52 protein-coding genes, 1 tRNA gene and 2 pseudogenes (2 of these 55 only partly in view) are annotated in these 56741 nt (G+C 59.5%); 29 read left to right on the forward strand and 26 right to left on the reverse strand.

From position 1 onward, the window contains the following. A protein-coding gene (locus SERRSCBI_RS15645; protein WP_042785001.1) for a porin crosses the window boundary here: on the forward strand, positions 1-837 show its 3' portion. It extends 216 nt beyond the left edge of the window; 837 of the gene's 1053 nt are visible here — the last part of the coding sequence; its start codon lies beyond the left edge, outside the window; it ends in the stop codon at positions 835-837. A gap of 145 nt (positions 838-982) precedes the next feature. On the opposite strand, the gene SERRSCBI_RS15650 is transcribed toward SERRSCBI_RS15645, so the two are convergent. From SERRSCBI_RS15650 to SERRSCBI_RS15655, 3 genes and pseudogenes are all read right to left on the reverse strand, one after another. Further along, complete coding sequence (locus SERRSCBI_RS15650; protein WP_232230719.1) at positions 983-1633, reverse strand: NAD-dependent epimerase/dehydratase family protein; 651 nt, start codon at positions 1631-1633, stop codon at positions 983-985. Positions 1634-1682: 49 nt separating this feature from the next. Further along, positions 1683-1928: pseudogene (locus tag SERRSCBI_RS25160) on the reverse strand (NAD(P)H-binding protein); the annotation flags it as partial. A gap of 67 nt (positions 1929-1995) precedes the next feature. Then, the gene (locus SERRSCBI_RS15655; protein WP_033643735.1) at positions 1996-2826 is read right to left on the reverse strand and encodes an alpha/beta fold hydrolase; all 831 of its coding nucleotides are present in this window, start codon (positions 2824-2826) and stop codon (positions 1996-1998) included. A 220-nt stretch (positions 2827-3046) separates the two neighbouring features. Between SERRSCBI_RS15655 and SERRSCBI_RS15660 the strand changes: the two genes are divergently transcribed. The 7 genes from SERRSCBI_RS15660 to SERRSCBI_RS15690 all read left to right on the forward strand — a co-directional run bounded on the left by SERRSCBI_RS15660 (position 3047) and on the right by SERRSCBI_RS15690 (position 13068). Continuing rightward, positions 3047-4450: a coniferyl aldehyde dehydrogenase gene (locus tag SERRSCBI_RS15660; protein ID WP_042785003.1), complete on the forward strand. Its 1404-nt coding sequence runs from the start codon at positions 3047-3049 to the stop codon at positions 4448-4450. Positions 4451-4709: 259 nt separating this feature from the next. Then, complete coding sequence (katG, locus tag SERRSCBI_RS15665) at positions 4710-6905, forward strand: catalase/peroxidase HPI (protein ID WP_042785004.1); 2196 nt, start codon at positions 4710-4712, stop codon at positions 6903-6905. Between the two features lie 188 nt (positions 6906-7093). After that, a complete protein-coding gene (locus tag SERRSCBI_RS15670) occupies positions 7094-7675 on the forward strand; it encodes a hypothetical protein (RefSeq protein ID WP_049866697.1) in 582 nt (193 codons plus the stop codon). Between the two features lie 438 nt (positions 7676-8113). Beyond that, entirely contained in the window at positions 8114-8473 is a 360-nt protein-coding gene (locus SERRSCBI_RS15675) for a DUF805 domain-containing protein (protein WP_046896410.1), read from the forward strand. A gap of 480 nt (positions 8474-8953) precedes the next feature. Then, positions 8954-9853 (forward strand): VOC family protein, encoded by a 900-nt coding sequence (locus SERRSCBI_RS15680; protein WP_033651863.1) that lies wholly within the window; start codon positions 8954-8956, stop codon positions 9851-9853. 41 nt (positions 9854-9894) lie between these two features. Then, on the forward strand, positions 9895-11184 hold the full coding sequence (locus SERRSCBI_RS15685) for an alginate export family protein (protein ID WP_042785005.1): 1290 nt from the start codon (positions 9895-9897) through the stop codon (positions 11182-11184). Between the two features lie 501 nt (positions 11185-11685). Further along, a complete protein-coding gene (locus SERRSCBI_RS15690; protein ID WP_042785007.1) occupies positions 11686-13068 on the forward strand; it encodes a serralysin family metalloprotease in 1383 nt (460 codons plus the stop codon). Between the two features lie 106 nt (positions 13069-13174). On the opposite strand, the gene SERRSCBI_RS15695 is transcribed toward SERRSCBI_RS15690, so the two are convergent. The 5 genes from SERRSCBI_RS15695 to SERRSCBI_RS15715 all read right to left on the reverse strand — a co-directional run bounded on the left by SERRSCBI_RS15695 (position 13175) and on the right by SERRSCBI_RS15715 (position 18543). Continuing rightward, positions 13175-14227, reverse strand: a complete 1053-nt coding sequence (locus tag SERRSCBI_RS15695) for a nitronate monooxygenase family protein (RefSeq protein ID WP_042785008.1) — start codon at positions 14225-14227, stop codon at positions 13175-13177. 96 nt (positions 14228-14323) lie between these two features. Continuing rightward, the gene (locus SERRSCBI_RS15700; RefSeq protein ID WP_042785009.1) at positions 14324-15934 is read right to left on the reverse strand and encodes an MFS transporter; all 1611 of its coding nucleotides are present in this window, start codon (positions 15932-15934) and stop codon (positions 14324-14326) included. Then, entirely contained in the window at positions 15927-16352 is a 426-nt protein-coding gene (locus SERRSCBI_RS15705) for a DoxX family protein (protein ID WP_042785010.1), read from the reverse strand. The genes SERRSCBI_RS15700 and SERRSCBI_RS15705 overlap by 8 nt, the downstream gene beginning before the upstream one ends. A 9-nt stretch (positions 16353-16361) precedes the next feature. Then, entirely contained in the window at positions 16362-17192 is an 831-nt protein-coding gene (locus tag SERRSCBI_RS15710; RefSeq protein WP_042785011.1) for an alpha/beta fold hydrolase, read from the reverse strand. Between the two features lie 160 nt (positions 17193-17352). Further along, on the reverse strand, positions 17353-18543 hold the full coding sequence (locus tag SERRSCBI_RS15715) for a sugar transporter (protein WP_042785012.1): 1191 nt from the start codon (positions 18541-18543) through the stop codon (positions 17353-17355). Positions 18544-18803: 260 nt separating this feature from the next. Here SERRSCBI_RS15715 and SERRSCBI_RS15720 point away from each other — a divergent pair, with 260 nt between their 5' ends. After that, on the forward strand, positions 18804-19490 hold the full coding sequence (locus tag SERRSCBI_RS15720; RefSeq protein ID WP_028127723.1) for an aspartyl/asparaginyl beta-hydroxylase domain-containing protein: 687 nt from the start codon (positions 18804-18806) through the stop codon (positions 19488-19490). Positions 19491-19507: 17 nt separating this feature from the next. Here the strand turns inward: SERRSCBI_RS15720 and SERRSCBI_RS15725 are convergent, their stop codons facing one another. Further along, complete coding sequence (locus SERRSCBI_RS15725; RefSeq protein ID WP_042785013.1) at positions 19508-20440, reverse strand: aromatic alcohol reductase; 933 nt, start codon at positions 20438-20440, stop codon at positions 19508-19510. 86 nt (positions 20441-20526) lie between these two features. Between SERRSCBI_RS15725 and SERRSCBI_RS15730 the strand changes: the two genes are divergently transcribed. Then, positions 20527-20946, forward strand: a complete 420-nt coding sequence (locus SERRSCBI_RS15730) for a helix-turn-helix domain-containing protein (protein WP_042785014.1) — start codon at positions 20527-20529, stop codon at positions 20944-20946. A 29-nt stretch (positions 20947-20975) separates the two neighbouring features. Here the strand turns inward: SERRSCBI_RS15730 and SERRSCBI_RS15735 are convergent, their stop codons facing one another. The 5 genes from SERRSCBI_RS15735 to SERRSCBI_RS15755 all read right to left on the reverse strand — a co-directional run bounded on the left by SERRSCBI_RS15735 (position 20976) and on the right by SERRSCBI_RS15755 (position 26015). Beyond that, the gene (locus tag SERRSCBI_RS15735) at positions 20976-21692 is read right to left on the reverse strand and encodes an ABC transporter ATP-binding protein (RefSeq protein WP_033643749.1); all 717 of its coding nucleotides are present in this window, start codon (positions 21690-21692) and stop codon (positions 20976-20978) included. Further along, positions 21689-22564: an ABC transporter ATP-binding protein gene (locus SERRSCBI_RS15740; protein WP_042785015.1), complete on the reverse strand. Its 876-nt coding sequence runs from the start codon at positions 22562-22564 to the stop codon at positions 21689-21691. Before SERRSCBI_RS15740 ends, SERRSCBI_RS15735 begins: the two co-directional genes overlap by 4 nt. Further along, positions 22561-23847: a high-affinity branched-chain amino acid ABC transporter permease LivM gene (gene livM, locus SERRSCBI_RS15745; protein ID WP_042785016.1), complete on the reverse strand. Its 1287-nt coding sequence runs from the start codon at positions 23845-23847 to the stop codon at positions 22561-22563. The genes SERRSCBI_RS15740 and livM overlap by 4 nt, the downstream gene beginning before the upstream one ends. Positions 23848-23857: 10 nt before the next feature. Further along, positions 23858-24772 (reverse strand): branched-chain amino acid ABC transporter permease, encoded by a 915-nt coding sequence (locus tag SERRSCBI_RS15750; RefSeq protein ID WP_033643752.1) that lies wholly within the window; start codon positions 24770-24772, stop codon positions 23858-23860. 124 nt (positions 24773-24896) lie between these two features. Further along, positions 24897-26015 (reverse strand): branched-chain amino acid ABC transporter substrate-binding protein, encoded by a 1119-nt coding sequence (locus SERRSCBI_RS15755; protein ID WP_042785018.1) that lies wholly within the window; start codon positions 26013-26015, stop codon positions 24897-24899. A gap of 456 nt (positions 26016-26471) precedes the next feature. Between SERRSCBI_RS15755 and SERRSCBI_RS15760 the strand changes: the two genes are divergently transcribed. Continuing rightward, positions 26472-26547 (forward strand) — tRNA-Asn (locus tag SERRSCBI_RS15760). 73 nt (positions 26548-26620) lie between these two features. On the opposite strand, the pseudogene SERRSCBI_RS15765 reads toward SERRSCBI_RS15760, so the two are convergent. The 3 genes and pseudogenes from SERRSCBI_RS15765 to SERRSCBI_RS15775 form a co-directional block, all read right to left on the reverse strand. Further along, positions 26621-27660, reverse strand: a pseudogene (locus SERRSCBI_RS15765) (aldose 1-epimerase family protein). A 593-nt stretch (positions 27661-28253) separates the two neighbouring features. Beyond that, positions 28254-28556, reverse strand: a complete 303-nt coding sequence (locus SERRSCBI_RS15770; RefSeq protein ID WP_016927038.1) for an XRE family transcriptional regulator — start codon at positions 28554-28556, stop codon at positions 28254-28256. Positions 28557-28560: 4 nt separating this feature from the next. Continuing rightward, positions 28561-28914: a type II toxin-antitoxin system RelE/ParE family toxin gene (locus SERRSCBI_RS15775; protein WP_042785020.1), complete on the reverse strand. Its 354-nt coding sequence runs from the start codon at positions 28912-28914 to the stop codon at positions 28561-28563. A gap of 438 nt (positions 28915-29352) precedes the next feature. On the opposite strand from SERRSCBI_RS15775, the gene SERRSCBI_RS15780 reads away from it, so the two are divergent. Together SERRSCBI_RS15780 and SERRSCBI_RS15785 are read left to right on the forward strand one after the other, a co-directional pair. Continuing rightward, the gene (locus SERRSCBI_RS15780; RefSeq protein ID WP_033643756.1) at positions 29353-30648 is read left to right on the forward strand and encodes an MFS transporter; all 1296 of its coding nucleotides are present in this window, start codon (positions 29353-29355) and stop codon (positions 30646-30648) included. A gap of 26 nt (positions 30649-30674) precedes the next feature. Next, entirely contained in the window at positions 30675-31481 is an 807-nt protein-coding gene (locus SERRSCBI_RS15785) for a substrate-binding domain-containing protein (RefSeq protein WP_033651878.1), read from the forward strand. On the opposite strand, the gene SERRSCBI_RS15790 is transcribed toward SERRSCBI_RS15785, so the two are convergent. The 3 genes from SERRSCBI_RS15790 to SERRSCBI_RS15800 form a co-directional block, all read right to left on the reverse strand. Next, positions 31456-32355: a LysR family transcriptional regulator gene (locus SERRSCBI_RS15790; RefSeq protein ID WP_033651879.1), complete on the reverse strand. Its 900-nt coding sequence runs from the start codon at positions 32353-32355 to the stop codon at positions 31456-31458. The two genes, SERRSCBI_RS15785 and SERRSCBI_RS15790, sit on opposite strands and share 26 nt — an antisense overlap. 102 nt (positions 32356-32457) lie before the next feature. Next, positions 32458-32844 carry a diacylglycerol kinase gene (locus tag SERRSCBI_RS15795; RefSeq protein WP_223524775.1) on the reverse strand — a complete coding sequence of 129 codons (387 nt, stop codon included), beginning with the start codon at positions 32842-32844 and terminating at the stop codon, positions 32458-32460. Between the two features lie 185 nt (positions 32845-33029). Then, positions 33030-34154 carry a DNA-binding protein gene (locus SERRSCBI_RS15800; protein ID WP_042785021.1) on the reverse strand — a complete coding sequence of 375 codons (1125 nt, stop codon included), beginning with the start codon at positions 34152-34154 and terminating at the stop codon, positions 33030-33032. Positions 34155-34892: 738 nt separating this feature from the next. Here SERRSCBI_RS15800 and SERRSCBI_RS15805 point away from each other — a divergent pair. The 4 genes from SERRSCBI_RS15805 to SERRSCBI_RS15820 are packed head-to-tail and all read left to right on the forward strand — an operon-like array spanning position 34893 to position 38994. Next, positions 34893-36632, forward strand: coding sequence for a fatty acyl-AMP ligase (locus SERRSCBI_RS15805; protein WP_033643761.1), 1740 nt, complete (start codon positions 34893-34895; stop codon positions 36630-36632). Further along, positions 36629-37543 carry an NAD(P)-dependent oxidoreductase gene (locus SERRSCBI_RS15810; RefSeq protein ID WP_042785023.1) on the forward strand — a complete coding sequence of 305 codons (915 nt, stop codon included), beginning with the start codon at positions 36629-36631 and terminating at the stop codon, positions 37541-37543. Before SERRSCBI_RS15805 ends, SERRSCBI_RS15810 begins: the two co-directional genes overlap by 4 nt. A 31-nt stretch (positions 37544-37574) precedes the next feature. Further along, complete coding sequence (locus SERRSCBI_RS15815; protein WP_015378483.1) at positions 37575-37835, forward strand: acyl carrier protein; 261 nt, start codon at positions 37575-37577, stop codon at positions 37833-37835. Next, entirely contained in the window at positions 37822-38994 is a 1173-nt protein-coding gene (locus tag SERRSCBI_RS15820; protein ID WP_042785024.1) for an aminotransferase class I/II-fold pyridoxal phosphate-dependent enzyme, read from the forward strand. Before SERRSCBI_RS15815 ends, SERRSCBI_RS15820 begins: the two co-directional genes overlap by 14 nt. A gap of 64 nt (positions 38995-39058) precedes the next feature. Here SERRSCBI_RS15820 and SERRSCBI_RS15825 read toward each other — a convergent pair whose 3' ends face one another. Further along, entirely contained in the window at positions 39059-39790 is a 732-nt protein-coding gene (locus SERRSCBI_RS15825; RefSeq protein ID WP_042785026.1) for an ATP-binding protein, read from the reverse strand. A 368-nt stretch (positions 39791-40158) separates the two neighbouring features. On the opposite strand from SERRSCBI_RS15825, the gene SERRSCBI_RS15830 reads away from it, so the two are divergent. The 10 genes from SERRSCBI_RS15830 to SERRSCBI_RS15875 all read left to right on the forward strand — a co-directional run bounded on the left by SERRSCBI_RS15830 (position 40159) and on the right by SERRSCBI_RS15875 (position 50142). Then, positions 40159-40884 carry a lipoprotein gene (locus SERRSCBI_RS15830; RefSeq protein WP_033643765.1) on the forward strand — a complete coding sequence of 242 codons (726 nt, stop codon included), beginning with the start codon at positions 40159-40161 and terminating at the stop codon, positions 40882-40884. A gap of 30 nt (positions 40885-40914) precedes the next feature. After that, on the forward strand, positions 40915-41709 hold the full coding sequence (locus SERRSCBI_RS15835) for a hypothetical protein (RefSeq protein WP_042785027.1): 795 nt from the start codon (positions 40915-40917) through the stop codon (positions 41707-41709). 72 nt (positions 41710-41781) lie between these two features. Then, positions 41782-43119 carry a lipopolysaccharide biosynthesis protein gene (locus tag SERRSCBI_RS15840; RefSeq protein WP_004935553.1) on the forward strand — a complete coding sequence of 446 codons (1338 nt, stop codon included), beginning with the start codon at positions 41782-41784 and terminating at the stop codon, positions 43117-43119. Beyond that, the gene (locus SERRSCBI_RS15845; protein ID WP_033643767.1) at positions 43116-43985 is read left to right on the forward strand and encodes a hypothetical protein; all 870 of its coding nucleotides are present in this window, start codon (positions 43116-43118) and stop codon (positions 43983-43985) included. Before SERRSCBI_RS15840 ends, SERRSCBI_RS15845 begins: the two co-directional genes overlap by 4 nt. Positions 43986-44005: 20 nt before the next feature. Then, positions 44006-44572, forward strand: a complete 567-nt coding sequence (locus SERRSCBI_RS15850) for a YtfJ family protein (RefSeq protein WP_042785757.1) — start codon at positions 44006-44008, stop codon at positions 44570-44572. Between the two features lie 28 nt (positions 44573-44600). Further along, a complete protein-coding gene (lptF, locus tag SERRSCBI_RS15855) occupies positions 44601-45671 on the forward strand; it encodes an LPS export ABC transporter permease LptF (RefSeq protein ID WP_042785029.1) in 1071 nt (356 codons plus the stop codon). Continuing rightward, complete coding sequence (gene lptG, locus SERRSCBI_RS15860; RefSeq protein WP_033651887.1) at positions 45668-46747, forward strand: LPS export ABC transporter permease LptG; 1080 nt, start codon at positions 45668-45670, stop codon at positions 46745-46747. The genes lptF and lptG overlap by 4 nt, the downstream gene beginning before the upstream one ends. Before the next feature lie 223 nt (positions 46748-46970). After that, complete coding sequence (locus tag SERRSCBI_RS15865) at positions 46971-48473, forward strand: hypothetical protein (RefSeq protein ID WP_042785030.1); 1503 nt, start codon at positions 46971-46973, stop codon at positions 48471-48473. Continuing rightward, positions 48470-49228, forward strand: coding sequence for an ankyrin repeat domain-containing protein (locus SERRSCBI_RS15870; RefSeq protein ID WP_042785031.1), 759 nt, complete (start codon positions 48470-48472; stop codon positions 49226-49228). The genes SERRSCBI_RS15865 and SERRSCBI_RS15870 overlap by 4 nt, the downstream gene beginning before the upstream one ends. 140 nt (positions 49229-49368) lie before the next feature. Beyond that, positions 49369-50142, forward strand: a complete 774-nt coding sequence (locus SERRSCBI_RS15875; protein WP_042785758.1) for an ankyrin repeat domain-containing protein — start codon at positions 49369-49371, stop codon at positions 50140-50142. Between the two features lie 91 nt (positions 50143-50233). On the opposite strand, the gene SERRSCBI_RS15880 is transcribed toward SERRSCBI_RS15875, so the two are convergent. Further along, a complete protein-coding gene (locus SERRSCBI_RS15880) occupies positions 50234-51541 on the reverse strand; it encodes a serine hydrolase (protein ID WP_042785032.1) in 1308 nt (435 codons plus the stop codon). A 106-nt stretch (positions 51542-51647) separates the two neighbouring features. Between SERRSCBI_RS15880 and SERRSCBI_RS15885 the strand changes: the two genes are divergently transcribed. After that, a complete protein-coding gene (locus tag SERRSCBI_RS15885; protein WP_042785033.1) occupies positions 51648-52559 on the forward strand; it encodes a LysR family transcriptional regulator in 912 nt (303 codons plus the stop codon). A 474-nt stretch (positions 52560-53033) separates the two neighbouring features. Here the strand turns inward: SERRSCBI_RS15885 and SERRSCBI_RS24260 are convergent, their stop codons facing one another. Further along, a complete protein-coding gene (locus SERRSCBI_RS24260) occupies positions 53034-53255 on the reverse strand; it encodes a hypothetical protein (RefSeq protein WP_071883565.1) in 222 nt (73 codons plus the stop codon). A 455-nt stretch (positions 53256-53710) separates the two neighbouring features. Between SERRSCBI_RS24260 and SERRSCBI_RS15890 the strand changes: the two genes are divergently transcribed. After that, positions 53711-54715, forward strand: coding sequence for a LacI family DNA-binding transcriptional regulator (locus SERRSCBI_RS15890; RefSeq protein WP_004935582.1), 1005 nt, complete (start codon positions 53711-53713; stop codon positions 54713-54715). Between the two features lie 6 nt (positions 54716-54721). On the opposite strand, the gene araD is transcribed toward SERRSCBI_RS15890, so the two are convergent. The 3 genes in view from araD to SERRSCBI_RS15905 are tightly spaced (each overlapping or abutting the next) and all read right to left on the reverse strand, a layout consistent with a single transcriptional unit that may run on beyond the window. Further along, a complete protein-coding gene (araD, locus tag SERRSCBI_RS15895; RefSeq protein ID WP_042785035.1) occupies positions 54722-55414 on the reverse strand; it encodes an L-ribulose-5-phosphate 4-epimerase in 693 nt (230 codons plus the stop codon). Beyond that, entirely contained in the window at positions 55408-56277 is an 870-nt protein-coding gene (locus SERRSCBI_RS15900) for an L-ribulose-5-phosphate 3-epimerase (protein ID WP_042785036.1), read from the reverse strand. The genes araD and SERRSCBI_RS15900 overlap by 7 nt, the downstream gene beginning before the upstream one ends. Next, positions 56264-56741, reverse strand: the final stretch of a protein-coding gene (locus SERRSCBI_RS15905; RefSeq protein WP_042785037.1) for an FGGY-family carbohydrate kinase. Its footprint extends 1010 nt past the window's final position; the window shows 478 of its 1488 coding nt (coding positions 1011-1488); its start codon lies beyond the right edge, outside the window; its stop codon occupies positions 56264-56266. The genes SERRSCBI_RS15900 and SERRSCBI_RS15905 overlap by 14 nt, the downstream gene beginning before the upstream one ends.

Raw genomic sequence — 56741 nt, forward strand, 5'->3', positions numbered from 1 at the left:
ATCGCGCCGCGCTGGCGGGCCTACGCCCATTGGGAATATACCGTCAGCTTCGCCGACGCCACCCGAAACAGCACCCGGCTCGCCTACCTCGGCGTGCAGAACGCCGCCCTGGGCAGCCTCGATATCGGCCGCAACTGGGGCGTGCTCTATGATGTGACCGCCCTGACCGATCGCTCCCCGCTGTTCAGAGAAATGGCCTACAACTACATCGACAACTTTATGCGCGGCCGGGCGCACAACCTGCTCACTTACCGCAAACCTTTCAGCCTGTTTCAGCGGCACGCCGCCCTCGCGCTGCAGTATCAGTTCAAAGACGGCGACGATCGACAGGCGCTGGGCAAACAAAACGGCAACGGGTTCGGCGCCTCCTTCCGCTATGCGCTGACGCCGACGCTCAGCCTCATCGCCGCCGCTTCGGTGTCTCAAACCACGCAGCGGCAGCAACGCGCCGCCGGCTATCGTCGGCGCATCGATACGCTGGCCGAGGGGGTTCTCTATGCGTCGAAAAAAATCTATCTCGCGGCCGTGTTCACCCAAAGCGACAACGCCATCAGCCCGCAACAAACCGCTAACCGCGGCTCGGCGTCCAGTTATGAAGCGCTCGCCAAATACCGGCTGACGGACCATATTCAGCCCAACATCGGCTATACCCGTTTGATACAGGCCCGGGCAGGCCGCAACACCGACTTATTGAACTACGAGGAGTTGGGCGTGACCTGGTTGCTCAATAGCAACATGCAGGTGTTTATTAACTATGAATTCAATAACCTTTCTCGGCACGCCCCCGGCGTCGATGCGTCAGACAAACTCGATATGGGCATCAGCTATCACTGGTGACGCGCTGCCGCAGCCAATAAAAATAAAAAGCCCCGCCCGGTGAAGGGCGAGGCTCGCTCGCGCCGATCGAGACGGTGCGAGAGGATCATGAGGGCAGAGTGATGACAAAGTGCCGAATGCGCCTGCTCATGGCGTGACGGACGCCTCAGCGCGGCGCTTGCGCGTTTTTCCACTCCCGCCAAATCGTTTCCAGCCCGGCGTGATACGTCGTGACGGCGAAGTCGGGAAAACGCTGTTTGAACTTGGTCGAGTCGAACAGGTTATCGTGCTCGTAGCGCGGCAGCAGCTCGCGCATCTCACGCGCCCCGGACGAAACCAACCCCGCGGCGATCAACGCCCATTTGCCGATAACGGAATATGAAATGTCCTTCCCAAACACCTCGCAGGCCAACGCGGCGAACTGCGCATAGGTGAGCCGCTCGTCGCAGCACGGGAGATGCCACGTCTGGCCGAACGCGTCGGGCGTATTACCGAGCCGGGCTAACCCACGGCTGGCGTCGGGCGTCCAGATCAGCGTGCGCAGCCTGTCGTCGCGAACCGGCACGCGCGGTTTTTCCCCCGCTTTCAGCCTGTCGACGATCAGCGCATTGGTGAAGCTCTGCGTTTTTCCCGGCCCATAAAACTCGGGCGCACGGCCGATCAGCACGGGGATCTGCTTGCGCTCTATCTCGTCGAGCACCTTCTCGGTCATCAGGGCGCGCACCCGTCCCTTGCGCCCCCGAGGCGCGAACGGCGTCGATTCCGTCTGCGGCTCGCCGTTCTGCGGATACATATAGGTATTGTCGAAATAAAACAAAGGGCACGCCCGCGGTACGGCTGGCGTCCAACGCATTCTGCAGCATGGTCGGAAATTGCTGCTCCCACAGCGCCGAATCCGGCGGCAGGCCGGCGGCGAAATACACCACGTCGCTGCCCTTCACCGCCGCCAGGGTCTGCTGTGCATCGAGCAGGTCGGCCGCGACCAGCGTATCGCTGTCGTTGACCTTCCTCGGGTTGCGGCTGACCAATCTTAAATCATCGGTGTACGCGCGCTTCAGTTCACGCGCCAGCTCTTGGGCGATCTGGCCACTGGCGCCCAGGATCGTTTGCATTGGCGTTCCTCATCGCAATGAAAAAAACTCCGCCCACTCAGGGCGGAGCAAAAGTGCTTGTTCGCGCTTAACTGTTCACGAACGCCAGCAGATCGGCGTTGACCTGATCGGCATGGGTGGTCGGTATGCCGTGCGGCGCGCCCTTATAGGTATGGAGCGTGCCGTTTTGCACCAGCTTGGCCGACAGCGCGCCGGAGTCCTGATAAGGCACCACCTGGTCGTCGTCGCCGTGGATCACCAGCACCGGAATGGCAATCTTCTTGAGATCTTCGGTGAAATCGGTCTGCGAGAAGGCGACGATGCCGTCATAGTGCGCCTTGGCGCCGCCCATCATGCCCTGCCGCCACCAGTTCCAGATAATGGCCTCCGACGGTTTGGCGCCCGGACGGTTATAGCCGTAGAACGGGCCGGCGGGCACGTCGTAATAGAATTGCGCCCGGTTGGCGGCCAGCTGCGCCTGGAAATCATCGAATACCGATTTTGGGGTACCCTGCGGGTTACTGTCCGTTTTCACCATCAGCGGCGGCACTGCGCTGATCAGCACCGCTTTGGACACCTTGTCCTCGCCGTGGCGCACGATATAGCGCACCACCTCGCCGCCGCCGGTCGAGTGGCCCACGTGCATGGCGCCCTGTACGCCGAGGTGTTTTACCACCGCGGCGACGTCATCGGCGTAGTGATCCATGTCGTGCCCTTCCCACACCTGGCTGGAGCGGCCGTGGCCGCGGCGATCGTGCGCAACCACGCGGAACCCTTTGTTCACGAAGAACAGCATCTGGGCATCCCAGTCATCGCTGGACAGCGGCCAGCCGTGGTGGAAGTAGATAACCTTGCCGTTTTTTGGGCCCCAATCCTTGTAGAAAATCTCGACGCCATCGCTGGTCGTTACATAACCCATGTCGTTTCTCCCATTTACACTATGGTTAAAAAAGAAGGTTTATACTGCGCACGGCGCCGGGATCTCTGGCTCCCTCATCCCGGTTGGCCGACGATCTTGCGTTGATCGTTTAACGAGTATAGGTTTAAAGTTCACTTTAAGGTCAAACCCAATTCGGCAAACCGCATTCCCGCTTTCACTCGGCATCAGGAGAATTCAAGTGCAGGGAGATGACATCCTCATGACGATGGAGCCGCGGCTTGCCGCCCAGCGCCACGCCTTCCTGCGCGACGGCGCGCCGACGATGCAACAGCGCAAGGCCGCCCTGCGCCGCTTGCGGAGCGCCATTCTGGCCCAGCGCGCCGCGCTGGCGGCGGCCGTCAGCGCCGACTTCGGCCACCGCTCGCCTTACGAAACCGACATTCTGGAGATTCTGGTCACCGTTCAAGCGATCGATTACCTGCTGCGCAACCTGAAACGCTTCATGAAGCCGGAGCGCCGCCACGTCGCCCTGCCGTATCAGGCCGCACGCGCCTATGTGCAATATCAGCCCAAGGGCGTGATTGGCATCATGGCGCCGTGGAACTATCCCTTCTCGTTGACCTTCATCCCGCTGGCCACCGCCCTGGCCGCCGGCAACCGCGTGATGCTGAAACCTTCGGAGCTCACGCCGCATACCAGCCGCCTCATCGAAACGATGCTGGCGGCGCTGTTTCCCGCCGATGAGGTCGCCGTCGTGACCGGCGGGCCGGACGTCGGGGCCAGATTCAGCGAGCTGGCGTTCGACCATCTGGTGTTCACCGGCAGCACGGCGATCGGCCGTCAGGTCATGCAGGCGGCCGGCAAACATCTGGTGCCGTTAACGCTCGAACTGGGCGGCAAAAGCCCTGCCGTCATGGCACGCGGCGCGGTTAACGCCAGAAACGTCAAGAGCGTGGCGTTCGGCAAGCTGTCGAACGCGGGCCAAACCTGTATCGCGCCCGATTACCTGCTGGTTCATCAGGACGATCTGGCAAGCTTCATGGCGCTCTATGACGCGGCGGTTAAAAGCTTTTATCCCGACGGGCCAACCGGCGACGACTACGGCGCCATCATCAACGACAGGCACTATCGCCGCTTGCAAGCGCTGCTTGCCGACGCACAGGCGCGCGGCGCGCAACTCCATCCGGTCGGCCACCGCCCGGACTCGGCGTCTGAACGGCCGAACACGCTGGCCCCTACGCTTATCGTCGGCGCCCCCGATGACAGCGCGATCATGCAAGAAGAGATCTTCGGGCCGCTGCTGCCGGTGCGCACCTACGCCGCCTTTGATGAAACGATCGACGTTATCAACGCCGCGCCCCGCCCGCTCGCGCTCTACTACTTCGGCCCGCCGGGCGAGGATCGGGACCGGCTGCTGGCGCGCACCACCTCCGGCAACGTCAGCATCAACGCCACCCTGCTGCACTTCGCCCAGGACGACCTGCCGTTCGGCGGCATCGGCCCCAGCGGCATGGGAGCCTGTCACGGCATCGAAGGATTTCGGGCGCTGAGCCACGCCAAAGGCGTTTTCATCCAGAGCCGCTGGCGCTTTACCGACCTGCTGCGCGCGCCGTTCGGCAAGCTGGCGGACGCGGTGCTCGCGTTCATGTTGCGGCGCCGATAACGCGGCGTGTTGACTATCAATAGCACACCCATAAATCGCCGCAAGCTATCACAATATTCACTCATTCCTATTTTATCTCTCCGCCGCCGCTGACTAAGCTTAGCCCTATGTCCCCCTTTGCCCGTTGGCGGCGAGGGTGACGTCAATCGATTGAGTTCAGTTATTTAGCGCAACACCCGACGCAAGCCTTACCCGCATGCCTTGTTAACCGCTCCACGCCCGGCGGCTGGAGCATCTTTACGGAAGCAGAGAGCGCATTATGACAACTGAAAGCAAATGCCCGTTTTCGGGCGGCAAGCAGCCCGCACCGCAGAACGGCCCCACCAATCAGGATTGGTGGCCTAATCAGCTCAGCCTGAAACCGCTGCACCAGCACTCCCCCCTGTCCGATCCGATGGATAAAGACTTCAACTACGCCGATGCCTTCAACAGCCTCGATCTGGCGGCGGTCAAACAGGATCTGCACGCCCTGATGACCGACTCGCAGGAATGGTGGCCGGCGGACTTCGGCCACTACGGCGGCCTGTTCATCCGCATGGCCTGGCACAGCGCCGGCACCTACCGCATCGGCGACGGCCGCGGCGGCGCAGGCGAAGGCCAGCAGCGCTTCGCCCCGCTCAACAGCTGGCCGGACAACGTCAGCCTCGACAAGGCGCGCCGTTTGCTGTGGCCTATCAAGCAGAAATACGGCCGCAACATCTCCTGGGCCGACCTGATTATCCTGACCGGCAACGTGGCGCTGGAATCGATGGGCTTCAAAACCTTCGGCTACGCCGGCGGCCGCGCCGACACCTGGGAGCCGGACGACGTCTACTGGGGCTCTGAGAAGATCTGGCTGGAACTGAGCGGCGGGCCGAACAGCCGCTACTCGGGCGACCGCGATCTGGAAAACCCGCTGGCGGCGGTGCAGATGGGCCTGATTTACGTCAATCCGGAAGGCCCGGACGGCAATCCCGATCCGGTGGCCGCCGCGCGCGACATCCGTGAAACCTTCGCCCGCATGGCGATGAATGACGAAGAAACCGTGGCGCTGATCGCCGGCGGTCACACCTTCGGCAAGACCCACGGCGCCGGCCCGGCGTCTCACGTCGGCGCCGATCCGGAAGCCGCCGGACTGGAAGCGCAGGGCCTCGGCTGGCACAGCACCTTCGGCACCGGCGTCGGCAAAGACGCCATCACCAGCGGCCTGGAAGTCACCTGGACCACCACCCCGACCCAGTGGAACCACGACTTCTTCCGCCACCTGTTCGAATACGAATGGGAGCTGAGCCAAAGCCCGGCCGGCGCGCACCAGTGGGTGGCGAAAGACATCGGTGAAACCATTCCCGACGCCTTCGATCCCAACAAAAAACGCCGCCCAACCATGCTGACCACCGACCTGTCGCTGCGCTTCGATCCGGCCTACGAGAAGATTTCGCGCCGCTTCTATGAGCACCCGGAGGAGCTGGCCGACGCCTTCGCCCGCGCCTGGTTCAAGCTGACCCACCGCGACATGGGGCCGCGCGCGCGCTACCTCGGCCCGGAAGTACCGCAGGAAACGTTGATTTGGCAGGATCCGATCCCGGCGGTCGATCATCCGCTGATCGATGAGCAGGACATCGCCGCGCTGAAAAACGCCGTGCTGGCTTCCGGCCTGTCGGTGTCGGCGCTGGTCTCCACCGCCTGGGCTTCTGCTTCCAGCTTCCGCGGCTCAGACAAGCGCGGCGGCGCCAACGGCGCGCGCATTCGCCTGGCGCCGCAAAAAGACTGGGCGGTCAACCAACCTGCGCAGCTCGCCGCGACGCTGGCCAAGCTGGAGAGCATCCAACGCGCCTTCAACGATGCACAGACCGGCGGCAAGCGCGTCTCGCTGGCGGACCTGATCGTGCTGGCCGGCGCGGCGGGCGTGGAACAGGCGGCGAAGAACGCCGGTTTCACCCTGACGGTGCCGTTCGCCCCGGGCCGCATGGACGCCTCGCAGGAACAGACCGACGTGGACTCCTTCGAGGCGATGGAGCCGCTCGCCGACGGTTTCCGCAACTTCCTGAAGGGCAAATATCGCGTGCCGGCCGAAACGCTGCTGGTCGACAAGGCGCAGCTGTTGACCCTGACCGCGCCGGAAATGACGGTGCTGGTCGGCGGGCTGCGCGTGCTCGGCGCCAACGTCGGCGGCACGCAGCACGGCGTGTTCACCCATCGCCCGCAGGCGCTGACCAACGACTTCTTCGTCAACCTGCTCGACATGGGCACCACCTGGCATCCGGCGGGTGAGGACGGCCTGTTTGAAGGCCGCGATCGCCGCAGCGGCGCGGTTAAATGGACCGGCACCCGCGTCGATCTGGTGTTCGGTTCGCACGCGCAACTGCGCGCGCTGGCCGAAGTCTACGGCAGCGCCGACGGGCAAGAGAAGTTCGCCCACGACTTCGTCGCCGCCTGGAACAAAGTGATGAACCTCGATCGTTTCGATCTGGCGTAACTTAGCGACAGCACAAAGCCCGCCACGGTAAGTCGGCGGGCTTTTTTATTTGAGGGTAAAAACCGACGACACAACACATAAAAATGACTAACTGATTGATAAAATTTATAACCCCATGATAGGTTAGGAGATTAAATGTATACGAAGACAATTTAAAAATATTAAAAATCAATAAAATAGGAGTAATCATGGACGATATTAATGTTTACGGAGAAACAGGAATATTTATCATTAAAGAACAAATTTTCAGCAAAAATGGACTCCCGTCCATAGGACACTTCTCTCCTTCTGCTGTACAAATCCAGCGCTACGTCTACCAATTGCGTAAGGAACAAGAGGTTTTATGGGAGGGGCGAAAGATCGACTATACACAGCTCGGCATTTGGGAAAAATTTAAGATACTGATGGGCAACGACTTGGTCAGTAGAGACAAACAAGGGGGCAGCACGCTCTATTCACTGGAGTTCGCCGGATTTGAAACAAGAATAACACCTCTGGATGGAGCAAAAGCACCCCTCCCCGAATTTTTAGGAAAGTCCTATAAGATTAACGTACCCACACCTTACATTTATGGCCAAGATCCTATCCCAGAGATGAAGCTCTATGGCAGGAAAGACGTCTCATTCATTATGAGCAACGGTGGACAATCAGCCCCTACTGCAATGGCAAAATACAACAAGACGACCAAGAATCTGATAATGATTCGTACTGAACTAGAAATGAAAAATTTGATGTTATCCTTGAGTAGCGCCAAGGAGCTAAAAAAATGAAGAAAACGATGCTGTTCATTAGTCTGATAGTCATTTATGGTTTATTGGTTATTTTCTGCACCTCCCAATGGCAAAGCTCTACTTTGCCGGGAAAACATTGTTTGTTTCTGACGTTGCAGCAACGGTCGTTACCCAGTTTAAGGCCGCCGGGATTTTCATTTTGTGCGGTGTCATCATCCTGACGCAGATCGTACTGACAAAAAAAATCAAAATCCCTTAGACGATATGCCGTTATCTATAGCACTTGGGTGGGTATCCACTTCGTCTACCTTCTCGTCATCTTGATACTTAAGAGCAAGTTCCTGGAACCTCTCAACAAAATCCCGATGGATGCAATTGCTATTGAACAGTTTAACCTTGCTGGCCCAGCGCTTATTTCTCTGGTTTTAACCTGTTCGTCGCTATGGCTCGTCAACAAGTCAGGACAATCAGCACGCAATGTCTAAACAACCGAGAATCCTGAATAGTCTACTCAACTGTTACAAAAAGACCTTCACCTACTCAGGCCGCGAAAGCCGTGGGCCTTACTCAATGCTGCTTTTGTGCCAGCACGTTTGGTTTCTGCTTTATCTCGCTGTTATCGCCAGCAAGATGAATGAGATTTCCATTTTCGCGCTTGCAGCGTTTTTGCTGCCTATGCTAGCGGCCAATGTGCGCCGTTTGCACGATGCGGGTTACTCCGGTGGTTGGTGCCTGACCTGGTTCTGCTTCACACCCTATGTGATGCTGATCTTCGCGCTGTTCCTTCCCGCAAAGAACCTCAACAACCCTTACGACGATCGCCCAAACCTGGCGTAAGCCCCCTCAACGGCCTGCTTCGGCGAGCCCTGTCAGGCGCCGCGATATTCTCTTTTCCCGCTTATTCGTATTTACTCAACAAGTCATATAAAAATTTGATGGGCGGCAATTCTTTTAATGCTGTATTTATATTTAGAGGGCAATGAAGAGCGTAAACTCACATCGTTAATGCGATATATCCCATCAAGGAGATGACCGTTATGGATTATCCTCGATACACCTCAACACGCGGCGAGGCGGGTCTCATCATCGCCGTCCCTTAGCAGCAGCGGGTTTGGCCGGCAAAGGCGCCCCATCGTTTTACGCCATAAAAATAGATGTTCAGCACCTGCGCGATATTCGCCTGGGCGCCTGACGTTCGCCCTTCGTTAATGTTTCACGGCGTGCATTGCGCTTTTGGTTTTTTATTTTTCAGCCGACGGGAAAGCTCATGGGAAATTACGCTTCACTCAGGAAAATAACCGCTACCTGGAGGTCAACATGCAACATATTATCGGCATTTCTTCTCGTCGGCTGAGAATATCGGCCCTTGCGCTGCTGCTCCCGGCGATGTCATGGGCGGCCGATACGGCGTCTGTCGCCGTAGGGCCGCAGTATGACACCACCCATGTCTACGTCGAACGCGGCAAGATGGATGCCTTTGTCGACAGCATCCTGAAAACCTTCGGCGGCACCAGCACCGAACGCGTGCTGGTCAACGTCACGCCCACGCCCAGCGAAACCTACTCCCAGCTGATACTGACGCCGGCCGGCAGCTTCTCGGTGTTCGATTTCAAAACGCCGATCCCGCATCCGTTTGGCGCTGAGCGCAACGGTTTTCTGGTCAGGGATATGGACGCCGCCATTCGGCAAGCCAAGGCCGCCGGCGCCGATGTGCAGGTCGAACCCTTCGACGATCCGATTGGCCGCGACGCGGTGATCCAGTGGCCCGGCGGCGTCAACATGCAGCTTTATTGGCACACCAAAGCGCCCAACTACAAGCCGCTGCTGAGCGTGCCGGAAAACCGCCTGTACCTCTCCGCCTATCGCGTCGACGACTTCCTGAACAGCTATCGGGCATTCTCGCACGCCAAGGTGGCGAGCGACGCGCAAGTCAGCGATGCGGCGATCGGCCGTAACGGCAACGGCAAGATCCGCCAGATCGAACTGGACTCCCGCTTCGGCAAAACGCGCATTTTCGTCACCGACGGGCATCTGCCTTATCCGTTCGGCCATGAGCGCACCGGCTATGGCGTCGACGATCTGTCGGCCACGTTGGCCAAAGCGACGGCCAGCGGCGCGCAGGTGCTGTGGCGTTCGACGGCGGCGGAACGCCGCGCCTCGGCGCTGGTGAGTTTCCCCGGCGGCTATATCGCAGAAATTCACCAGACGGCTAAATAAACCCAAGGCGCGCTGCGGCGCGCTTTTTTCTTCGGATATCCATGATGAAACGCACGCTACCCGCACTGTTGCTGTTCTCCACGCTCCCCGCGCTGGCGGCGGAGCCCGCCGCTTCCCCCTGGAAAAACATCCCGTTGGGCGATGCGGCCACGTTGTCTTTCGACGGTTCACTGCGCGAGCGCTATGAATGGACGGATCAGCGGGATCTGAACGGCGGACGCGACGACACCTTCATGCAGCGCTTGCTGGTTGGCGCGCGCCTCGACTACGGCGACTATGTCGGCGCCTATGTGCAGGTGGGATCGTCGCTGGCCACGCCGCGCGACCGCGGGCGCAAGCCGACCGACGAAGATCATGCCTACCTCGGCCAGGGCTATGTGGATATGAAACTGCCCACCGCCTACGGCCTCGGCACCCTGCGGATCGGCCGCCAGGAGATTGCGCTGGGCTCGCTGCACCTGCTGGGCACCCGCGACGGGCCCAACGTACGCCGCTCCTTCGACGCTATCCGCGCCAGCTGGGTCAAGGACAAAAACCGCCTCGACGCCTTTATCGGCCACCCCATTACGCTCAAAACCGGCAGTTTCGACGACGATACCGACAACAGCCAAAAGGTATGGGGGCTGTACGGCACCACACCGCTGACGCCGCTGGCTTCCTCGCTCGATCTTTATACCTTCGGCTTTGAAGATAACGACGCCCACTACACGCAGCTCAGCGGGCAAGAGCGGCGCTACACCGTCGGCGCGCGCATTTTCGGCGCGGCGCAGGGCTTCGACTGGGACAATGAGGCCGCCTGGCAGTTCGGCAGCGCGGAACAGCGCAACATCCGCGCCTGGTCGGCGTCGGCGCACGCCGGCTATACGGCGAACGGCTGGCGCTGGCGGCCGCGCTTCGGCGGCAAGATTGGCATCGCCAGCGGCGATAAAAACGGTCACGACGGACAACTCAATACCTTTAACGCCATGTATCCCAAGCTGCCCTACCTGACCGAGAACGGGCTGGTGGCGCCGGCGAACCTGATCGCCATCCATCCTTCGGTCACGATCACGCCGTGGCAAACCCTGTCCATCGACTTCAGCTGGGACGCGCTATGGCGGCAACGCCGCGAGGATGCCTTCTACCTCGGCCCGATGCGCCCGGTGAAAGGCAGCGCGCAGGGCTCGCGCTTTATCGGCAACCAGTATCAGGTCGAAACAACCTGGACACCGCGCAGCGATCTTCAGTTCAAGGTGGCCTATGTTTACTTCGACGTCAGCAACAGCCTGCAGCACCATGCCGGGCTGAAAAGCATGAACTTCGTCCTGGCGCAGGGCACCTACAGTTTTTAAGCATCAGGCAAGTTAATCGGTGTACGCGGGCGCCCTCAATAATCCCGTATCCGATTAATGACGACAGCCGGCGTGCGGCCGCCTCTATGCGTTACGGCAATGGCGGCTACTCACCGCATTTCACAGATAAAAAGCTGGAAAAGCAGAAAGATAAATCAGCGACGCAAACGACGCGCGCCGATTACAGAGAAATATTAAATAAAGATTTAATTCCAACGAGTTATTTAAACACGTCTTTTACTCATATCTTATGTAAAAGATTCATATAAGAATAACTCATTAATAAAATAATTGTGTTTATACTGCTTTAACTCAATCACAGTGCACAATTAATTCCTCACCGTGATTAATGATAAGGATATATTCCGCTTGAACGCAATATTCAAGCCAGACCAAGGAGGCAAGCCAATGATATCACTTTAATTACCCCTGATTTTCAAACCTGTGTACGAGCATATAGAGCGTTAGGTGCAATATTGTCAACGTCCAAAGGAGTTTGATATGTCATTAGCGACCGATAAAATTTCCGATTATTTAACCCATTATGAAAGAGGCGATCACGCGGGGAACAGTAAACCGTCATATACCACGCAAGAGGTTTCAGATCTGCTGCTGAGGAGCCATTATTCCGCCAATGGCAAAGGCGTGACCGACCATGCGGCTACCTTGACCTACTCTTTCCCCGTCTATACGGGCAGCGACAAGACGGGCGCCGCGCAGCTTACCGCCGCCCAGCAAGCCCAAACCAAGCTTTCATTGCAATCCTGGTCGGATGTGGCCAACATCACGTTCACCGAGGTTAAAGGCAACGACGCGAAAAATGCAGATATAAAGTTTGGTTTTTATAAGGCGGCCAGCGGGGGCAATTACACCTCGTATGAAAGTACGCAGAGCAATCTAAAAAGCACCATTTGGATCAGCGGCAATAACGGCTACGACGCCTCCAATCCGCAAACCAATAATTACGCCAGGGATACACTCACCCATGAAATAGGGCATGCGTTGGGGCTTTCTCATCCCGGAAATTATGATGCGTCAAATGCCACCTACCCCACCTACGCCAACTCGGCGAAGTATTATGAAGACGACCATCAATATTCTTTGATGAGCTATTTTAACGAACAATACACCAGCGCTGACTATAAAGGCGTTTGGCCATCGGGGCCGCAGCTGGATGATATTACCGCCATACAGAAGCTTTACGGCGCGAATACCACCACGCGCACCGGCGATACCACCTATGGTTTCAACTCGAATACGGACAGAGACTTTTTGAGCGTTAAGGCGTCCACGGACAAAATCGTGGCGGCTATCTGGGATGCCGGCGGCAATGACACGCTGGATTTTTCAGGCTACAGCCAGGATCAGCGCATCAACATTAACGAAGGCGCATTCTCTGATGTAGGCGGCTTGAAGGCGAATATCGCCATCGCCTACGGCGCGCAGATTGAAAATATCATCGGCGGCAGCGGCGCCGACATTCTTGTGGGCAACGCGCTGAACAATACGTTAAAAGGCGGTGCAGGCAACGACATCATTTACGGTGCCGGCGGCGCCGATCAGCTCTGGGGCAATGCAGGCGCGGACACCTTCGTCTTCCGCGAAGCCGGCGACAGCCAAGCCGCCGCGCCGGATTGGATCCGCGATTTCCAGACGGCGGTGGATAAAATCGACCTGTCGTGGCTCAACCAGACGGCTAAGGCCGAAGGGAGCGAATTGCACTTCGTGGATAGTTTAAGCGGCTCGTTGTATGAAGCGGCGCTGAATTATGACGCGCAGCAGAATGTCACCGATCTGGCCATCAATCTCTCCGGCAATCAATTGCCTGATTTCCTTGTCAAAATCGTTGGGCATGTCGACGCTTCCGCCGATATTCTCGTCTAGCCAAGGCAAACCCGCAGTCCGGCCTTCACGCCGGACTGTTTATCTCTCTCAGGCCTCACCCCGGCGTCTTTTTACATTGCCACAGCAATAAATCGCGCCGACGAGGTCACACCGCTTCCAGCTCCGCCGCCAGCGTGGCGACCAGCTCCGCCGCCGGCATCGGCCGCGCCAGGCCTACGCCCTGCCCGGCCCACAGCGACATAAACTCCGCGCGTCCGGCCTTGGCCGCCGCCTGGCGAATATCGCCGGTGAGCGCGTTCTGCACCGGATAAGGCAGGATCTGCGCCTCTTCCGCGCGCATCTGCCGCATGAAATCATTGACGATGCCGCGCGCCGGGCGGCCGCTGAAGGCGCGCGTCAAGCGCGTGCTGTCATCGCCGGCGTTGCGCAGCGCCGCTCGCCAGGCTTCGGCGATGCCCGACTCCGGGCTGCACAGAAACGCGGTGCCCAGCTGCGCCGCCTGCGCGCCCAGCAATTGTGCCGCCGCGATGCCGCGCCCGTTCATGATGCCGCCTGCGGCAATCGCCGGGATCTTCACCGCCGCCACCACCTGCGGCAACAGGGCCATCAGGCCGACGCAGGACTGTTCGATATCGCCAAGGAAGGTCGGGCGATGCCCCCCCGCCTCCGCGCCCGAGACGCAGACGAAGTCGGCGCCCGCCTCTTCCCAGGCGCGGGCTTCCGCCACCGTGGTGGCGGTGCCGATCACCCGCGAGCCGGCCTTCTTGAACTGCGTGACCGTGGCGCGCGGCAGCACGCCGAAGGTGAAGCTGACCACCGGCGGCGCAGCCTCCAGCAGGGCCGCGATCTGGTCGCGGTTGTTTTCGGCGAATTGGGCCGGCATGGGCGGCTCGCTCAGCCCCAGCGCTTCGCGGAACGGCCGCAGCAGGTGCTGGGCGCGCTTGAGCTCGGCGAGATCCGGGTGCTGCTCATCGAGCAGAAACAGGTTGATGTTGAACGGCGCGGCGGTCTGCGCGCGGATCTGCTGCACCCGTTCGAGGATCACCGCCGGTGAAAACAGCGCCGCCGCGCACGATCCCAGCGCTCCGGCGTTGCTCACCGCCACCGCCAATGCCGGCGGCGACGCGCCGTTCATCGGCCCCTGAACGATCGGATAGCGCAGCCCAAGCTCGCGGGCAAAAGCAGAAGGTGCCGTCATCAATGTGTCTCCCTGTGCTGACTACATTCGTCTTACGGCGGCCGCGCCGCCGAACCGACCAAAAGCATAGCACCTTCTCACCGCCAGGCCGTGCAGTTAATGCTTCACCTGCCGCCTGTCCAGCGACAAGAAGTGATGCACCACCGGTTTCTCAGGGCCGATATGGAAGCGCAGCACCTCCTGCTGCAGATCGGCGTCGGCGTGCGATACCCGCTGGTGCTGCCGCAGATGCTCCGCCCAGGATTCCACCAGGAACCACTCCATGATGCATTCCGGATCGCCGGTGTGCTCGGTGATGCCCCAGGCGTAAGCGCCATCGCGGCGACGCGCCCGCTCCAGCATCAGCAGCGTGCGCAAGAACTGCGGCCGATCCTGCTCGCGAATGCGGTACTCCACCTGAATCATCACCGGGCCGCGATCGTTTTCAACCGGCGTGTTGACCAACGGCTCCGGCCAATGGTTCGACGGCTGCAGATCGGCCTCGCCGGTCGGCAGACGCAGGCGGTGGAACAGCAGCCCTGCCGCCAACAGACCGACGCCGCCGACCAGCAGCGTGGCGGCCACGCCCAGCTCCTGCGCCACCAGCCCCCACAACAGGCTGCCCGCCGCCATCGCGCCGTTGAACACCATCAGATAGATGGCCAGGCCGCGGCCGCGCACCCAGTTAGGCAGCACGCCCTGCGCCGCGCCGTTGAGCGTGGTCAGCGCAATGATCCAGCCGGCGCCCAGCACCAACAGCAGCACCACCGCCAGCCACTGCGGCGGCGCCAGCGACAGGGCCGCCATTACCGCCGCCGTCAGCACCGCCGCCAGCAACACCAGCCCGTCGGCGTTCAGCCGCTGGCGCAGGCGCGGCAGCACGATCGCCCCGATGATCGCCCCGGCGCCCACCGCCCCCAGCAAGACACCGTAAAAACCGGCGCTGCCGCCCAGCATGCGGCGCGCCACCAGCGGCAGCAGCGCCCAGACCGAGCTGGAGAAGGCGAAGAACACCGCCGCCCGCAGCAGCACCACGTGCAGCTCGCGGCTGGAACGGGCATAGCGCAGCCCGGCGCGGAAGGCGCCGAAGAAGTGTTCCGACAGGCCGCTGTCCTCAACCTTCGGCCGCTTCCACCACAGCAGCGCCGCGATCACCAGCACATAGCTCATCACGTCCGCGCCGTAGGCCGCGCCGGCACCGAAGCTGGCCAGCAGCAAACCGCCGGCCGCCGGGCCGATGGAGCGGGCGATGTTGATGCCCAGCGAGTTCAGCGCCACGGCGTTTTTCAGCTCGGCGCGCGGCACCAGCTCCGGCACGATCGCCTGCCAGGTCGGCCCCATCAGCGCCGCGCCGATACCGCCGACGAAGGTCAGCGCCAGCAGGTATTCCACCGTCAGCGCGCCGGTCTGCGACAGCAGCAACAGGCTGCCGCTGACGCAGGCCAGCAGAATTTGCACGAAGATCAGAAAGCGTCGCCGATCGAGAATGTCCGACAGCACCCCGGCCGGGATGGCCAGCAGGAACACCGGCAGCGTGGCGGCGGTTTGCATCAACGCCACCGCCGAAGGGTTGCTCGACAGGTCGGTGATCAGCCACGAGCTGGCGACGTCGCGCATAAAACTGCCGACGTTGCCGAGCACCGTGGCGCCCCACAGCACCGCAAATAATGGAATTTTCAGCGGCGCGAAGCCGCCCGCCGCCGCCTTGTTTTCCGTCTGTTCAGCCATCCGTTCGCTCCTTCAAATCGTTAAATGCCACCAGCAACAGCGCGCCGGCCAGCCCGAGGTGTTCAAAAAATCCGTTCATCATCTGGCCTCGCTCCGCCCCGTCGAACTGCCAGAACGGATTGGCCATCAGCGTCGCCATCAGGGTAAAACCGGCCAGCGCCAACGCGCCGAGCCAGCGATAAAAACCGCTCAGGATCAGCGCCGACGCCGCCAGTTCCAGCAGCGTCACCAGCACGGCGAACAGCGCCGCCGGCTGCAGGCCGAAGTGGGCCATCTCGGCGATGGCGCCCTCAACGTTCAGCGCCTTGACCAACCCGCCCTGAATATAGGCGGCGCAGATCGCGAGCAGCAGCATCCAGCGCACCGCAGGCGCGTGCAGCCGCTGCGCGCAGCGGGCGACGATAACAGTCAGGTTCATCGCGCCCCCTTAAAACGGCGAATTCTGGATGAAGGCCAGCAGATCGGCATTGAAGCGATCGGGATCGGCCTGCGCCAAACCGTGAGAGCCGCCGGCGTAAACATTCAGCTCCGCCTGTTGCATAAGCTTAGCGGCTTTCAGCGCCGAGGCGCCGATCGGCACGATCTGATCGGCGTCGCCGTGCACCAGCAGCGTCGGCTTGTCGATCGCCAGCAGATCGGCGGTGTAATCCACTTCGGAGAACGCGCGCACGCAGTCGTACTGCCCTTTCACGCCGCCCTGCATGCCCATCATCCAGAAGCTGTCGATCAGCCCCGCGTTGCTCTCCACCTCGTCGCACTGGAAGCCATAGAACGGCACCGCCAGCTCTTTGAAGAACTGTGAGCGGTTGCCCGCCACGCCGCTGCGAATGCCGTCAAACGCCGCCATCGGCGTGCCCTCTGGGTTGACCGGCGTCTGCAGCATCAGCGGCGGCACGGCGCCGACCAGCACCACTTTCGCCACCCGATCGCTGCCGTGACGGCCGATGTAGCGCGCCACTTCGCCGCCGCCGGTGGAATGGCCGACCAGGATCAGATCGCGCAGATCCAGCGTTTCGATCAGCAGGGCCAGATCGTCGGCGTATTGGTTGATGTCGTTGCCGTGCCAGGTTTGATCAGAACGGCCGTGGCCGCGGCGATCGTGGGCGATCACGCGGAACCCGCTCTGGCCGAAAAACAGCATCTGGTTGTCCCAGGCATCGGCGGACAGCGGCCAACCGTGCGAGAACAGGATCGGCTGGCCGCGGCCCCAATCCTTATAGAAAATGCGTGCGCCATCGGGCGCGGTAAGAGTGCTCATGACGTGTTCCCCGCTCGGTATCGAATTGGATTTTGGACGGGTTAACAGTACGGCAGGCGCAAAGGCAGTGATAACGGAATAATTTTCGCATGATCGCGAGTTTTTTTGCTGAAGAGGCCGGCGCAGCCGCCGGCTCAGGAAGACAGGGAAACGAGGCCGCTTAACGGCTGTGGTGGTGCTGCAGCCGTTCGCTGCGGTAGGCGCTAAGCAAGCACCAGCCGAGGGCGATCAGCGCCAGCGGCGCGGCGACGAAGCCGATGTTGCCCATGCCCAGATGCAGGCTCACCTGGTTGCCCAGCAGCGCGCCGCTGCCGATGCCGAAGTTGTACAGGCCGGAGAAGATCGCCATCGCCACGTCGGTGGCGTCCGGCGCCAGGCTCAAGACCCTGGCCTGCATCGACAGGCCGATCGCCATGATCGCCATGCCCCAGAAGATGCACAGCACCGTCAGATGGCTTTCGCTGCCGGCGGCCGGCAACAGCAGCAGCAGGCTCAGGGCCAGCAGCGTAATGGCGCCGATAAAGAAGCCGGAAGGAAAACGCTCGCTGTAGCGGCTGAACAGCAGGCTGCCGACGATGCCGGCGGCGCCGAACAGCAGCAGCATCAGCGTGGTGAAGTTCTCCGACAGCCCGGCCACGGTCTGGATAAACGGCTCGATGTAGCTGTAGGCGGTGAAGTGCGCCGTCACCACAATGATGGTCAGCATGTAAAGCGCCACCAGCGCCGGGCGCTTGAACAGCAGCGGCACGCTGGCCAGCGAACCGGAGTGCTCGCTTTTCAGCACCGGCAACAGGCGCCACAGCAGCACCAGCGCCAGGGTGGCGCACACTGCGATGCCGATAAAGGTCATGCGCCAGCCGAGCAACTGCCCGACCACCCGCCCGAGCGGCAACCCGAGCACCATCGCCAGCGCGGTGCCGCCCGCCAGCAGGCTCAGCGCCTGGGCTTTCTTGCCCGGCGGCGCCACGCGGATCGCCAGCGAGGCGGTGATCGACCAGAACACCGAGTGCGCCAGCGCCACGCCGGCGCGCGAGATAACCAGCGTGGTAAAGTTCCAGGCCACGGCGGTCAGTATGTGGCTGGCGATAAACAGCATGAACACGCCGATCAACAGTTTGCGGCGCTCGATTTTGCTGGTCAGCAGCATGCACGCCAGCGAGGCGGCGGCGACGATCCAGGCGTAAATGGTAATGATCAAGCCGACCTGTTCGGTTTGCATCGAAAAGCTGGCGGCGATATCGCTCAGCAGACCGACCGGAATAAACTCGGTGGTGTTGAATATAAAGGCCGAGACGGCGAGGATGACCACGCGCAACCAGGCGGTTGAGCGGGAAACGGGAGCGTGTTCCATGGTAAAAAAAATCCGGACAGGTGCGGGCAAGTCGCGATATTTTAACCAACCGGCCCACTAAATGCGATACGCGTCACATTTTAATTGTGTGGTTTTTTTCACCGCCCATCGACACGCTCACCGACGCACGGTTGCCAAAATGCTGTGCTAATCTATTGAAGCGTACCAATTTTTCCTGCCGCGCTTCCCCGGCCGTCCACGCGCCGCGCCGAAGACCCGCGCAGTGTCCCTTTGGCGTTTCCTGAGGCGAGGTCATTATGATGTCCGCGATTTATGATTGGTCCGTACTTGCCCTGCGCAATGTTTACGATCGCCGCATCCAGGGCCAGCCGGTGCTTGACAGCGCGGCCCTCTTCCCCGACGCCGAACGCTTTACCGCCCAATGGCGGCAGATCCGCGAAGAGGCGCTGACGGTCGCCCACGATCTGCACAATATCCCGCGCTTCCACGAGATCATGAGCCAGCAGGCGTCCATCTCCGCCAACGACGCGCGCGACTGGCGCATGTTCATCATGAAGGCCTATGGCCAGCCCATCCCCCGCAACCTGGCACGCTGTCCGACGCTGGCGGCGCTGATCGCCTCCTCGCCGGACGTGCTGTCCGCGTCGCTCTCCTTCCTGGCGCCCGGCAAACAGGTGCCGCCCCATCGCGGCCCGTTCCGCGGCATTCTGCGCGGCTATCTGGTGCTGGACATGCCCAAACGCGCCGACGGCGCGCCGGCGGCGGTGCTGAAGGTGGACGGCCGCGAATATCGGCTGCACGAGGGGGAGTTCATGCTGTGGGACGATACCTTCGAGCACGAGGTATGGAACGACAGCCCGCAGGTGCGCACCGTGCTGCTGCTGGATATTCGCCGCCGCGACATGCCCGGCGGGCTGCGGCTGCTCTCCAGCGCCATCATCGCGCTGGTGCGGCTGAACGTGCGCTGGATGCAGCGCCAGTTTTGACTGCGGCGCACAGGCGATTAACCGCCCTGAGAAGCCAGCCACTGGCCGGCGGTAGTGACGGCCATGCCCTGGCGCACATTGAAGGTGTTCGCCTTATCCCAGGCCACGCCGTCGGGTCGGGCGAAAGCCAGCCGGTATTTCGCGCCGACGTCATGCGGATGATTCCGCACCTCCGCCTGCAGCCTCTCTTTGTCCAACAGGACTCTGTTGACCTCCACGCCCCAGTGCGCCTGCATAAGATCGGCAAGCTCACGGTAGGTCAGCGTATCCCCGGCGATATAGACCACCTGGTTGCGAAACGCGGGCCGATGGAAAAAAATCGCGGCCGTCAGCCGGCCAATGTCCTCGGGAGTGGTCAGCGTCACCGCATACTGCCAGTCGCCCAGCGCGCGCACGGTTTTGCGTTCCGCATCCACCACGCCAAAACCCGAGTCAAACAGGTAGCTGGTGAAAATACCCGTGGAAACAATCACCCACTCCGTTGCGCTCTGCGCGCGCAGCAGGTGACGCACCTCGAGCTGTTCATCCCACACCGGCTGCCCGCTGCCTTTACCGACGACATCGTAGTCCACGCCGAACTGCCACGGGAAGTAGCGCGCCACGCCGGCCTGCAAAACGGCCTGGGTGATCTTTATCTGCGTTCCCGCCCCGCCGACGAAGCCGCTGCAGTTGATTACCGCATCAAAGCCACGCAGCAGCACGCTCAGCGCATCCACCCCGCTTTGCTGCAGATCGCCTTCCACCACGGCGATCCCGAGCCGCGCCAGCTCATCCCGCCGCGCCCGGAGCGGGCCGCTCACGGCGCGGGCGGTCTCCGGCCGGAGCAGTACGCTGATTTTTAAAGATGGAGATAACTGAGCCTGCCGGCTCATCGCTCGCAGTACCGGCAGCCCCAGTTCGCCGGCGCCGAGTATGAGCACGGTATTGATGGATGGATTTGTGGATTTCATGCTTGCCTCCTGTCTTGACACTGCGTCATCCTGACAGCTGACAAAAACGGGTTCAATTAGGTACACGCATGATACCGGGGAGGAATATGACGAGCGATCGGGAAGCGCTGCTGCAATTTTCGCAAGCGTTCTGTGAAGCATTGAGCAACGACGATGAAGGGTTGAAGCGCGAGATCCTCGCGCATGCAGGCAACCGTTGGTCGCTGGGCGTATTGCATCTCCTGGGCACCCACGGGCCGCTGCGCCACGGCGAACTAGGCCGCCAATTAGCGGGCGTGACGCAGAGAATGCTGACGCGGACGCTGCGCCATCTCGAGCGGGATGGGTTGATATCGCGCTGCGATTATCAGGAAAAACTGCCCCGCGTGGTTTACACCATCACCGAGGCCGGGGAAGAAATGCTGCTCAACATGCTGCCGCTCTGGTCGTGGATTATCTCCTCCGCCGACGCCTTCAGGGCAGCCCGCTCGCACTACGATGGCCAAGAGCGCGACGCCGAAAAATGAACGCGGGCTTCCCTGCCCGCAGGCGGCTATCAGCCGCCGCCCAGATACGCCTTTCTCACCTGCGGATCGTTCAACAGTTCTTCCCCGCTGCCGGTGAGGCGGATCTGGCCGTTGACCATCACATAGCCGCGATCGGACAGTTTCAGCGCATGGTTGGCGTTCTGCTCCACCAGAAACAGCGTCATGCCGCTGCGGGTCAGTTCGCGCAGCACCCCGAAGATCTGCCGCACCACGATCGGCGCCAGCCCCAGGCTCGGCTCGTCCAGCAGCAACAGCTTCGGCCGGCTCATCAGCGCGCGGGCGATCGCCAGCATCTGCTGTTCGCCGCCGGACATGGTCATCGCCCGCTGGTTGCGCCGCTCTTTCAGGCGCGGAAACAGCTCGAACATGCGCGGCAAATCCTCTTCCAGGTAGCGATTGCCGACGGTGATGGTGCCCATCAGCAGGTTCTCCTCCACGCTCATGTCCGGAAAGATGCGCCGCCCCTCCGGCGCCTGCGCGATGCCGCTGCTGGCAACAAAGTGCGTGGAGCGACGGCTGATGTCCTCGCCGCGAAACAGGATCTGCCCGCCGGCGATACGCGGCTGACCGAAGATCGACATCAACAGCGTGGACTTGCCCGCGCCGTTGGCGCCGATCAGCGCCACCGTCTCCCCGGCGTTCACCTGCAGCGACACCTGGCGCAGCGCCTGGATCGGCCCGTAAAACACATCGACCTCGCGAAATTCCAACATCGTTTCGCTCATCCCGCCAGCTCCTCTTCGTCCGCGCCCAGGTAAGCGGCGATCACCGCCTCGTTGTGCTGAATCTCCTGCGGCGTGCCGCGGGCGATCACATCGCCGTGATCGAGCACGATCACCCGATCGGAGATCTCCATTACCATGCCCATGTCATGCTCGATCAGCAGCACCGTGATGCCGTGATCCCGGCGCAGGAAGCGGATGATGCGGCTCAGCGCGGCCGTCTCCACCGGGTTCAGCCCGGCGGCCGGTTCGTCGAGGCAGATCATCTCCGGCGCGGTGCACATGGCGCGCGCGATCTCCAGCCGCCGCTGCTGGCCGTAGGACATCTCCCCCGCCAGCCGGTTGGCGCAGTCCGCCAGATCCACCATCTCCAGCCAGTAGAAGGCGTGATCGAGCGCGGCGCTTTCCGCCCGGCGGTAGCCCGGCGTATTCAGCACCCCGGCGATCAGATTGCGGTTGCTCTGCATGTGCTGCGCCACCAGCAGGTTCTCCACCACCGACATTTCGCGGAACAGGCGGATATTCTGGAAGGTGCGCGCCAGCCCGGCGCGGTTGACCAGGTGAGTGCCGCCGAACATCTTGTAATAGAGGCGCGAACCGAACCGCTTCGGGCGTATCCAGTCGCCGGCGCGGAACTTCTGCCCCAGCACCTGGATCACATCGGTTGGCCGCTTGTAGGTATTGAGCAGGATCGCGCCGCCGGTGGCGCGATAGAAACCGGTCAGGCAGTTGAACACCGTGGTCTTGCCGGCGCCGTTGGGGCCGATCAGGGCGGTGATGGAACCGCGCTCCACCTCCAGATTGACGTCGTTCAGCGCCTTGATGCCGCCAAAGCGCATCATCAGGTGTTCCACCCGCAAAATGGCGTCGCTCATGGCGCCACCCCCTTGCGTTCCGCAAAGCTGGCGCGGCTGATGCGCACCAGCCCGCGCGGCCGCCAGATCATCATCGCCACCATCAGCACGCCAAACAGCAGCACCCGGTATTCGGCGAAGCTGCGCAGCAGCTCCGGCGCCACCGTCAGCACAAAGGCCGCCAACACCACGCCGAGGGTGGAGCCCATGCCGCCCAGCACCACGATCGCCAGGATCAGGGCCGACTCGAAGAAGGTGAACGAGGTCGGGTTGACGAACCCCTGGTAAGTGGCGAAAAACACCCCCGCCAGCCCGGCGGTGGAAGCACCCAGCATAAACGCCGACAGCTTCACCAGCACGTGGTTCAGCCCGAGGGAGCGGCAGGCGATCTCGTCCTCGCGCAGCGCCTCCCAGGCGCGGCCGATCGGCATGCGCGTCAGCCGGTGCTTGATGTACAGCACCAGCAGCACCACCAAAAACAGCATCGCGTAGATGAAGATGAACTTGAGGTTGGGATTGTAATCGATGCCAAGAAACTCGTGGATCGGCACCCCGCCGTCTTTAGCGCGCCGGCCGAACTCCAGGCCGAACACCGTCGGCGCCGGCACCGAAATGCCGTTCGGCCCGCCGGTGAGCGACATCCAGTTGTTCAGCACCAGCCGGATGATCTCGCCGAACCCGAGCGTGACGATGGCGAGATAGTCGCCGTGCATGCGCAGCACCGGAAAGCCCAGCAGCGCGCCCGCCAACGCCGCCATCAGCGCCCCGAGCGGCAGCATCGCCCAAAAACCGAGCCCGAGATACTGGTAGCCCAACGCCAGCCCGTAGGCGCCGATGGCGTAAAACGCCACGTACCCCAGATCGAGCAGCCCCGCCAACCCGACCACAATGTTCAGCCCCAGGCCGAGCAGCACGTAGATCAGGCCGAGGATCGCCACCGTCAGCAGGTATTTGGTGGCGACGAACGGGAACAGCAGCGCGATCGCCGCCATCAGCGGCAGGAACCAGCGCAGATTGGATTTATAGCCCAGCGGACGCACGTAAACGCCGTCGTTGCCGCCGTCGAAGCGTGCCAGCACCTTGCGGCCCGGCGCGGTTTGCAGGAACAGGCTCAGCAGCAGCCGCCCGGCCATCACCGCGACGATGATCCACACCAGCCGGTGCGGCTCGAAGTTAAAGCTGTAGCCGTTCAGCACGATGCCGACGATCGGCCCGAACACGATCAGGGCGATCAGCCCGGCCAAAACGGCATCCAGCAGGCTGCGTTTGACGTTCAGCCCGCCGTTGATTGCGGATTGCGACATGGCGTTCTCCTTAAACCTTGGCGACCAGCGGCCGGCCGAGCAGGCCCTGCGGGCGGAAGATCAGGATCGCCACCAGCAACCCGAAGGAGAACACGTCCTTGTAATCCGAATTCACCATGCCGGCGAACTGCGCCTCCGCCACGCCGAGCAGCAGCCCGCCCAGCATCGCGCCCGGCAGCGAGCCGATGCCGCCCAACACCGCGGCGGTGAAGGCCTTGATGCCGATGATAAAGCCGACGTAAAAATCGAAGGTGCCATAGTTCATGGTGATCAGCACCCCGGCCAGCCCGGCCATGGCGGCGCCGATCACGAACACCAGCGAGATCACCCGATCGGTATTGATGCCGAGAATCGAAGCCATTTTGCGATCCTGCTGGGTGGCGCGGCAGATGCGCCCCAGCCGGGTGCGCTGAATGATGTAGGTGAGGATCGCCATGCCGAGCAGCGACGCCACCAGAATGAACACCTTGGTATAAGTGATCTGCACCACGCCGCCGTCGAATTCCAGGCGGAACACGCCGCTCAGCAGCGTCGGGATGCCCTGCTGGCGCGGCCCTTGGCTGATCTGCGCATAGTTTTGCAGGATTAACGACATGCCGATGGCGGAGATCAGCGGCGCCAGGCGGGTGGAGTTACGCAGCGGCCTGTAGGCGATGCGCTCGATCACCCAGCCGTACACCCCGGTGATGACGATGGTGAATACCAGCGTGCCGAGGATCAGCAGCGGGAACGATTGCAGCCCGAAGAACGACAGCAGCGCCAGACCGATGGCGCACAGGTAGGCGGAGATCATGTACACCTCGCCGTGGGCGAAGTTGATCATGCCGATGATGCCGTAAACCATGGTGTAGCCGATGGCGATCAGGCCATACACCGCGCCGAGGGTCAGGCCGTTGATCAGCTGTTGCAGAAAGAATACATCCATAATGAGCAGTCTCGCCTGGTAAGGCCGCCAACGCAGTCCGACGCGGCCCAAAGGTAGTCGCGGAACGGGCGCGCCAAGGCGGCGGCCCGTCGGTCATAGGGTCACACCCTCAATGTTCGGCCGTTTACAGTTGGTGATATTTGCCCTTGTCATCCCATTGATAGACCACGTAATCCGAGACCTTCAGATCGCCCTTCTGATCCCAGGCTTTTTTACCCATCACGGTGTCCACATCGTGCGACTTCAGCCATTCGGCGGCCTTGGCGCTGTCTTTGCCGCCGGTGGCGTTGAAGGCGGCGGCGATCGCCTGGATCGAAGCGTAGGAGTAAAGGGTGTACCCTTCCGGCTCAAAGCCGCTGGCGCGGAACTTGGCGATCACCGCCTTGCCTTCCGCGATCTGGCGCGGATCGTTGCCGAAGGTCATCAGCACGCCGTTGGTGTACTGCGGCCCGCCGGCGGCGGTCACCAACTCTTCGGTCACCACGCAGTCGCCGGAGAAGAACTTGGCGGTCACGCCCTGCTCGCGCATCTGGCGCACCAGCGGCCCGGCTTCGGGATGGCAGCCGCCGAAGTAGACCACGTCCGGCTTGACCGAAGCGATCTTGGTCACCAGGGCGTTGAAGTCTTTCTCGCCGCGCGACAGCCCCTCATACAGCACCTCTTTAACCCCGCGCTTGTTCATCGCCGCCTTGGCGGCGTCCGCCAGCCCCTGGCCGTAGGTGTCTTTATCGTGGATCACCGCGATGCGTTTGGCCTTCAGGGTATCCAGCATATAGTTGGTGGCGATCACCCCCTGCTGATCGTCGCGCCCGCACATGCGGAACATGGTCTTCATGCCGCGCTCGGTGATCTGCGGGTTGGTGGAGCCGGGGGTAATGGCGATGATGCCGGCCTCGTCATACACCTCGGACGCGGGCATGGTGGATGAGGAACAGAAGTGGCCGACCACCGCCGACACCTTGTCCTGATCCACCAGGCGGTTGGCGACCGCGACCGCCTGTTTCGGTTCGCAGGCGTCATCCCCTTGCACCAGTTTGATTTTTTCCCCTTTGATCCCGCCGGCGGCGTTGATGTCCGCCGCCGCCTGCGAAGCCCCGCGCCAATACTGATCGCCATAGGTGGCGTTCGGCCCGGAGAACGGCCCTGCGACGCCGATGACGAGATCGGCCTGCGCGGAAAACGCCGTACCTAAACAACCGATGAGCAAAGCAGCGAGCGGACTTTTTATCAATTTCGATGACATTGTTATCTTCCTCAGCACTGTTGTAGCGAAACGCCCTGGGGCGCGGATCAGTCACTTTATGTGTAGACGGGGAAAATAATTTTCTTGAGAGCGCAGTCGCATTCCCCAAAAATGGGTAAGCAAAAATCCAGCCATTGTGACGACGAATACATATTGTTTGCTTATTCATCCTACATATCAGTTGCGGCGCGGCGTGTGGCGGCGTTAACCAGGGTCTGGCCAATACGGTTAGCGCGAGTGGAAGTATGGGTGGGAGAACGGTCCTGCACCATCGCCGTGCAAAGGCGTGTGCAAGCGGCGTCAAAACGATTTGGGATGCAAAAATCAACGCATAGCGATGGAAAATGCCGAAAAACAGCGCAAGGTGCTCATTCCCTCAGCAAACGCGCTTTTTTTGCAGTTTAGCGCTTTGACAAACCCCAGGCGCCCCGCTATTATTCGCCCCGTTCACACGATTCCTCTGTAGTTCAGTCGGTAGAACGGCGGACTGTTAATCCGTATGTCACTGGTTCGAGTCCAGTCAGAGGAGCCATATTTAGAGAAGCCCGCTTAAGGAAGCTTAAGCGGGCTTTTTGCTTTAACGGTGAATGCGTCGACAGGCAGCGTTACTCTTTGGCTATCGGCGCGTCATTCTCTTCAATTTTTACCTTGCCCTGAATATCCGCAATCTTCTTCTCCAGATCCGCCACCTGCGCTTTGCTGTGCAGCAAGGTATAGGTCAGATCAAACTGCGCACTGGCGCCAGGCTGCAGCTGCTTAACGCGTTTTTGTTCGCGCTCAATAGTGACCGGGTAGGCATAGCTGGTGCCCGGCTCAATCCCCGTCACATACCCCTGTTTTAACGTATCGGTATTCTTCCACAGCGTCAGGACGGGCAACTGGCGGGTATCGAACTGAATCGCCACCCCTTTGTCGCCCGCGTTATTGACCAGCGCCGCCAGCGTTTGATGATTCGGATCCGATAATGGCTTAATGTTAAAGACCATTTCATCGAACCCTTTGGTTGGACCGGCATAGGTTCCCCAGGTCTTCAGCCCGGCTTTGGCATAGTCGTTAAACGGGCTGATGCTGGCCATCGGCGCCAGGAAGCGGGCACCATTTTCCAGAATCGGCGCGCCGAAATTGCTGTGATAAATAATCTGGTAGTCATGGGGATAATCCGCCCGGTTGGTTAACACATCATGCAGGCTGAAACTGTTGCTGCCGGGCACATAGCGCAATTCGGTCAGGGTTTGCAGATCGGCTTTTTTGAATGTGCTCTCTTTGATCAGGCCGCGAATACGAATTTCATACGGCGCCGCATCCGCTACCTCAACCTCAACCCGCGAGGCCGGCGTATTGCCCGCTTTGCCGTGCAACGTGTAAATTTGCCCTGCGTCGGTCACCGGATGACCGGTCCACTCATAGCCACAACGCACCATCATCTCATTGAAACCTTCCAGCCAGCCGAGCCCATTGCGGCTTTCCAGGTTGATAAAGGCGGGGTTGACCACCTCTTTGACCGGGAATCCCATCCCATTTTCGCGCCAAAGCCTTCTGCCCGCAGGAGGTTCATGCCGCGGGTGGGGCTCAGCGTGATGGTCAGGCCATCCTCGCTGCGGATAATGACGACTTTGCTGCCTTCTTGCTTGCCGCCGTGCAACACTTTCTGCTCAATGCTGAACGTTTTATCCTTCACCTTCAGCGCCTCACTCGAAATCTTCCAGTTTCCTTTCTCCACGCCATCTTCAGCGCTGGTCAGCACCCAACTCTGCGCCGCCGCCTGCCCTGAAATCAGAGCCGAAAACACCGCCATAACCCATGTCTTTTTCATTTCCCTTCCCCTTTAGCTGAATCGATTTTTTTCTAAGCAAGGAAAATCTACTGTTAAGCAGGTTAAAGAAATGTGATGAGCTTCACCGGGTGAGTATTTGAAGAGATAGCGCGATAAAAATACGAATTTCATCGCAGTTTTAATGAAAGACGTTGATTTTTTGCACACAAAACGAGCTGCTTATCAACATAATTTGTATCGTTTCAGCTAAGGAGCAAGGAGACAGTTACGGGCAAGCAAGACATCGCGAAGGGAGTGCGGGTGGCTTGTTTAACGCTTTCCGGCCCAAACGAAAGCGCTCAGACAGCCTGCCCGTCTTGAGCCTCTTTGCTTTCACGGCCGCCTGCTTGTGTCAAAGAAGCCCTGGTGCACAAAGCCCGCACCGGGGAACCTGAGCGGGCTTTGTGCCTTTCTGCCGTTAGCGCTTACAGCACAAACTCGTAGTGAGAGCCGTCCGGCAGTTCAATGTCCAGGCGCAGTTTGCCGCCGGCCGCCTCAACATAGCGTTTAAGCGAAGACAGTTTCAGATCGCGGCCCGGTTTTTCCATCACGGCAACGGTCGGCTGCCTGATCCCCAGCGCCTGCGCCATTTCAACCTGCGTTTTCTGTACTTTTTCACGCAGCTCGGCAAGGTGAATGTTCAGCATGATGTCCGCCGCCAGCGCCTGCGCTTTGGCCACGACCTCGGGCTTTTCATCCGCAATAAGCTGTTCCAACGTTCTGCCCATCGCGTCACTCCTTCTCGTTTAATGTGTTCAGCCAGTTCGTGAATTCCCGATCGGCAACCTGGATCATCCGATCGTAAAAACGCTTTTCATTACTGGCTTTATTGCCCGCGCAAAGCACAATGCCAATACGGTACGGATCGAAAGCGAAGAATGCCCGCAACGGTTCGCCTCGGCACTGAATGCGCAACTCTTTCATATTGCTGTAACGTGAGCCTTTAACCGTATCGGCATAGGGGCTGGGCAGCCCCGGCCCCTTTTCCCGCAGGACCATCAATGCAGCAAGTACGCCGGCCCGATCGGCATCGCTGAGCGATCTGAACCAATGATCAAATGCATCCGTTGTTTTAATTTCCCACACGGGACCTCCCTAAAATATAGATCAGTAACTATATAGATGTAAAGCTATAGCAGAGAGGCGCTGGGATAGCATGCAAAGGCATGCGTGGTGACTGCAAGGCTGAACGTACATCCACGTATTTTGCAAACGCAGTGCGAGGCATTCACCTTTTTACGCACGGTATCGAACAATCGTTCAGAGGCACGGGGCGCTCCCCCGCCGCCCCTTTATGAACCCTGTCACAAAAAGCGCATAACGTTTTCGGCGTTCTGCGCAGCGGGCGATGAGCGACAAACTTGTTAACGCCACGTTACATCGGGTTAGGCAACATTGTTAACGCCGATTGATGCGTCAAACGCATCGCGCCATGAGTTTATTGCGCTTATTTACTTTATTTTCCTGAGCGAGTCTTCAGCAACAGGCGCGGCGTCAAGCGCCAATAACAAACTGGAGATAAAGATGCATTCCTCTACATCACCCATGACCACCCGGGCCAGAACCGGCGCGATACTGCGCGTCACCTCCGGCAACTTTTTAGAGCAGTTCGATTTTTTCCTGTTCGGCTTTTACGCTACCTACATCGCACACACCTTTTTCCCGGCCAGCAGCGAGTTCGCCTCGCTGATGATGACCTTCGCGGTATTCGGCGCAGGTTTTCTGATGCGCCCGATCGGCGCCATCGTGCTGGGCGCTTACATCGATAAAGTCGGCCGCCGCAAAGGGTTGATCGTGACCCTGTCGATCATGGCCGCGGGCACCTTCCTGATCGTGTTGATCCCCTCTTACCAAAGCATCGGGCTTTGGGCGCCGCTGCTGGTGCTGTGCGGGCGTCTGTTGCAAGGCTTCTCGGCGGGCGCAGAGCTGGGCGGCGTGTCCGTCTATCTGGCTGAAATCGCCACGCCGGGCCGTAAAGGCTTCTACACCAGCTGGCAGTCCGGCAGCCAGCAGGTGGCTATCATGGTGGCGGCGGCCATGGGCTTCGCGCTCAATGCGGCGCTGGAAGAAAGCGCCATTCGCGAATGGGGCTGGCGCCTGCCTTTCCTGTTCGGCTGCCTGATCGTTCCCTTTATCTTCTTCCTGCGCCGCAAGCTGGAAGAGACGCAGGAATTTACCGCTCGCCGTCACCACCTGGCGATGCGCGACGTGTTTAAAACCCTGCTGAAAAACTGGCCGGTGGTGATCGCCGGCATGCTGATGGTCGCCATGACCACCACCGCGTTTTACCTCATCACCGTCTATGCGCCGACCTTCGGCAAAAAGGTGCTGCTGCTCAGCGCTTCCGACAGCTTGCTGGTCACCCTGCTGGTGGCGATCTCCAACTTCATCTGGCTGCCCATCGGCGGCGCGCTGTCGGACCGTTTCGGCCGCAAACCGGTGCTGGTCGCCATGACGTTGCTGACGTTGGCCACCGCCTACCCGGCGCTGAGCCTGCTCGCCGCCGCGCCCAGCTTCAGCATGATGCTGGCCGTGCTGCTGTGGCTGTCCTTCATTTACGGCCTCTACAACGGCGCCATGATCCCGGCCTTGACTGAGATCATGCCAACGGAAGTGCGGGTGGCCGGGTTCTCGCTGGCCTACAGCCTGGCGACGGCGGTGTTCGGCGGCTTTACGCCGGTAGTCTCCACAGCGTTGATCGAATACACCGGCGACAAGGCTTCACCGGGCTACTGGATGAGCTTCGCCGCGCTGTGCGCCCTGCTGGCGACGCTGTATATGTATCGCCGCATCGCCATGCCGCTGCAAACCGCGCGCTAAGCCGCCATCTCAAAAGGAATGATGCCATGCAAAAACTCACTCGTTCGATCCTCGCCGCGCTGGTGTGCGCCTCCTGCAGTACGGCGGCGCTGGCCAAAGACGTGACCGTCATGATCTCCGGCGGCTTCAAAGCCGCGCTGGAGAAGCTGGCCCCGGAGTATGAAGCCCAAAGCGGCGACAAAATCATTCTGGTGTCCGGCCCCTCGATGGGCAAAACGCCGCAGGCGATCCCCGCGCGGCTGGCGCGCGGAGAGCAAGCCGATGTGCTGATCATGGTGGGCGACGCGCTCACCCAACTGGAAAAAGAGCGCTGGACCCAGCCGGGTTCGCGCGTGGAGCTGGCCGATTCGCCGATCGGCATGGTGGTTAAACAGGGCGCGCCCAAGCCGGTGATAAAAACGGATGCCGACCTGCGCAATATCTTGCTGCAGGCGGACTCTTTCGCCTATTCCGACAGCGCCAGCGGCCGCTATGTCAGCGGCCAACTGTTCAAAAAGCTGGGCATCGAGGAACAGGTGAAAGGGAAAGCGCATAAGGTTGAGCGCATCCCGGTGGCCTCTGAAGTGGCGCAGGGGAAATACGCGCTGGGTTTCCAGCAGGTCAGCGAATTGCTGCCCGTGGCGGGCGTGACCTTTATCGGCGAGCTGCCTGAAAACGTGCAGTACATCACCCGCTTCGCGGGCGCGGTAACCGCCAAGGCGGAACATCGCCGCGAAGGCAAAGCGCTGCTGGACTTCCTCGCCTCCTCTCAGGCCCAGCCGACCATTCGCGCGACCGGCATGCGAACCGTGCCGGCGCCGCAGCCGGTCAGGCAGAGTGATACTGTTCAGTAATCAGCTTTTCCAGCTCGGCGGCGACGAAAGACTGCATGCGGCCGCCGCGTCTGATGAGGCCTACGGTGCGTTTCACCACCGGATCGACCAGCGGCACCGACGTCAACACCGAGTGCTCTGAAGCGGGCATCGACATGGCGGGCACGGCGGCAATGCCGATGCCCGCCTCAACCATGCCCAGCATGGTCGTCACATGGCGAGTTTCACACACGCTGGGGCGTTCCGGCACGAGGTGTTCCAGGCGCTGATCGAGCAGATTGCGATTGCCGGAGGTTTTATCCAGCGACACGTAATCCTGCTGATAAAACTCCCGCCAGCTGAGGCTCTTTTTACCGGCGAGCGGATGGTCGCGCCGGCAGGCGGCCACGTAGACATCCCCCACCAACGGCACAAACTCAATATTAGGCTGCAGCCGCCCGGCGAAGCAGATGCCGAAATCGGCCTGGCCGCCGGTGACCGCCTCGATGACATTGCCTGCGCTGCCGTCGATCAGCTTAACTCGCACGCGCGGATAGCGAAGCCGGAAACGGCGTATCACGTCGGGCATGAAATAGTAGGCCGCCGACGGCACCGTGGCGACGGTGACCAGCCCCACCCGCTCCTGGCTGACCTTATCGATATCAGCCATCACCGCTTCGACGTTCATCAGCAGCTGCTCCGAACGTTCGGCGAAGGCCTGCCCGTACAGCGTCAAGGTCACGCGCCGGGTGGTGCGATCGAACAGTTTGATGCCCAGCGCGTTTTCCAGCTTCTCAATCCTGCGGCTCAATGCCGACTGCGACAGGCAGATGGACTCTGCGGCCAGCCGAAAATTGCCGTACTCCACCAGCGCGCGAAACGCATAAAGATCGTTGAGATCAAAATTCACGGGCATAACGGCAACCTATCCTTACCATGGCGCCAAAGGCGTAAAGCAACGATAATAGCCGCTTATTTAGCCGCAGCAACCGGTTTAACGCCGGAGCGCGCCTCGCCGTTATCCTCCCAGCAGCACCGTCCCCCAAATAATGATGGTCATTATCACCGCCACCAGCTGCGCTGCGCCGCCCAGATCTTTGGCGCGTTTGGATAACGGATGCAACGCCAGCGAAATGCGATCGACCACGGTTTCAATCGCCGTATTAAGCAGCTCAACCACCAGCAGCAGGAAACTGCAGGCGATTAATAACAGCCGCTCCATTTTTGTAATATCCAGAGTAAATGTAACAACCAGTAAAATGGCGTTAATAACCAATAATTCACGAAACGCATTTTCGGTCAGCGCGGCATCAATAAAGCCGGCCCAGGAGTTCCTTATGCTGTAGGTTAATCGGCTTATTCCCTTTTTCTTTTCCACAGGCATGCATTCTGCTCTCTTCAGCATCACGGCGATCGTGGTTCAATAAATCACGCGCCGTGAATTTATCTCGGGTTTATTAATTAACGGCCTTAACCGTTCCACTCTGGGGACAATGCTTTCACTCACGCTCAGTCCCCCAAAACGAACGGCGCCGCACGCAATGCGCTTATTATCCTGATGGCGTTAAAAGGCGATGCGATATCAGTCGATTAAAGCGTCTTTTCGTACAAACGGTAGCGCTTATAAGGCACCGCGCCGATACGTTCTAAAATCGTCCGCATGCCGGTATTGGTTTCCAGGATCCAGGACATTTCCAGCGCGTCGATATTGCGCTTGGCGAACGGCTCGCGCAGCGCCTCAATCAACAGCAATGCAATAATCGGCCCGATGCGGCTGAATTGATATTCCTGGCGAACGCCCATCAGCGGCACGCGCGCGGTGCGAACGCCGCTGACTTTCAGCCGCCACAATAACTTCGCCCAACCGAACGGCAATAACCGCCCCTGCAGATCGGCAATCGCCTCATTAATGTTCGGCAACCCGACGATAAAGGCGCAGGGCGCGCCATCCACCTCGGCGATATGGATCATATCGTCGGGCACCAGGAACTTCAGCTGATCCCCCATGGTGGCGAACTCATGCTCGGTGAACGGAACAAACCCCCAGTTATGCTGCCACCCCGAGTTGAACACCTCGCGCAGCACCTGCATCTCCTCGCGAAAGCGCTTGCGGTTGAGGCGGCGAACGGTCACCTTTTTGCGCACCTGATCCATCATCCGGGTCAGCGACGGCGAAAAATGCAGGTCGGTTCTTTTCATCCAATAAGCAAGCAAATCAATCCCTTCGCTATACCCTTGCTGCGCTATCTGGGCCGCATAGTAGGGTTTGGCATGGGTCATCAGGGCCGACGGCGGCGTGTCGAACCCTTCGACCAGCAGGCCGCTTTCCTGATTGATATTGAGGCTGAACGGCCCGGTGATTTTCCGCGTGCCCTTGGACCGCAACCACTCCTCCGCCGCCGTGAATAACGCGCTGAACACGGCGGGATCGTCAACGGCGTCGATCATGCCGAAGTGACCGGTATCTTCTCCGTGCAGCGCCCGGTGCAGAGAATCGATTTGCGCGGTGATGCGCCCGACGACCTTCCCCTGCTTTTTCGCCACCCACGCCTGCCATTCGATATGATCGGTGCCGGGATTCTTCTTTGACAGGTGCTCTTCGCGCTCTAAATACAGCGGCTCAATCCAGTTCGGGTCATCACGAAACAGTAACGAAGGGAAAGCAATAAATTCTTTAAGTTCGCGTTTATCCAGAACTTTCTCAATACGGATCATAAATAGCCTTACGTTTTAATAAAATAATTAAATATGAGCGCGACAACGCCTTTAGCATTTTTTATGCTGTTCTCTTTTATTGGATTGTGTATCGCCTCCGGTTCAACGATAAGAAAAACCGAATATTCCCCCCTGTGAACCAGCGCATTATTTGCCTATCACGCGCACTGAGGCGGCGTGATTAAACAAAAAAAGGAAAGCCCAACGCGGCGCTGACATGCTACGCTATGCGTGCTCTTTTATTATTTAGTGCTATTTGGGCGAAAGAAACCCGCCGCTTTAAGTGTACCGACTTTAATCAGGTGGCGCGCCGCCATTTTACCACTTAATGCTCTTTTTAAGAATCAACTTAAATGAGGCATTCACTTTTTGATTTCTTGCGGCATACTGTTTAGGAAGTGTTTAAGTTCGAAGATAGCCATGCATGAGGTCATAACCTATGAGCAGACAGGTATTTCCTGCCCGACAGATGCAGACTAAAGAACGGCGAACCTCGGGTATTACAATCACCTCTCGTATATCTCCAGGTCGCCGCTCAAGGCTGATAATGCAGGCCGCTCACGCGCTACCGGGTTAATAACCGGCGTGCCGCTCAAGTACGGCAATATACGCAATTCGCGGAATGAAGATGGTTGAATAACAAACTTATTCAAAACCTATTCATAGTAAAACATCAATTACCTCGCCAAGAGTGATTTAACTCTTTTGGTGATTTTTAATCTATGGCTAAGTTTGTCTATGTCTGAAACAAGTTCCGTTCATTCTCTTCCCATGCGCTATGCGGACTTCCCCACTTTAGTGGACGCGTTGGATTACGCGGCGCTCGGTAATACGGGAATGAATTTTTACGATCGGCGCAATCAACTCGTGACCGTTCTCGATTATCGCACGCTGCAGCAAAAAGCGATCTCGGGCGCGCGGCGTTTATTGTCCCTGAAGCTCAAGAAAGGCGATCGCGTGGCGCTTATCGCCGAAACCAGCGCGGGGTTCGTCGAAGCCTTTTTCGCTTGCCAATATGCCGGCCTGGTGGCGGTGCCGTTGGCGATCCCGATGGGCGTGGGCCAGCGCGACTCCTACACCGCCAAACTGAAAGGGCTGATCGCCAGCTGCAACCCGGCGGCTATCATCAGCAGCGAAGAGTGGACGCCGCTCATCGCCTCCGCCACGGAAAACGCGTCAGCGATGCACATCCTCAGCGACGCGGATTTCAACGCATTGCCGGAGCCGGAGATCGCGCTGCCGGCGCCTTCGCCCGACGATATCGCCTATCTCCAATACACTTCGGGCAGCACCCGCTTCCCGCGCGGCGTGATCATCACCCAGCGGGCGGCGATGGCGAACCTGAATGCGATCAGTCGCGACGGGATCAAGCTGCGCGCGGGCGATCGCTGCGTGTCGTGGCTGCCCTTCTATCACGATATGGGCCTGGTCGGTTTCCTGCTGACGCCGGTGGCGACCCAGCTGTCCGTCGATTATCTGCGCACGCAAGATTTCGCCATGCGCCCGATGCAGTGGCTGAAACTGATCGCCAAGAATCGCGGCACGGTGTCCGTCGCCCCGCCGTTCGGCTACGATCTGTGTCTGCGCCGCAGCAACGCCAAAGAGCTGGCCGATCTGGATCTTTCCAGCTGGCGGGTCGCCGGCGTGGGCGCCGAGCCGATCCCGGCCGAGCTGCTCAGCCAGTTTGGCGAACACTTCAGCAGCATCAACTTCGACAGCAAAGCCTTCATGCCGTGCTACGGGCTGGCCGAGAACACCCTGGCGGTGAGCTTTTCCGATCCTTGCTCCGGCCCGCAAACCAACGCGGTCGACCGCGATATTTTGGAGTACGAGGGTAAAGCGGTCGCGCCGGGCAAAAAAACCCGCGCCGTCTCGACCTTCGTCAACTGCGGCCGTGCGCTGCCCGGCCACCGCATCGAGATCCGCAGCGAAACCGGGCAACCGCTGCCGGAGCGCCAGGTCGGCCATATCACGATTTCCGGCCCCAGCCTGATGAACGGCTATTTTTGCGATGCTGAGTCCCAGCAGCAAATTCAGGTGACCGGCTGGATGGATACCGGCGATCTGGGCTACCTGCTGGACGGCTATCTGTACGTCACCGGCCGTAAGAAGGATTTGATCATCATTCGCGGCCGCAATATCTGGCCGCAGGATATCGAGTACGTCGCGGAATCCGAACCGGAAATCCGTTCCGGCGATGCGATCGCCTTCGTGACCGAAGAACACGACGAAGCGGCCAGGATCATTTTGCAGATCCAATGCCGAGTCAGTTCGGAAGAGCGCCGGGAGCAGATCGTGCATTCGCTGAGCGCGCGCATTCAAAGCGAATTCGGCATCGCGGTGGACATCGAGCTGCTGCCGCCGCACAGCATTCCCCGCACGTCGTCGGGCAAACCCGCCCGCGCCGAAGCCAAGAAACGCTGGCTGAGCGCTTCGCTCTACCCGCAAATGCCGCAGTTGGCCGGTTTCGCGCAATGAGCGGCACCGTGGCGGTGACGGGCGCGACCGGCTTTATCGGCCGGCATATCGTCCGGGAACTGCTGGCGCAAGGGTTTAGCGTGCGCGCCCTGACGCGGCAAGCCGACAAAGCCGCCGCGGACAACCTGCAGTGGATCCCCGGCGCGCTGGAAGATCGGCCTTCGCTCACCGAACTGGTGCGCGGCGCCGAGTGCGTCGTGCACTGTGCGGGCCAGGTGCGCGGACATGCGGAAGCAGTGTTCACCCGCTGCAACGTGACCGGCAGCCTGAACCTGATGCAGGCGGCCAGGCAAAACGGCCGCTGCAATCGTTTCTTGTTCATGTCGTCGCTGGCGGCGCGCCATCCGGCGCTGTCCTGGTACGCCCATTCAAAACAGGCCGCCGAGCAGCAATTGATCGCCGCTTCGGGCGAGATCGCGCTGGGGATTTTCCGCCCGACGGCGGTTTACGGGCCGGGCGATAAAGAACTGAAACCGCTGTTCAACGGCATGCTGCGCGGCGTGCTGCCCCGGCTGGGCGCGCCTGACGCCAGACTCTCTTTTCTGCACGTGAGCGATTTGGCGAAGGCAGTCGGCCAATGGTTATTGGCGCAGCCCGCGCAGCCGAATATTTACGAACTGTGCGACGGCGTGGCCGAAGGCTATGACTGGCTGCGCCTGCGGGACATCGGCGCCGCCGTGCGTCACGGGCCGGTGCGGCTGGTGGGTATTCCGCTGCCGCTGCTGAAAGCCCTGGCGGATATCAGCGTGGTGTGGAACCGCCTGATAAAACAGGAGCCGATGCTGACGCGCAGCAAAATACGCGAATTAACCCATCAAGACTGGTCCGCCAACAATCAGGCGCTGTCGCAACAGATTAATTGGTTTCCACAGGTGAGTTTGGAACGCGCGCTGCGTGAAGGGCTGTTTTAATTATTCCAAGTAGAGGTGTGTCAACGTTCTTATGCTAAATCGCGATGCTGTAATGGATTATATCCTGACGTGTTTGCAAGGTATCGTCGAAGGCGGAGTGGAAATAAAACCTGATAGCGATCTCGTCAATGATCTTGGCCTGGAATCCATCAGAGTCTTGGATCTGCTGATGATGCTGGAAGATGAATTAGATATCTCCATTCCGATCAATATATTGCTTGATGTCAGAACGCCTGAGCAACTGCTTGACGCGCTGCGCCCTTATCTGGAGAAAAACCATGGGACTGTATGATAAGTTTGCGCGGCTCGCGGGCGATCGCGAACAGTTTCAAACCTCCGGCCTGAATCCGTTCGGCACCTGCATCGACGAAGTCTATTCCGCCACTCAGGGGCGCATCGGCGATCAAAAGATTGTCCTCGCCGGCACCAATAACTACCTTGGCCTGACGTTCGATGCGCAGGCGATCGCCGCCGGCCAATCGGCCCTGGCCGCACTCGGCACCGGCACCACCGGCTCGCGCATGGCGAACGGCAGCTACGGATCGCACCTGGCGCTCGAACGGGAGCTGGCGGCATTCTTCGATCGCCCGAGCGCCATCGTGTTCTCCACCGGCTACACCGCCAACCTGGGCGTCATCAGCACGCTGGCGGGGCCGGGATCCGTGGTGTTGATCGACGCGGACAGCCACGCGAGCATTTACGACGCCTGCGCCCTCGGCGGCGCGGAGATTATTCGCTTTCGCCACAATGACGCCGCCGATCTGGAGCGCCGCATGGTGCGCCTGGGCGAACGCGCCCGCGAGGCGCTCATTATCGTGGAAGGCATCTACAGCATGCTGGGCGACGTCGCCCCGCTGGTGGAAATCGTCGATATCAAGCGGCGGCTGGGCGGGTATCTGCTGGTCGACGAAGCGCATTCCTTCGGCGTGATGGGCGAACACGGCCGCGGCCTGGCCGAAGCGCTGGGCGTCGAGCAAGACGTGGATATCATCATGGGCACCTTCAGCAAAAGCCTGGCTTCGATCGGCGGTTTCGCCGTCGGCGGCAAGGGGATGGACGTGCTGCGCTACAGCAGCCGGCCGTATATCTTTACCGCTTCGCCGTCGCCGTCCAGCATCGCGTCGGTGCGCACGGCGCTGCAAAAAATCGCGCGCCAGCCCGAGCTGCGGGAAAAACTGTGGAGCAACGCGCACCGCCTGTATCACGGCCTCGCCGAGCTGGGCTATACCCTGGGGCCGCGCATCAGCCCGGTAGTGCCGGTGATGATCGGTTCGAAGGAGGACGGCCTGCGTTTCTGGCGTGAGCTGATCGCCCACGGCGTGTATGTGAATCTGGTGCTGCCGCCGGCCGCGCCGGCGGGCGTCACCCTGCTGCGCTGCAGCGTCAATGCCGCGCACAGCGATGAAGAAATAGACACCATCGTGCACGCCTTTGCGGCGCTGAAAAAATAAAGCCTTCCCTCTCGGCCGCGGCGGCGGCGAAAACGCCATCGCCGCCCTGCCGAATTGCTGCGCCTCAGCGCGCAGCCGGTGATGCCCCATCAGCCGAATAGCGATACCCCTGCACCGCCATAAATTCCGAGATGGCTTTTTCCGCCGCCGAAAGCACCTCCTCGATCGGCCGATCGGCATCGAGATCCACGATGTCGGCGCCTTCGAAGGTCAATAACGGCGTGACGGCGATCTTCTTCTCCAGCGCCGCTTTGCGGTGATCGGGTTTACGGGCGCAGGCCACGTCCAGACTGACATTCAGCTTGAGCACCAGATCCGGTTTTTGCTTCGCCATCCACTGGAACGCCGCCCGCTCCCGCGCCGCCAGCCAACGGACGAAACGGCTGCCTTCAACATCGACGGGAAATACCGTGCCGTCATAAGCGCCGGGGATTTGCGCCTGCGGAAAACGGTCGGTCAGCACGATATACCCCTGCCGCCGAAACGCCAGCATGCGGCGAAACCGCAGCAGCCGCCGCCCCACGAAGGCGATGATCACCGCCGACGGCAACAGGCCGATGCGGGATTTCTTCGTTTTGACTTTTTTGGTATTGCTTTCGATAGCCTTGCCCACCGAGCGCCCGAGCAGCGGCAGTTTCGCCGCCGCGCGCCCGACGTTGCCCGCCTGTTTGCCCAAATGCACCTGCACCGCCGGGCCATAATGTTTCACATATTCGATCAGATGTTCACAAACGGTGGACTTACCCGATCCGTCGCTGCCGATAACCGCAATCAGCGGCGGAAATTTTGCATTCATAATCAGACTCTCTTTCAATACACCAGAAACGGCATGCCCTATTTGAAACGAAATATCGCTCACGGCCGCGACGGCAGCGCGAAGATAATTGCCATGACGCCGTGCCAAACCGCACAAAAGATTAAGCGAAAATGGAAAACCTCTGCTCTTTTTTCGCCGTGAGCCAGGCCGAAAGTTAACATAAAAAGCGAAACCGACTCACGCCCGGCCAATTAGCACAAAATAACAAGAACGAACGCCATAAATATCAATTCAAATAACCAACAGGAATACCGAACCCATTATTTTATCGCGGCAAAGCACAATAAATATCTTGAACCCAAGGCGTATTGGAATACAATAGTTTTTTTCGCATTGGATTAATTATTGTGAGTCAGCAGATAAGACCTTCATCTGATCGCTCGCCCGTGCGCGTAATAGCGATAACCGGCTGTGACGGCTCGGGAAAATCCACCCTGGCCGCCAGTCTGGTCGAGGCCTTATCGGCGCAAGAACCTGCCGAACTGCTTTATCTCGGCCAGTCTTCCGGGCGTATCGGCGAATGGATCAGTTCGCTGCCGATTATTGGCGCGCCCTTCGGGCGTTATTTGCTGAAGAAATCGCAGCGCGTGCACGATCGCCCTGCTACGCCGCCGGATAATGCCACGGCGCTGGTGATCTTTTTACTTTCCTATTGGCGCGTTTTTAAATTCCGCCGCATGCTGAAGAAAAGTCGCCGCGGCGCATTGCTGATTACCGATCGTTATCCGCAGGCCGAAGTGGCTGGATTTCGTTTCGATGGCCCGCAGCTGGCAAAAACCGCCGGCGGCAATCGCTGGATACGCTGGCTGAGAAAACGCGAACAACGTCTGTACCACTGGATGGCGTCTTATCAGCCCTTATTATTAATTCGGTTGGATATTGACGAGCAAACGGCCTATTCACGCAAACCCGATCACTCGTTGGCGGCGTTGCGTGAAAAGATCGCCGTCATCCCGCACCTGACGTTTAACGGCGCTAACATATTGGATTTGGACGGCCGCGAGCCGGCCAAGCATATTTTCGATGCTTCGCTGCGCGCCGTTAAAATATCGCTGAGGGCCGCCAATGCCTAGCCGCCAAATAACCTTTTCGTACCGAAACAGATGAAAAAAAATAAACTCACTGCCGAGCAGGATACCTCTCAGAGCTGCATCACCGGGCTGATTGCCGTGGTGGGCAGCGACGGCACGGGCAAGTCCACGCTGACCGCCGATCTGGTGAAAAACCTGCAGCAGCATCGCCCCACGCAGCGCCGCTATTTAGGGCTGATCTCCGGCGAAGACGGCGACAAAATCAAGAAATTGCCGTTCATCGGCGTGTGGCTGGAGCGGCGCCTGGCGGCCAAATCAGATAAAACCCAGCGCATGAGCAACAGGCCGCCGGCGCTGTGGGCGGCGCTGATCATGTACGGCTTTTCGCTGTGGCGCGCCGCCAACCTGCGCAAGGTGCGGCGGCTGGCGCAGAGCGGCGTGCTGGTGATCAGCGATCGCTACCCGCAGGCGGAAATTTCCGGTTTTTACTACGATGGGCCCGGCATCGGCGTGGAACGCGCAAAAGGCCGGCTATTGCGCCGCCTGGCGGCGCGCGAACGCCGTTTATATCAACGCATGGCCGTCTATCGGCCGGAGCTGATCATTCGCCTGGATATCGACGTCGATACGGCGTTTACCCGCAAGCCCGATCACAGCTATGAAGAGCTGAAAGACAAGATTTCCGCCATGGTGCGCCTGCAGTACAACGGCGCGCGCATCATCGAGCTGGATGCAAGAGCCCCTTACGACGAGGTGCTGAGCAACGCGCTCAACGCCATTTCCGCCGTAGTGAATCCCGCGAAGCGCCCACAGAGCGACATCGGGCAACCCGGCGAAAACGCCGGTAAAGAAACTCAGGTTTATTAAAAAGAGACAGGGCAAGCGCATGAGTGCGGAACACAAGATGCACAAAAATAACGATGATGGCTGGTTTAAGTTATGAAACGATGGTTTTCCGATGGCGCGTTTCGTTCCATTTTACGTAATGCCGCCTATTTAGGCTCCGGCAGCGTCGCCAGCGCACTGCTTGGCCTGCTGGCGCTCTCCTGCGCCGGTAAAGGCATGTCGCCTGAAATGTTCGGCGTGCTGGTGGTGATCCAGGCCTATACCAAAGCGGTCAGCGATTTCATCAAATTCCAAACCTGGCAGTTTGTGGTGCAATTCGGCACCCCGGCGCTGGAGCATCAAAATACCGGGCGCTTCCGCGACGTCGTCGCGTTCTCCTTCGGCCTGGATATCGCCAGCGGCGTCATCGCCGTGCTGGGCGGCATGATCATGCTGCCGTTCTTGTCACACGCCCTGGGGCTGGACAGCGAAAGCTTCTGGCTCGCCATGCTGTACTGCACCCTGATCCCGTCGATGACCTCGTCCACGCCGACCGGCGTGCTGCGCGCCTTCAACCGCTTCGATCTCATCGCCATCCAGCAGGCGATCAAGCCGTTCCTGCAGGCGGTGGGCAGCGTCATCTCCTATTATTTCGATCTGGGGTTCCCCGGTTTCATCGTCACCTGGTACGCCTCTAACCTGATCGGCGGCACGCTGTTTTGGTGGTTCACCGCGCGCGAGCTGCGCCGTCGCGATATCCACGGCGCGCTGAGGCCGCGCCTGTTCAACGTCGCGCGCCGCATCGAGGGCGCCTGGAACTTCGTCTGGACCACCAACATCGCCCACACCATCTGGGCCGCGCGCAACTCCTGCACCACCGTGCTGGTGGGCGTGGTGCTCGGGCCGGCCGCCGCCGGGCTGTTCAAGATCGCCATGACCTTCTTCGATGCGACGGGCACCCCGGCCAAGCTGCTGGAGAAAAGCTTCTATCCCGAGATCATGCGTCTGGATCCGCGCACCAAGACCCCGTGGCTGCTGGGCCTGCGCTCTTCGTTGCTGGCCGGCGGCATCGGTCTGGCCGTCGCGGTGTTGATGTTGCTGGTGGGCAAGCCGCTTATTTCCGCGGTCTTCGGGCAGCAATACCTGGAAGCCTATGACCTGATTCAAATCATGCTGGGCGCGATCATCGTCTCGATGATGGGCTTCCCGCAGGAATCCTTGCTGTTTATGGCGGGCAAGCAGCGCGCTTTCCTGATCGCGCAGGCGACGGCCTCGGCGGCCTACATTGCGCTGCTGGTGTCGATGGCGTATGCCTTCGGCGTGCAGGGCGCCGCCTTCGCTTATTTACTGGGGCAATGTTTAGACGTGCTGTTATCCCTGATACCGACGATCGGCGCCTACCGCAATCGCTTTATGTTGGGGCTGAATGTGCCCAAAGAGAGTAATCAATGACCGCTAACACGAATTGGAAGAAGTTCTCCGCCGAAACCACCCAGGCGCTGTTTGTCGCCGTGGAAGAGGACGACCTGGTTGAGGCGAATATCAGCCTGCCGCAGCAGATCGATCTGGAATGCTCCCCCGAGAGCATCCGGGACAACTACGCGCTGTGCCTGCAGTTTTGGGAAGACGGCTTTTCCCGCCGCGAGCTGCTGCAACTGGTGAACGGTTTCCTGCAAGACCCGCAGTTGGCGGCGGCAACGCGCATGCGCTACAAATATATCCGCGCCCGCTATAAGCACCTGCGCTTCGCCCAGCAGCTGTACGGCGCGCCCCACCGCGCCAACCGCCTGTTCCACACCACTACCGTGGTACTCGGCCATTTTCAGGACGCGTTTCGCAACGGCAACCAGAAGAACCTGACGCTTTACGGCAACCTGCTGCGGCTGCTGCTCAGCAAACCGGTATGGTCTTACGTGCGCTATGCGCTGCGCCACACCCGCCTGGAAAGCGCACAGGGCTTTATCGCCTACCGCCAGGAGCAGATGCGCCAGCTGCAGACGCTGATCGCCGGCCCGGCGCTGACCGGGCATCAGTTCCACGACGTGCGCAAAATCGTCAGCCGCCAGGTATCGTTTTACGACACGCTGAGATCGATCGATCCGGACAACCGCGAGGCCCGGCAGATCTCGCGCTTCCTGGCGGCGATTAACGGCCTGATGGGCGACCGGCACGACGTGATGGTGGCGGACAAGCTGGCCGGCGGCGATATCTATGACCGGCCGGCGACGCTGGACATCGACATCCGCCAGCGCCTGGAGCTGCTGCTGGCGCGTTTTCCGCTGTCGTTTTCCCCGTCGGCCGTCGCGGCCGGCAGATAAGCGCGTTGCCCGTAGCCATGATGACGTTACCTCGCTTGCTGGCCCTCGCCCTGCTGCTGTCGCCGCTGGCGGCGCCGGCGCATAACTTCGTGCATGGCCGGCCGGTGGCGCCGATCGCCATCGCCGATCGCGGCGAGCTGCTGCTGCGCAACGGCGATTTCAGCTACCGGCCATGGAACAGCGCAAAACTGGCGGGCAAGGTGCGGGTGATCCAGTACATCGCCGGGCGCACCTCCGCCAAAAAGAAGAACTCGCTGCTGATCAACGCCGTCAAGGACGCGAACCTGCCGGGCGATCGCTTCCAGCCGACCACCATCGTCAACACCGACGACGCGATACCGGGCTCCGGCTTCTTCGTGCGCGGCAAGATCGAGAAAAACAAGCGCCATTATCCCTGGGCGCAGTTCATCGTCGACAGCGACGGGCTGGGGCGCATGGCCTGGCGGCTGCCGGAGGAGAGCTCCACCATCGTAGTGCTGGACAAGGCCGGGCGCGTGCAGTGGGCGAAGGACGGCGCACTCACCCCGCAGGAAGTTGACCAGGTGATCGCCCTGCTGCACGCGCTGATCGCGCAGGAGACGCCATGAAGCGCACGCCGCCGGGAGCCGATGACGCATGCCTTTGATTGAACGCTATATCACGGTTGAGATCCGCCGCCTGGTGATGATGATCGCCGGGTTTCTGATCTTCATGTTCGCCAGCTACTCCGCCCAGCGCTACCTGACCGACGCCGCCAACGGCACGCTGGCGCTGCGGGTGGTGGCCGACGTGGTGTTCTATAAATCGCTGATCGCGCTGGAGATGATATTGCCCGTCGCGCTGTATGTCTCGGTGGCGGTGGCGCTGAGCCAGATGTACAGCGATGCGGAGATCACCGCCATGCTGGCCGCCGGCGCCAGCCCGCTGCGGCTGTACAAGGCGGTGCTGCTGCTCGCCGTGCCGCTGGCGATCGCGGTCACGCTGCTGTCGCTGTATGGCAGGCCCTGGGCGTACGCCAATATTTATCAGCTGCAACAACAGTCGCAGTCGGTGCTGGACGTGAGCCACCTGCAGGCCGACAAATTCAACGTCAGCGGCAACGGCCGCATGATCCTCGCCAATCACGTCGACAAAACGGCCAACCACCTGACGGACGCCCTGATTTATGTGCGCGGCGGCCATCACACCAACCTGTACCGCGCGCAGTCGGTGGAGGTGCTCGATGCCTCCCCCGCCAGCCCCGCCGTGCGGCTGAAAACCGGCACCGCCTATGTGCTGGATCGTGAGGGCGCCGACGACAACGGGCAGAATTACGACAACTTTGATATCGCGCTCAAACCGTTCGTGCCCAGCGCCGAAAGCCGGCACAAGTCGGCCTCGCCGGCGGAGCTGGCGCGCTCCGCCGATCCGGGCGATGCCGCCGAACTGCAATGGCGCGAGAGCCGCGGGCTGACCACCGTGCTGATGGTGCTGCTGGCGATCCCCTTGAGCCGCATCAAGCCGCGACAGGGGCGCTACGCCGCGCTGCTGCCCCTGACGGTGCTGTTTACCGTGATTTTCTATGGCGGCAACATTTGCCGCACGCTGGTGGCCAACGGCTCTCTGCCGACGATCCCCGGCGTTTGGCTGGTGCCGATAGCGATGGCTGTCGGCATCGCTCTGCTGCTGGCGCGCGACTTATCCCTGCTGCGGAAACCCTCCCGATGACTATTTTTAGCCGCTACCTAATGCGCAACGTGTTCATCGGCTTCGCCGCCGCGGCCGGGTTGCTCATCCCGCTGTTCACCACCTTTACGCTGATCAACGAGCTGGAGGATGTGACCCCGGGCGGCTACCGCTGGCAGCAGGCGCTGCTGGTGACCGTGATGACCCTGCCGCGCAGCCTGGTCGATCTGGGGCCGTTTATCGCGCTGCTCGGCGGCATCGTCGGGCTGGGGCAGCTGTCGAAAACTCTGGAGCTGACGGCGATCCGCTCCGCCGGGATGTCGATATTCCGCATCGCGCTGGTGATGCTCGCCGCCGGGCTGCTGATGAACCTCTCGCTCGGCGCCCTCGATGAATGGGCCGCTTCGCCGCTGCAGCAACGCGCGCTGCAGATGAAGAACAACGCGCTGGCGCAGTCGAACAGTAATGATGTTACCGTTAACCCGCTGTGGGCGCGGCGCGGCAACGAGTTTGTTACGGTCAAAACCGTCGATGAGAACGACCAGCCCCACGGCATAGAGATCTTCCGTTATCAGGCCAACCGCGCGCTGGAATCTTACATTTACGCCGACAGCGCCAGCACCGCCGCCGACGGCAACTGGCTGCTGCACAACGTGATGCAAAAAAGCTGGCAAGGCAGAAAGGAGACGATTAATCGGCAAGATAGCCTGCTCTGGCGCTCGCTGTTCGCCGTGCCGAGCCTGAAAGAGCTGACCCTGCCGGCGGGCAGTTTCTCGCTCCAACAGCTGGATCGCTATATCGATTATCTGCAGGGCTCTGGGCAACCCAGCACCGAATACCGCCTGGCGCTGTGGAAAAAACTCGGCCAGCCTCTGCTGGTGCTGGCGATGATTCTGCTGGCCATCCCGTTTACCTTCACCGCCCCGCGCGCGCCCGGCATGGGCAGCCGATTAGCGCTCGGCGTCATCATCGGGCTGCTGACCTACATCGCTTACCAGATCGTCCTCAATCTGGGGTTGCTGTTCGCCCTCAACGCGCCCTTCACCGCCCTTGCCCCGCCGCTGTTGCTCCTGGCGTTGGCGCTGGCGCTGGTTTATCGGTTTGATCGGCGGGGTTAAAAACCCACAGCAGCCTTTGGAAAACAAGAACTTTCCAGTTAATAGTTGGCCGGCTTTACAAATTGGCCTGAGCCGTTATCATTCTTTATTTAGTGTCCTATGCGCCGTTAGCTATCGCTGGCTGCCGTTCGATAACATGCCCCTCAGGGGGCCATCGAGTGCAAGGAGTGCGAGCGCCCGCCTGAACAGGTCAAGACGCAGCAAGCAAAGGAAGAGACACACTATGTTTTCCAGTTTGAAACTGCTGTATATCGCCGATGATATTATTTCACCTGATGAATTCCCCCGTATAGTCAGCCCTACCAGCGCCTGTCACAGGCTGTCATACATGCCGGACAATGACATTCTGTCGCTTTTTTCTGGTTTTCGCGGTGGCGAACGGATCCGCCATGAAGTCGGCGTTACGCAAAACGGAATAAGCTCTAACCTGCGCGCAAGAGTGCAGAACGACCTAATGAGCGGCGTTGTCGTAGCGGTCGAAACCCGGCCCGGCGTGTTGGCGACGATGGGGCCTTTTTACGCCGACATCGACGGCTACCTGATACCGCACGGGCGACAAGAGCCCAACTACCCGGTGGACAAGATAGTGAAACGGTACGAAGAGGCCGTGAAGTCTTATGGCGGCCGCCGGGCGCGCCCGTCCGTCTTCCCCGCACAAGTCACGCGGGCCAAACCGGCCCTTGGCCCGGATATCCCGGCGCAAGGTGGAAGAGCTGCACAGCAGGTCGTGTCAGGGCCCTTGACCAAGGCACAACGCTGGCAGGAGCGAAAGTATCTCATTGGCCGCGGGCAACGGAGTATCTACCCGGACGCCCGAATCGCATCGGAACGCCTGGCGGCAAACAATGTCGCCGTCGAGAAGGCAAAGCTGGCGGAGAATATCTACAAGACCACGAATCCGCTAAAGGAGACTCCCGGCGTTCCCGAGGGTTGGAAAGATATCAGTAACGATAATGCGGCCCTGAGTAAAATTGGGCTAAACAGAAATATGCTCTTTGACAGGGATGAATCGCCGGATTTTTTGGCAAGGGTATATCAACCTGATAGCCGTGTTTTTGGTAAAGAGATGAATCCGACGGTCGTGTTCAGAGGGTCAAGAGCGCCAGAGTTTCCGCAGGGAATCGGCAGCGCCGCCAAAAAGGCCCTTAAGGGCGACTTATCAGGGGTTAAAAATGTGAATGACTGGATAAATAATGGCGCTCAGGGGATGGGGGCAAACTCCGAGTATTATAAGCAGGCGGTTAAAATAGGATTACAAGTAAAGAACTCCTCCGGCGTCGATATTTCTGGTCATTCATTAGGTGGCGGAATGGCCTCCGCAGCATCAATGACCAGTGGAAAACCCACCTGGACGTTTAATGCAGCCGGACTCCATCGTGGAACTGTAGGGAAATACGGAGCTGAGATGATTGGTTCAGCCAAGAACATACAGGCCTATCGAGTGGAGGGTGAGCTGTTAACCACGTTACAGGAGGTTAATAACGAAAGTGATTATGAGCTTATAAAAAATGCCCTGCCCGATTCGTTACAAAAACCCTGGGGCGTAGCATTGCCTTTCACCTTAAAAGAGTGGTCATCGCTGGCGATGCCTGATGCCGCCGGCATACCGCACACGCTTGCCGGTGGGACAGGAACCCTGCTCGATAAACACGGTATAGACCAGACTATAAAGTTGATTGAAGATCAGAAAGACGAGGATGTCGCCACTATCAGGGGGAGAATATGAGCAAGTTGATAATGGCAATGGCGTTACTGTTTACTGTTCTCATGATGCAAGGATGCAAAAAAAACATGGAATATGAACCACAGGATTTTTTTGAAGGCCAGCAACTGGACATCGCACAGCTGATTTATGATGGCGATGAAGTGAAACTGAAAGAGAAACTTCCCTCTGTCAGCAAGGAAGAACTGAATCGACCGGTTAAGGCAGACATGACCCTGCTGTTTTGGTCGGTGCTAAACTCAATCTATGATAAAAACACGCCAGAAAGGCTGAAAATAATAACCGACCTGGTAAAAGCTGGCGCAGACCCGCTGCAACCCAGACCTGAAGGAGGAAGCAGCCCAGCGGAGTTCGTCATGAAAGCCGACAAGGGGATTTGGGTCAAAGCCATGCTCGACGGCGGTTTACCGCCAAACGCAAAAGATAAGGTATTCAATGAGCCCATTGTATTCCAAACAATCAAAGCCAAAAACACTGAAACGTTAAAGGTGATGCTGGATTATGGCGCGGATATAAATATCAGAGACTCCTTACAACAAACCTTATTAATGGATGCTTTTTTTAGCTCAGCCTTTGAGCACATGATCCTACTGCTCAATCGGGGTGCGAATCCTAACCCGGTAAATATAAACAATCTTTCGCTGTTAACAGCAGTGAATCGGCAAATAAAAGACAGCCAAGATGGCTCAGAATACAATGAACAGTGTAAGAAAATACTCGAGCTCATGCTTTTGAAAGGGGCAAAGGAAGCGCAGTAATTTCATCAACGCTGATCTGACAGCTGCCGGTTATTTATACTGAGGCTGTCAGATGGCATCTGGCTTTAGCTAAACACGCTATAGACCACACAATAAAACTGATTGAAGAGACGAGGATGTCACTATTCTCAGGGGAAAACATGAGCAAATTGATAATGGCGATAGCGCTACTGTTTACTGTTCTCATGGTGCATGGATGCAACAAAAGCATGGAATATGAGCCACAGGATTTTTTTGAAGGTCGGCAGCTGGACATCGCACAGCTGATTTATGATGGTGATGAGGTGAAACTGAAAGAGCAGCTTCCCTCTATAAGCAAGGAAGAACTGAATCGACCGGTTAAGGCAGACATGACCCTGTTGTTTTGGTCTGTATTAAACGCAATCTATGATAAAAACACGCCGGAAAGGCTGAAAATAATAACCGACCTGGTTAAAGCGGGTGCCGACCCGTTGCAGCCCAGACCGGAAGGAGGAAGCAGCCCGGCGGAATTTGTCATGAAAGCCGACAAGGGAATTTGGATCAAGGCCATGCTCGACGGTGGTTTACCGCCAAACGCAAAAGATAAGGTATTCAACCAACCCATTATATTCGAAGCGTTAGACGCGAAAAACACTGAAACGTTAAAGATGATGCTGGATTATGGTATGGATATAAATACAAGGGACTCATTGGGAAACACCTTGTTAATAAGCTCACTGGATTCTCGTTCGTTTGATCATACTATACTTCTGTTGGAGAGAGGCGCGGATAGTAAAATCAAAGGGAAGTTTGGTTGGACTATGGGCAATCAGCTCCAACGCTTTATAGATAGAGGGGTAGGCGATGCCGAGGATAAAGAGAAAATTAACAAGATAAAAGGGTTGTTAATTAAGAACGGTGGTGACTGGCCTCCACTACCTGTAGAGAATTAAGACTCCCCTAAGGTCAACGTCGAAGACATGGAATATACCGCTCAGGGGCTAAATGGCAACCGCCATCCAGCCCCTGCTTACCCAGCCGACGTTAACGCAATTCCTTCGCTATCGCGCTAAACATCAGCGAGGCCTCCAGCGGTTGCGCGCTGAAAGAAGGCTCCGCCTGCGGCCAGGTAGACCACTGGACGATCACCAGATTCTCCGCCTGATTGACCATGATCATCTGGCCGAAGATCCCCAGCGCCCACAGGGAATGTTTGAGGGAGGCCTGCGGAGCGGGTTCGACGTTGGTCGCATTCACCGGCACTTCGTTGTTCCACCATTGGAATCCGTAAATGCCGTTGGGATGCGCCGCCGACACCGAGCCCGCCGCCCGCGTCCAGTTGGAAGACTGGGCTACCCAATCAGCCGGCAAGATCTGTTTGCCGTTCGGCAACGTCCCGTTATGCAGGATGAACTCACCGAAGCGCCCCCAGTCTTCCAGCGTGGCGTTGAACCCGTGCGCGCCCACGTCGTGCTGGCCTTTCGCGTAGGCATGCCACACGCCGTCGCTGGCCATGCCGTAGGGCTGCCAGATGCTTTGCTGCAGATAGGCCGCCAGCGGCATGCCGGTGGCGCGCTCCAGCACGTCGCCCAGCAGCCACGCGCCGCCGGAGGAGTAAGACCAGTTCTGCCCGGCCGGATGCGCACGCTGCAAACCGGCTACCAGCTTGCGCACGCAGGCGTAGGCACCGGGCCTGGCTTCACACTCGGTCAGCTGCGCGAAGTCCGATTTCGGGTTAGTGTAATCCTCATTCCACGCCACGCCGGAGGTGTGAGTGATCAGCTGCCTGAGGGTCACGCCGTCCCACGCGGTGCCTTTCAGATCGGGTTCGTATTGCGTGATGAGATCGTCGAGCGAGCGGATCTTGCCCTGTTTAATCGCCACGCCCACCAGCGTGGCGACCACGGATTTGCCCACCGAGCGCGACGTCCACAGGGTGGCGTCGGTATTGCCTTCACCCAGATATTTCCAGGCGATTTTGCCGTCTTTCAATACCAGCATGCCGCTGATGTTCTGGCGCTGCAGGTAATCCTGCAGGTGGTAGGTTTTGCCATTCACCCGATAGCTGGCGTCCGTTAGCTGTTTAGCGGCAGCCAACAGCGGTATGGCATTGCCGTGATGAAACACATCCCCCGCATAGTTGCGGTAGTCGTTACGAAAACCGATCACCCGGTCACTCTGGCTCCAGGTGAGCATTTTGTGCGTGTCCGGCAATTGCGCATCGAAAGGCGCGGGACAGGCGCTGAGTTCGGTGCCAGCACAGGCGGCCAGCGCGGCGGGCGCCAACAGGCCGCTGCAGAGACTGATGACAACGCCCGCCAGCAGGCTGCAGTTAAACACTTTGCTTTTCATATTTTTCTCGCTTAGCTCAGGAAGGCGTTCAGCTTAAAAAAACGCGGCCTATAATAAAAAACGCCTGATGGGGGAAAATCCCCCGCAAAATCGACGGGGGAACCGCGTGCCGAGCCTGATTTATTCCTTTGCCCAACTGGAAGCCTTCACCGCCGTGGCCGAGCACGGCAGCCTGGCGAAAGCCGCGCTCAAGCTGGGCAAAGACCGCACGACGCTGCGCGATTTGATTGATTTTCTCGAGGATGGGCTGGGCTATGCGCTGTTCCTGCGCGAGGGGCGCAGCCTGCACCTGACGCCGGAAGGCGAACAGCTGCAGCGCCAGGCGCACCTGCTTATGCGCCAGGTGAAAGCGTTTGAGGCATTTGCCAAAGACGTGCCCAAGAGCGCGGCGCAGGAAATCTCGCTGGTCTACGATCCCTTTACCCCCCGCGCGTTGCTGCAGGCGCTGATTGCCGCCATGGCCCAGCGAAACACGCGCCTGAGCCTGATTAACGCCTCGCGCGACGAGGCAGAAAGGCTGCTGGCAAACGGCCAGGCCGATCTGGGCATCTGCCAGGCGCGCAACCGCAGCGTGGGCGACACCATGGAGTGGCGCGCCTTAGGGGCGATAGAGATGGATTTTTACGCCGCCGAAACGCTTTTCCCCAACGCGGAACAGCCGCTTTCGCTGCTGGAGCTCTCGCTCGCGCCGCAGGTGATCATGCACCCGGATTCTGACGAACCCGTGGCGCGCCGCCTGCAAATTTCAGGGCATACAATATTTACCAACGAGCTGGAAATGCTGCGCGCCCTGCTCGAACAGGGCTGCGGCTGGGGATTCCTGCCGACGCACATGCATGCCGAACAGTGGAAAAACGTTAACACACTGCGCACCGAAGTGGGCAGCCAGGGGATCAGCCAAACCATGGTGACCATCTGGAAGCCAGGCAATGACCGGCGAACGCTGATTGATGAGACGCTGGCGCTGTTGCCGGGGTTGTGGCGGGGGTTGGGGGGTAAAAAGTCGCAGCTAGATTAGCGGTGTTGTTATCGGTAGTCGATCGTGGGGAGCATCGCCTGCGTTGTTGGCCCGTTCGCTCTTAAGCGGGGATTATTGTTTTCACCCAATGAGAGCCTCTCACCACCATCGCTCCAGCGCTGCTGGCGCTGGTTTATTGCTTTGATAGGCGGCATTTGAGGGGCGGCTATGAGCGACAGCAGACATGTAGTTTTTAGAAACCGCGCGAATTAAAAAGTCAAGATAATTAATTCCGATCTGCCTCTCATCTTAATTGGATATTATTTCCGTATGTGCTCATACGTCTAAGTTAAAAAGCACGAATGGCGCACTGCGTGGACTATCAACTCGGAAGGAGGTTGCTGTGGGGTACCTGATGGGATTTATGCACAGAAACCAGGGGTAATTGACTGATAACTTGATAAATAATCTCTGCGTCCAGATGGCAAGAGAATTAAAAAGGGGCATAAAAAAGGCCGCTGGAGCGGCCCACATTCAGTAAACTTGGACAACTTCAACAGGGTTACCCATTCCTTCTACTTCCAGGTAATACCGTGAGCCGTCAATTAATAGCTTTGCTTTAGGACGATAGCTGTAAGAATAGCTGTAATTGTAAGACGCTAGTTTCCACTTTGTACCATCATCAAACTCATAAACCTTATCTTCACCCCATCCTTCAAACTCATCAGAAAGGCTTGAATCTTTTACAATTTTCATAATCTTATCCGGAGTTAAGCGAATCATCATCGCGATTATAGATTGTACAGAAAACTATTATCATATTCATCTACTGAATCGCCACAGGTTTAACAGATACCTCAGACTCATTTAATATTACTCAGAGAGAGGTGTAGTTACGTAGGCAATACCTTAGTCAACAGGACTGAACCTTTCAGTCCGTTTCTGATTATCTTGAGAATATCTGTGATAGGACATTAGTAATTTCTGCTCCTGGTACAAAGCAGCCTTCTCCCAATAGAATACGCCTTACCAAACTTTCCGGCCAGAGAATATACCCATGCAAATAATTAAATAAAAAATTAATCAACAAAATTTATTATTGGATGTATTTATACTTTGTTATTTCCCCCTCCCCCCAACTCCCCCCTAGCACCGCCCCCGCCCTTTCCCTACAATAAGGGATCTGTTGAGGCATAACGCAAGGAAAGACGGTGTCGAAAGCCAATCCCAATGCCACTATCGTGGATATCGCCCGCCGCGCCAGGGTGACCAATATCACCGTTTCCCGCGCCTTCAATAAGCCCGAGCTGGTCAAGCCGGAAACCCGCGAGCGCATTCACGCCATCGCCAAAGAGCTGAACTATGTGCCCAACGCGTTCGCGCAGGGGCTGAAAAGCAGCAGCAGCCAGATTATCGGCATCGTCACCAGCAGCATGTACAACCCGTTCTATTCCGGCCTGATCAAGACCGTGTCGCGCATTGCGCGTCAGCAGGGCTACCAGATCATGCTGTTCGACACCGACGGCAGCGAAGAGGCGGAAATGCGCGCCATTCAGGCGCTGTTCGGCTACAAGGCGCGCGGCATCCTGCTGTCGGCGGTGCGCGACGACAAGCGCTACCGCCCCGCCTATCTCGAGCTGGCCGAGGTGTACGGCGTGCCGCTGATCCTGATCGACCGCGATCTCTACGATCAGCAGCTGAGCGGCGTGTTCCTCGATAACCGCGAGATCGGCGTGCTGGCCGGGCGCTATCTGGCGGAGCAGCCGGAGCAGAAGCTTTTGATTATCGGCGGCCCGGCGGATTCGGAGATCACCTTAACGCGCACCGCCGGCATCGTCGCGGCCTTGCAGGGCAGCGGCCGTGAGATTCATATCATCAACGGCGACTACGATTTCACCTCGCAGGAAAGCGAAGTGCGCGCCTATCTGGCGCAGCCGGAGAACCGTCCGGATTACATCATCGGCCTGAACGGCATCATCACGCTGGGCGCCATCGCCATCTGCCACGAGATGGGGCTCTATCAGCAGGTGAAGTTCTTTTCGATAGACGAGCCGCCGCGCGCCGGCGCTTACGGCCTGCACATTCCGGGTGTGTATCACGATACGCAGAAACTGGGGGAGATCGCCGCGGAGCTGCTGTTCAGCGCCATTAACAGCCCGCGCGGCGAGTTGCCGGTGCGCAGAGAGTTCTTCACCGGCTCGCTGTTGAATCGCTGACGGGCGCTATTGCCCGTAGTAGGCGTGTTTGCCGTGCTTGCGCAGGAAATGTTTGTCCAATAGCTCCGGCTGCATCGGGGCGATGGCCGGCGCCAGCTGGCGCGTCGCCATCGCCATGATCGCCACCTCTTCCAGCACCACCGCATTGTGCACCGCATCCGCCGCGTCCTTGCCCCAGGCGAACGGGCCGTGGGAGTAAACCAATACCCCCGGCACCTGCTGCGGATCGCGCCCCGCCTGCTTGAAGGTCTCGATAATCACCTTGCCGGTTTCCCCCTCGTAATCCCCGGCGATCTCCGCCTCGCTCATCGGCCGGGTGCAGGGAATGTCGCCGTAAAAGTAGTCGGCGTGGGTGGTGCCCAGCGCCGGGATCGGCTGCCCGGCCTGCGCCCAGATGGTGGCGTTGCGGCTGTGGGTGTGCACCACGCCGCCGATATCGGCGAAGGCGCGGTACAGCGCCAGGTGGGTGGCGGTGTCGGATGAAGGCTTGCGGTGCCCTTCGCGCACCTTGCCCTCCAGATCCACCACCACCAGATCCGCCAGCGTCATCGCCTCGTAGGCGATGCCCGAAGGCTTGATCACCACCAGCCCGCTCTGGCGGTCGATCGCCGAGACGTTCCCCCAGGTAAAGGTCACCAGCCCGTATGCCGGCAGGCTGAGGTTAGCGGCCAGCACCTGCCGCTTGAGTTCGTTCAGCATGCGATGCCTCCCTCGATCATCTGTTGTTCGATCCAGGCCTTGGCCTGGGCGATACGTTGCTTATCCTGCCCGTCTTCGCGCGCCCACATCTCCAGCAGGTAGGGGCCGCGATAGCCGAGCGCGTTGAGCACGGAAAAGGCGTGGGCGAAATCCACGCAGCCCTCGCCGAACGGCACGTCGCGGAACTGCCCGGCGCTGCCCGGCCCCACCGCGACGGTGTCTTTGAGGTGTATGACGGTGATGCTGCCGATGCCCAGCGCCAGCTCGGCGGCGACGTCGTTGCCCCAGGCGCTGAGGTTGCCGAGATCGGGATACACCGTGAACCACGGGCTGTTAACGTGGCGGGCGATGTCGCGCCATTTGCTGATGCTGTTGATGAACGGCGTATCCATCACCTCCACCGACAGCATCACCTGCGCCCTGGCGGCCTGCGCCGCCGCCCACTGCATGCCCTCGATAAAGCGCTCGCGGCTGTGGCGATCGGCGGGTTCATAATAGACGTCGTAGCCCGCCAGTTGGATGTTGCGGATGCCGAGATCCGTCGCCAGTTCCAGCGCCTTGCTCATCAGCACCCGCGCCCGTTCGCGGGTGGCGGCGTCGGCGCTGCCGAACGGATCGCGCCGGTGCGCCGACAGGCACAGGCTCGGCACCGTCACCCCGCTGTCGAGCCGCGCCTGGATAAACGCCAGCCGCTGGCGGCGATCCCAGTCCAGCCGCTGCTGGCGCGCCGGCTGTTCGTCGATCGACATCTCCACAAATTCAAAGCCCAGCTCGGCGGCGGTGGCCAGCCGCTGCGGCCAGCTCAGATCGGCGGGCAGCGCCTTTTCATACAGCCCCAGACAGGCGGCGTTAGTCGTTTGCATCAGTCACCTCACTCAAAGCCTGAGCGACCGCCAGATAGCGCGCCTGCTGGGCGCGCAGGCGCCGGTGGGCGGCGGTCGCGGGATAATAACAGCGCAGCTTGGGCGGCGCGGCGGCGATCGCCTCGGCAAACCCAGCGTACTCCCCGGCGCCGACGGCGGCGCACAGGGCGGCGGCGCGGCAGCCGCTCTGGCGCGTTTCCACCACCTCGAGCGGCAGGTTGCCGGCGTCGGCGTACATCTGCATCCACACCTCGGACTGCGTCGGCCCGCCGGTCATGCGCACCCGCTCGATGCGCGGGTTCAGCTGCACCATGCGCTCCTGATGGATCAGGTGCGAGAACACGATGCCCTGGTAGATCGCCTGCACCACGTCCGCCATCTCGTGGTGGGCGCTCAGGCCGATCAGCCCGCCCGGCGTGTTGCCGCCGAGGTTGGAGCCGTACAGATAAGGCAGGAACAGCAGC

It is taken from the genome of Serratia sp. SCBI (assembly GCF_000747565.1).
Lineage (GTDB): Bacteria > Pseudomonadota > Gammaproteobacteria > Enterobacterales > Enterobacteriaceae > Serratia > Serratia ureilytica.

What these genes read in the sequence shown, in the direction of transcription:
- SERRSCBI_RS15715 (WP_042785012.1), bottom strand. Translation starts at nt 18,543, where the DNA reads ATGGAACACGCTCCCGTTTCCCGCTCAACCGCCTGGTTGCGCGTGGTC.
- SERRSCBI_RS15795 (WP_223524775.1), bottom strand. Translation starts at nt 32,844, where the DNA reads ATGCTGAAGAGAGCAGAATGCATGCCTGTGGAAAAGAAAAAGGGAATA.
- lptG (WP_033651887.1), top strand. Translation starts at nt 45,668, where the DNA reads ATGACTATTTTTAGCCGCTACCTAATGCGCAACGTGTTCATCGGCTTC.
- SERRSCBI_RS15825 (WP_042785026.1), bottom strand. Translation starts at nt 39,790, where the DNA reads ATGAATGCAAAATTTCCGCCGCTGATTGCGGTTATCGGCAGCGACGGA.
- SERRSCBI_RS15850 (WP_042785757.1), top strand. Translation starts at nt 44,006, where the DNA reads ATGACGTTACCTCGCTTGCTGGCCCTCGCCCTGCTGCTGTCGCCGCTG.
- SERRSCBI_RS15735 (WP_033643749.1), bottom strand. Translation starts at nt 21,692, where the DNA reads ATGAGCGAAACGATGTTGGAATTTCGCGAGGTCGATGTGTTTTACGGG.
- SERRSCBI_RS15690 (WP_042785007.1), top strand. Translation starts at nt 11,686, where the DNA reads ATGTCATTAGCGACCGATAAAATTTCCGATTATTTAACCCATTATGAA.
- SERRSCBI_RS15670 (WP_049866697.1), top strand. Translation starts at nt 7,094, where the DNA reads ATGGACGATATTAATGTTTACGGAGAAACAGGAATATTTATCATTAAA.
- lptF (WP_042785029.1), top strand. Translation starts at nt 44,601, where the DNA reads ATGCCTTTGATTGAACGCTATATCACGGTTGAGATCCGCCGCCTGGTG.
- katG (WP_042785004.1), top strand. Translation starts at nt 4,710, where the DNA reads ATGACAACTGAAAGCAAATGCCCGTTTTCGGGCGGCAAGCAGCCCGCA.
- SERRSCBI_RS15755 (WP_042785018.1), bottom strand. Translation starts at nt 26,015, where the DNA reads ATGTCATCGAAATTGATAAAAAGTCCGCTCGCTGCTTTGCTCATCGGT.
- SERRSCBI_RS15660 (WP_042785003.1), top strand. Translation starts at nt 3,047, where the DNA reads ATGACGATGGAGCCGCGGCTTGCCGCCCAGCGCCACGCCTTCCTGCGC.
- SERRSCBI_RS15730 (WP_042785014.1), top strand. Translation starts at nt 20,527, where the DNA reads ATGACGAGCGATCGGGAAGCGCTGCTGCAATTTTCGCAAGCGTTCTGT.
- SERRSCBI_RS15655 (WP_033643735.1), bottom strand. Translation starts at nt 2,826, where the DNA reads ATGGGTTATGTAACGACCAGCGATGGCGTCGAGATTTTCTACAAGGAT.
- SERRSCBI_RS15810 (WP_042785023.1), top strand. Translation starts at nt 36,629, where the DNA reads ATGAGCGGCACCGTGGCGGTGACGGGCGCGACCGGCTTTATCGGCCGG.
- SERRSCBI_RS15845 (WP_033643767.1), top strand. Translation starts at nt 43,116, where the DNA reads ATGACCGCTAACACGAATTGGAAGAAGTTCTCCGCCGAAACCACCCAG.
- SERRSCBI_RS15695 (WP_042785008.1), bottom strand. Translation starts at nt 14,227, where the DNA reads ATGACGGCACCTTCTGCTTTTGCCCGCGAGCTTGGGCTGCGCTATCCG.
- SERRSCBI_RS15880 (WP_042785032.1), bottom strand. Translation starts at nt 51,541, where the DNA reads ATGAAAAGCAAAGTGTTTAACTGCAGCCTGCTGGCGGGCGTTGTCATC.
- SERRSCBI_RS15790 (WP_033651879.1), bottom strand. Translation starts at nt 32,355, where the DNA reads ATGCCCGTGAATTTTGATCTCAACGATCTTTATGCGTTTCGCGCGCTG.
- SERRSCBI_RS15685 (WP_042785005.1), top strand. Translation starts at nt 9,895, where the DNA reads ATGATGAAACGCACGCTACCCGCACTGTTGCTGTTCTCCACGCTCCCC.
- SERRSCBI_RS24260 (WP_071883565.1), bottom strand. Translation starts at nt 53,255, where the DNA reads ATGAAAATTGTAAAAGATTCAAGCCTTTCTGATGAGTTTGAAGGATGG.
- SERRSCBI_RS15750 (WP_033643752.1), bottom strand. Translation starts at nt 24,772, where the DNA reads ATGGATGTATTCTTTCTGCAACAGCTGATCAACGGCCTGACCCTCGGC.
- SERRSCBI_RS15865 (WP_042785030.1), top strand. Translation starts at nt 46,971, where the DNA reads ATGTTTTCCAGTTTGAAACTGCTGTATATCGCCGATGATATTATTTCA.
- SERRSCBI_RS15875 (WP_042785758.1), top strand. Translation starts at nt 49,369, where the DNA reads ATGAGCAAATTGATAATGGCGATAGCGCTACTGTTTACTGTTCTCATG.
- SERRSCBI_RS15780 (WP_033643756.1), top strand. Translation starts at nt 29,353, where the DNA reads ATGCATTCCTCTACATCACCCATGACCACCCGGGCCAGAACCGGCGCG.
- SERRSCBI_RS15720 (WP_028127723.1), top strand. Translation starts at nt 18,804, where the DNA reads ATGTCCGCGATTTATGATTGGTCCGTACTTGCCCTGCGCAATGTTTAC.
- SERRSCBI_RS15785 (WP_033651878.1), top strand. Translation starts at nt 30,675, where the DNA reads ATGCAAAAACTCACTCGTTCGATCCTCGCCGCGCTGGTGTGCGCCTCC.
- SERRSCBI_RS15820 (WP_042785024.1), top strand. Translation starts at nt 37,822, where the DNA reads ATGGGACTGTATGATAAGTTTGCGCGGCTCGCGGGCGATCGCGAACAG.
- SERRSCBI_RS15705 (WP_042785010.1), bottom strand. Translation starts at nt 16,352, where the DNA reads ATGAACCTGACTGTTATCGTCGCCCGCTGCGCGCAGCGGCTGCACGCG.
- SERRSCBI_RS15710 (WP_042785011.1), bottom strand. Translation starts at nt 17,192, where the DNA reads ATGAGCACTCTTACCGCGCCCGATGGCGCACGCATTTTCTATAAGGAT.
- SERRSCBI_RS15800 (WP_042785021.1), bottom strand. Translation starts at nt 34,154, where the DNA reads ATGATCCGTATTGAGAAAGTTCTGGATAAACGCGAACTTAAAGAATTT.
- SERRSCBI_RS15725 (WP_042785013.1), bottom strand. Translation starts at nt 20,440, where the DNA reads ATGAAATCCACAAATCCATCCATCAATACCGTGCTCATACTCGGCGCC.
- SERRSCBI_RS15680 (WP_033651863.1), top strand. Translation starts at nt 8,954, where the DNA reads ATGCAACATATTATCGGCATTTCTTCTCGTCGGCTGAGAATATCGGCC.
- araD (WP_042785035.1), bottom strand. Translation starts at nt 55,414, where the DNA reads ATGCTGAACGAACTCAAGCGGCAGGTGCTGGCCGCTAACCTCAGCCTG.
- SERRSCBI_RS15840 (WP_004935553.1), top strand. Translation starts at nt 41,782, where the DNA reads ATGAAACGATGGTTTTCCGATGGCGCGTTTCGTTCCATTTTACGTAAT.
- SERRSCBI_RS15805 (WP_033643761.1), top strand. Translation starts at nt 34,893, where the DNA reads ATGTCTGAAACAAGTTCCGTTCATTCTCTTCCCATGCGCTATGCGGAC.
- SERRSCBI_RS15770 (WP_016927038.1), bottom strand. Translation starts at nt 28,556, where the DNA reads ATGGGCAGAACGTTGGAACAGCTTATTGCGGATGAAAAGCCCGAGGTC.
- SERRSCBI_RS15675 (WP_046896410.1), top strand. Translation starts at nt 8,114, where the DNA reads ATGTCTAAACAACCGAGAATCCTGAATAGTCTACTCAACTGTTACAAA.
- SERRSCBI_RS15700 (WP_042785009.1), bottom strand. Translation starts at nt 15,934, where the DNA reads ATGGCTGAACAGACGGAAAACAAGGCGGCGGCGGGCGGCTTCGCGCCG.
- SERRSCBI_RS15815 (WP_015378483.1), top strand. Translation starts at nt 37,575, where the DNA reads ATGCTAAATCGCGATGCTGTAATGGATTATATCCTGACGTGTTTGCAA.
- livM (WP_042785016.1), bottom strand. Translation starts at nt 23,847, where the DNA reads ATGTCGCAATCCGCAATCAACGGCGGGCTGAACGTCAAACGCAGCCTG.
- SERRSCBI_RS15740 (WP_042785015.1), bottom strand. Translation starts at nt 22,564, where the DNA reads ATGAGCGACGCCATTTTGCGGGTGGAACACCTGATGATGCGCTTTGGC.
- SERRSCBI_RS15870 (WP_042785031.1), top strand. Translation starts at nt 48,470, where the DNA reads ATGAGCAAGTTGATAATGGCAATGGCGTTACTGTTTACTGTTCTCATG.
- SERRSCBI_RS15900 (WP_042785036.1), bottom strand. Translation starts at nt 56,277, where the DNA reads ATGCAAACGACTAACGCCGCCTGTCTGGGGCTGTATGAAAAGGCGCTG.
- SERRSCBI_RS15835 (WP_042785027.1), top strand. Translation starts at nt 40,915, where the DNA reads ATGAAAAAAAATAAACTCACTGCCGAGCAGGATACCTCTCAGAGCTGC.